The sequence below is a fragment of the Kitasatospora sp. NPDC059577 genome, assembly GCF_042735475.1.
Taxonomy (GTDB): domain Bacteria; phylum Actinomycetota; class Actinomycetes; order Streptomycetales; family Streptomycetaceae; genus Kitasatospora.
In genome coordinates this window covers 15,072-72,742 of the sequence record NZ_JBHWBZ010000046.1, presented here as the reverse complement: position 1 = coordinate 72,742, position 57,671 = coordinate 15,072, and the positions used below count along the sequence as shown (strand labels likewise).

At 69.4% G+C, this 57,671-nt stretch carries 47 protein-coding genes, 1 tRNA gene and 5 pseudogenes (1 of these 53 only partly in view); 23 read left to right on the top strand and 30 right to left on the bottom strand.

Annotation, left to right across the window (positions count from 1 at the left end; genetic code table 11):
- Positions 1–548, top strand: partial view of a Clp protease N-terminal domain-containing protein gene (locus ACFV0O_RS28955; protein WP_380346610.1) — the 3' portion only. The gene continues 526 nt to the left of window position 1, outside the view; only the last 548 of its 1,074 coding nucleotides appear in the window; its start codon lies off the left edge, out of view; the stop codon is at positions 546–548.
- Here the strand turns inward: ACFV0O_RS28955 and ACFV0O_RS28950 are convergent.
- Positions 533–802 (bottom strand): hypothetical protein, encoded by a 270-nt coding sequence (locus tag ACFV0O_RS28950; protein WP_380346609.1) that lies wholly within the window; start codon positions 800–802, stop codon positions 533–535. The two genes, ACFV0O_RS28955 and ACFV0O_RS28950, sit on opposite strands and share 16 nt — an antisense overlap.
- A gap of 56 nt (positions 803–858) precedes the next feature.
- The gene (locus ACFV0O_RS28945; RefSeq protein WP_380346608.1) at positions 859–1,275 is read right to left on the bottom strand and encodes a DUF3592 domain-containing protein; all 417 of its coding nucleotides are present in this window, start codon (positions 1,273–1,275) and stop codon (positions 859–861) included.
- 198 nt (positions 1,276–1,473) lie between these two features.
- On the opposite strand from ACFV0O_RS28945, the gene ACFV0O_RS28940 reads away from it, so the two are divergent.
- Complete coding sequence (locus tag ACFV0O_RS28940) at positions 1,474–2,478, top strand: right-handed parallel beta-helix repeat-containing protein (protein ID WP_380346612.1); 1,005 nt, start codon at positions 1,474–1,476, stop codon at positions 2,476–2,478.
- A gap of 428 nt (positions 2,479–2,906) precedes the next feature.
- Here the strand turns inward: ACFV0O_RS28940 and uppS are convergent, their stop codons facing one another.
- The 3 genes from uppS to ACFV0O_RS28925 form a co-directional block, all read right to left on the bottom strand.
- Positions 2,907–3,677: a polyprenyl diphosphate synthase gene (gene uppS, locus ACFV0O_RS28935; protein ID WP_380346607.1), complete on the bottom strand. Its 771-nt coding sequence runs from the start codon at positions 3,675–3,677 to the stop codon at positions 2,907–2,909.
- 163 nt (positions 3,678–3,840) lie between these two features.
- Positions 3,841–4,626 carry a hypothetical protein gene (locus tag ACFV0O_RS28930; RefSeq protein ID WP_380346606.1) on the bottom strand — a complete coding sequence of 262 codons (786 nt, stop codon included), beginning with the start codon at positions 4,624–4,626 and terminating at the stop codon, positions 3,841–3,843.
- Entirely contained in the window at positions 4,623–4,922 is a 300-nt protein-coding gene (locus tag ACFV0O_RS28925; protein ID WP_380346605.1) for a PadR family transcriptional regulator, read from the bottom strand. The genes ACFV0O_RS28930 and ACFV0O_RS28925 overlap by 4 nt, the downstream gene beginning before the upstream one ends.
- Before the next feature lie 83 nt (positions 4,923–5,005).
- Between ACFV0O_RS28925 and ACFV0O_RS28920 the strand changes: the two genes are divergently transcribed.
- The 5 genes from ACFV0O_RS28920 to ACFV0O_RS28900 all read left to right on the top strand — a co-directional run bounded on the left by ACFV0O_RS28920 (position 5,006) and on the right by ACFV0O_RS28900 (position 9,868).
- Entirely contained in the window at positions 5,006–6,052 is a 1,047-nt protein-coding gene (locus tag ACFV0O_RS28920) for a hypothetical protein (protein ID WP_380346604.1), read from the top strand.
- On the top strand, positions 6,049–6,828 hold the full coding sequence (locus tag ACFV0O_RS28915) for a polyprenol monophosphomannose synthase (protein ID WP_380346603.1): 780 nt from the start codon (positions 6,049–6,051) through the stop codon (positions 6,826–6,828). Before ACFV0O_RS28920 ends, ACFV0O_RS28915 begins: the two co-directional genes overlap by 4 nt.
- 1,190 nt (positions 6,829–8,018) lie before the next feature.
- Positions 8,019–9,392, top strand: coding sequence for a hypothetical protein (locus tag ACFV0O_RS28910; protein ID WP_380346602.1), 1,374 nt, complete (start codon positions 8,019–8,021; stop codon positions 9,390–9,392).
- 88 nt (positions 9,393–9,480) lie between these two features.
- A tRNA-Gln gene (locus ACFV0O_RS28905) sits at positions 9,481–9,553 on the top strand.
- 69 nt (positions 9,554–9,622) lie between these two features.
- Positions 9,623–9,868, top strand: a complete 246-nt coding sequence (locus tag ACFV0O_RS28900; protein ID WP_380346601.1) for a hypothetical protein — start codon at positions 9,623–9,625, stop codon at positions 9,866–9,868.
- 701 nt (positions 9,869–10,569) lie between these two features.
- Here the strand turns inward: ACFV0O_RS28900 and ACFV0O_RS28895 are convergent.
- From ACFV0O_RS28895 to ACFV0O_RS28885, 3 genes and pseudogenes are all read right to left on the bottom strand, one after another.
- Entirely contained in the window at positions 10,570–11,343 is a 774-nt protein-coding gene (locus ACFV0O_RS28895) for a DUF2182 domain-containing protein (RefSeq protein ID WP_380346600.1), read from the bottom strand.
- Positions 11,344–11,949, bottom strand: a complete 606-nt coding sequence (locus tag ACFV0O_RS28890; protein WP_380346599.1) for a DUF1326 domain-containing protein — start codon at positions 11,947–11,949, stop codon at positions 11,344–11,346. It abuts the gene before it with no gap.
- Positions 11,950–11,990: 41 nt separating this feature from the next.
- Positions 11,991–12,630 (bottom strand): annotated as a pseudogene (locus ACFV0O_RS28885) (MFS transporter); the annotation flags it as partial.
- 196 nt (positions 12,631–12,826) lie between these two features.
- Between ACFV0O_RS28885 and ACFV0O_RS28880 the strand changes: the two are divergent.
- On the top strand, positions 12,827–13,264 hold the full coding sequence (locus ACFV0O_RS28880; protein ID WP_380346598.1) for a hypothetical protein: 438 nt from the start codon (positions 12,827–12,829) through the stop codon (positions 13,262–13,264).
- A 97-nt stretch (positions 13,265–13,361) separates the two neighbouring features.
- On the opposite strand, the gene ACFV0O_RS28875 is transcribed toward ACFV0O_RS28880, so the two are convergent.
- The 5 genes from ACFV0O_RS28875 to ACFV0O_RS28855 all read right to left on the bottom strand — a co-directional run bounded on the left by ACFV0O_RS28875 (position 13,362) and on the right by ACFV0O_RS28855 (position 17,205).
- A complete protein-coding gene (locus tag ACFV0O_RS28875; RefSeq protein ID WP_380346597.1) occupies positions 13,362–13,871 on the bottom strand; it encodes a helix-turn-helix domain-containing protein in 510 nt (169 codons plus the stop codon).
- A 294-nt stretch (positions 13,872–14,165) separates the two neighbouring features.
- On the bottom strand, positions 14,166–14,888 hold the full coding sequence (locus tag ACFV0O_RS28870; RefSeq protein ID WP_380346596.1) for an anti-sigma factor family protein: 723 nt from the start codon (positions 14,886–14,888) through the stop codon (positions 14,166–14,168).
- Positions 14,885–15,445: a sigma-70 family RNA polymerase sigma factor gene (locus tag ACFV0O_RS28865; protein WP_380346595.1), complete on the bottom strand. Its 561-nt coding sequence runs from the start codon at positions 15,443–15,445 to the stop codon at positions 14,885–14,887. The genes ACFV0O_RS28870 and ACFV0O_RS28865 overlap by 4 nt, the downstream gene beginning before the upstream one ends.
- Before the next feature lie 58 nt (positions 15,446–15,503).
- On the bottom strand, positions 15,504–16,490 hold the full coding sequence (locus ACFV0O_RS28860; RefSeq protein WP_380346594.1) for a DUF1996 domain-containing protein: 987 nt from the start codon (positions 16,488–16,490) through the stop codon (positions 15,504–15,506).
- Between the two features lie 94 nt (positions 16,491–16,584).
- The gene (locus tag ACFV0O_RS28855) at positions 16,585–17,205 is read right to left on the bottom strand and encodes a hypothetical protein (protein WP_380346593.1); all 621 of its coding nucleotides are present in this window, start codon (positions 17,203–17,205) and stop codon (positions 16,585–16,587) included.
- A 204-nt stretch (positions 17,206–17,409) separates the two neighbouring features.
- Between ACFV0O_RS28855 and ACFV0O_RS28850 the strand changes: the two are divergent.
- Together ACFV0O_RS28850 and ACFV0O_RS28845 are read left to right on the top strand one after the other, a co-directional pair.
- Positions 17,410–18,397 (top strand): annotated as a pseudogene (locus ACFV0O_RS28850) (transposase); the annotation flags it as partial.
- 87 nt (positions 18,398–18,484) lie between these two features.
- Positions 18,485–19,318 (top strand): TIGR02391 family protein, encoded by an 834-nt coding sequence (locus tag ACFV0O_RS28845; RefSeq protein ID WP_380346592.1) that lies wholly within the window; start codon positions 18,485–18,487, stop codon positions 19,316–19,318.
- 101 nt (positions 19,319–19,419) lie between these two features.
- On the opposite strand, the gene ACFV0O_RS28840 is transcribed toward ACFV0O_RS28845, so the two are convergent.
- The 7 genes and pseudogenes from ACFV0O_RS28840 to ACFV0O_RS28810 all read right to left on the bottom strand — a co-directional run bounded on the left by ACFV0O_RS28840 (position 19,420) and on the right by ACFV0O_RS28810 (position 27,180).
- Positions 19,420–19,557 (bottom strand): hypothetical protein, encoded by a 138-nt coding sequence (locus tag ACFV0O_RS28840; protein WP_380346591.1) that lies wholly within the window; start codon positions 19,555–19,557, stop codon positions 19,420–19,422.
- A gap of 168 nt (positions 19,558–19,725) precedes the next feature.
- A pseudogene (locus ACFV0O_RS28835) lies at positions 19,726–19,992 on the bottom strand (oxidoreductase C-terminal domain-containing protein); the annotation flags it as partial.
- A 271-nt stretch (positions 19,993–20,263) separates the two neighbouring features.
- Positions 20,264–21,526 (bottom strand): trypsin-like serine protease, encoded by a 1,263-nt coding sequence (locus tag ACFV0O_RS28830; protein ID WP_380346590.1) that lies wholly within the window; start codon positions 21,524–21,526, stop codon positions 20,264–20,266.
- A 685-nt stretch (positions 21,527–22,211) separates the two neighbouring features.
- On the bottom strand, positions 22,212–22,907 hold the full coding sequence (locus ACFV0O_RS28825; protein WP_380346589.1) for a site-specific integrase: 696 nt from the start codon (positions 22,905–22,907) through the stop codon (positions 22,212–22,214).
- 53 nt (positions 22,908–22,960) lie between these two features.
- Entirely contained in the window at positions 22,961–23,323 is a 363-nt protein-coding gene (locus ACFV0O_RS28820) for a hypothetical protein (RefSeq protein ID WP_380346588.1), read from the bottom strand.
- Positions 23,324–23,693: 370 nt separating this feature from the next.
- Positions 23,694–26,153 carry a putative dsRNA-binding protein gene (locus tag ACFV0O_RS28815; protein ID WP_380346587.1) on the bottom strand — a complete coding sequence of 820 codons (2,460 nt, stop codon included), beginning with the start codon at positions 26,151–26,153 and terminating at the stop codon, positions 23,694–23,696.
- A gap of 610 nt (positions 26,154–26,763) precedes the next feature.
- A complete protein-coding gene (locus ACFV0O_RS28810; protein WP_380346586.1) occupies positions 26,764–27,180 on the bottom strand; it encodes a hypothetical protein in 417 nt (138 codons plus the stop codon).
- A gap of 111 nt (positions 27,181–27,291) precedes the next feature.
- On the opposite strand from ACFV0O_RS28810, the gene ACFV0O_RS28805 reads away from it, so the two are divergent.
- The 7 genes from ACFV0O_RS28805 to ACFV0O_RS28775 all read left to right on the top strand — a co-directional run bounded on the left by ACFV0O_RS28805 (position 27,292) and on the right by ACFV0O_RS28775 (position 39,052).
- Positions 27,292–28,689, top strand: a complete 1,398-nt coding sequence (locus tag ACFV0O_RS28805; protein ID WP_380346585.1) for a hypothetical protein — start codon at positions 27,292–27,294, stop codon at positions 28,687–28,689.
- Positions 28,690–29,261: 572 nt separating this feature from the next.
- Positions 29,262–30,929: a hypothetical protein gene (locus tag ACFV0O_RS28800; protein ID WP_380346584.1), complete on the top strand. Its 1,668-nt coding sequence runs from the start codon at positions 29,262–29,264 to the stop codon at positions 30,927–30,929.
- 163 nt (positions 30,930–31,092) lie between these two features.
- The gene (locus ACFV0O_RS28795) at positions 31,093–31,821 is read left to right on the top strand and encodes a hypothetical protein (RefSeq protein WP_380346583.1); all 729 of its coding nucleotides are present in this window, start codon (positions 31,093–31,095) and stop codon (positions 31,819–31,821) included.
- A 915-nt stretch (positions 31,822–32,736) separates the two neighbouring features.
- The gene (locus ACFV0O_RS28790) at positions 32,737–33,636 is read left to right on the top strand and encodes a radical SAM protein (RefSeq protein WP_380346582.1); all 900 of its coding nucleotides are present in this window, start codon (positions 32,737–32,739) and stop codon (positions 33,634–33,636) included.
- Positions 33,633–34,067: a DUF6375 family protein gene (locus tag ACFV0O_RS28785; RefSeq protein ID WP_380346581.1), complete on the top strand. Its 435-nt coding sequence runs from the start codon at positions 33,633–33,635 to the stop codon at positions 34,065–34,067. Before ACFV0O_RS28790 ends, ACFV0O_RS28785 begins: the two co-directional genes overlap by 4 nt.
- Positions 34,054–38,058 (top strand): NACHT domain-containing protein, encoded by a 4,005-nt coding sequence (locus tag ACFV0O_RS28780; RefSeq protein ID WP_380346580.1) that lies wholly within the window; start codon positions 34,054–34,056, stop codon positions 38,056–38,058. Before ACFV0O_RS28785 ends, ACFV0O_RS28780 begins: the two co-directional genes overlap by 14 nt.
- Positions 38,059–38,866: 808 nt before the next feature.
- On the top strand, positions 38,867–39,052 hold the full coding sequence (locus tag ACFV0O_RS28775) for a hypothetical protein (protein WP_380346579.1): 186 nt from the start codon (positions 38,867–38,869) through the stop codon (positions 39,050–39,052).
- A gap of 271 nt (positions 39,053–39,323) precedes the next feature.
- Here ACFV0O_RS28775 and ACFV0O_RS28770 read toward each other — a convergent pair.
- The 6 genes and pseudogenes from ACFV0O_RS28770 to ACFV0O_RS28745 form a co-directional block, all read right to left on the bottom strand.
- Positions 39,324–39,560, bottom strand: a pseudogene (locus ACFV0O_RS28770) (oxidoreductase C-terminal domain-containing protein); the annotation flags it as partial.
- A gap of 400 nt (positions 39,561–39,960) precedes the next feature.
- Entirely contained in the window at positions 39,961–41,841 is a 1,881-nt protein-coding gene (locus ACFV0O_RS28765; RefSeq protein WP_380346578.1) for a UvrD-helicase domain-containing protein, read from the bottom strand.
- The gene (locus ACFV0O_RS28760) at positions 41,838–43,739 is read right to left on the bottom strand and encodes an ATP-dependent endonuclease (RefSeq protein WP_380346577.1); all 1,902 of its coding nucleotides are present in this window, start codon (positions 43,737–43,739) and stop codon (positions 41,838–41,840) included. The genes ACFV0O_RS28765 and ACFV0O_RS28760 overlap by 4 nt, the downstream gene beginning before the upstream one ends.
- 270 nt (positions 43,740–44,009) lie before the next feature.
- Entirely contained in the window at positions 44,010–44,825 is an 816-nt protein-coding gene (locus ACFV0O_RS28755) for a hypothetical protein (protein WP_380346576.1), read from the bottom strand.
- Between the two features lie 89 nt (positions 44,826–44,914).
- Positions 44,915–45,601: a DUF488 family protein gene (locus ACFV0O_RS28750; protein ID WP_380346575.1), complete on the bottom strand. Its 687-nt coding sequence runs from the start codon at positions 45,599–45,601 to the stop codon at positions 44,915–44,917.
- 21 nt (positions 45,602–45,622) lie between these two features.
- On the bottom strand, positions 45,623–46,207 hold the full coding sequence (locus ACFV0O_RS28745; protein ID WP_380346574.1) for a hypothetical protein: 585 nt from the start codon (positions 46,205–46,207) through the stop codon (positions 45,623–45,625).
- Between the two features lie 514 nt (positions 46,208–46,721).
- Here ACFV0O_RS28745 and ACFV0O_RS28740 point away from each other — a divergent pair.
- From ACFV0O_RS28740 to ACFV0O_RS28730, 3 genes are all read left to right on the top strand, one after another.
- Positions 46,722–48,965 carry a hypothetical protein gene (locus ACFV0O_RS28740; RefSeq protein ID WP_380346573.1) on the top strand — a complete coding sequence of 748 codons (2,244 nt, stop codon included), beginning with the start codon at positions 46,722–46,724 and terminating at the stop codon, positions 48,963–48,965.
- Positions 48,966–49,011: 46 nt separating this feature from the next.
- Entirely contained in the window at positions 49,012–50,304 is a 1,293-nt protein-coding gene (locus ACFV0O_RS28735; RefSeq protein ID WP_380346572.1) for a hypothetical protein, read from the top strand.
- 116 nt (positions 50,305–50,420) lie between these two features.
- On the top strand, positions 50,421–50,693 hold the full coding sequence (locus tag ACFV0O_RS28730; protein WP_380346571.1) for a transposase: 273 nt from the start codon (positions 50,421–50,423) through the stop codon (positions 50,691–50,693).
- 28 nt (positions 50,694–50,721) lie between these two features.
- Here ACFV0O_RS28730 and ACFV0O_RS28725 read toward each other — a convergent pair.
- A pseudogene (locus tag ACFV0O_RS28725) lies at positions 50,722–50,958 on the bottom strand (oxidoreductase C-terminal domain-containing protein); the annotation flags it as partial.
- A 240-nt stretch (positions 50,959–51,198) separates the two neighbouring features.
- On the opposite strand from ACFV0O_RS28725, the gene ACFV0O_RS28720 reads away from it, so the two are divergent.
- Entirely contained in the window at positions 51,199–51,393 is a 195-nt protein-coding gene (locus ACFV0O_RS28720) for a hypothetical protein (RefSeq protein WP_380346570.1), read from the top strand.
- A 98-nt stretch (positions 51,394–51,491) separates the two neighbouring features.
- Here the strand turns inward: ACFV0O_RS28720 and ACFV0O_RS28715 are convergent, their stop codons facing one another.
- Complete coding sequence (locus ACFV0O_RS28715) at positions 51,492–51,680, bottom strand: hypothetical protein (protein ID WP_380346569.1); 189 nt, start codon at positions 51,678–51,680, stop codon at positions 51,492–51,494.
- A gap of 271 nt (positions 51,681–51,951) precedes the next feature.
- The gene (locus ACFV0O_RS28710) at positions 51,952–52,164 is read right to left on the bottom strand and encodes a hypothetical protein (protein WP_380346568.1); all 213 of its coding nucleotides are present in this window, start codon (positions 52,162–52,164) and stop codon (positions 51,952–51,954) included.
- A 145-nt stretch (positions 52,165–52,309) separates the two neighbouring features.
- On the opposite strand from ACFV0O_RS28710, the gene ACFV0O_RS28705 reads away from it, so the two are divergent.
- Together ACFV0O_RS28705 and ACFV0O_RS28700 are read left to right on the top strand one after the other, a co-directional pair.
- A complete protein-coding gene (locus ACFV0O_RS28705; RefSeq protein ID WP_380346567.1) occupies positions 52,310–53,395 on the top strand; it encodes a hypothetical protein in 1,086 nt (361 codons plus the stop codon).
- Positions 53,392–57,168, top strand: coding sequence for a hypothetical protein (locus tag ACFV0O_RS28700; RefSeq protein ID WP_380346566.1), 3,777 nt, complete (start codon positions 53,392–53,394; stop codon positions 57,166–57,168). The genes ACFV0O_RS28705 and ACFV0O_RS28700 overlap by 4 nt, the downstream gene beginning before the upstream one ends.
- A 119-nt stretch (positions 57,169–57,287) precedes the next feature.
- On the opposite strand, the gene ACFV0O_RS28695 is transcribed toward ACFV0O_RS28700, so the two are convergent.
- A partial coding sequence (locus ACFV0O_RS28695) for a transposase (protein ID WP_380346565.1) occupies positions 57,288–57,671 on the bottom strand: 384 nt, incomplete at its 5' end.

The window sequence follows — 57,671 nt, the reverse complement described above, 5'->3', positions numbered from 1 at the left end:
CGCGCTGGCGGCGGATGGTGCGGTCCGGCGCGGCCGGACCGGCGGCGTCCTCCGCGGACTGGATCCGGCGGGAGACGGACGACCAGGCCCGGCGCCTCGGCCGCCGCACGCCCGGTACGGAACACGTCCTGCTCGCCGTCCTGGCCGTCCACGAGGTCCTGGGGCACGAGCCGCAGCCGGACGTGGACGACACCGGGGGAGAGCTGCTGGCCTGGCTCGGTTTCGACTACGCCCGGGTCCGGGCGGCCGTCACCGCGGGGACGGTCGCGCTCCCGGCCGACCCGCGTTCCGTCGAGACCTACCTGGCCGGCGCGGCCCCCGGCCCGCTGGTGCGGGTGCTCCTCGACGAGGACACCCGGGCCCGGCGGCTGGCCGAGGCGCTGCGCGCAGGCGGCGTCGGGGCGGACGTGGTGGGGGCGGCTGTGGCGGGGGCCGACGGCCGGACCGCGGGCGGCCGGACCGGGGGCGGAGTGACCCGCCCCGCCGGGTGGCAGGACGGGTGGCAGGACGGACCCGGGCGGTGGCCGGAGGGTCAGCGCGTGGTGTAGCCGCCGTCGGCGAAGCGGGTCCGGCCGGTGATCCACCCGCCGTCGGTGGCCGGGAAGGTGACGATCGGCGCGATGTCCTCGGGCCGGTCCCCGCACCAGTAGCCGGTCCGGCTGCGCCTCGAACGCGCCGGCCGCGCCCTGCTCACCGCCCTGCTCACCGCCCTGCTCGCCACCGGCACCCCGATCGCGGTGATCGCCCGGCTGTGCGGCTCCGCCGGCCAGGGCAACCTCGCCCGGACCGTGCGCCTGCACACCGGCCTCACCCCGGCGGGGCTCCGCGCGGGCCGGGAGCGCCGAGGCGCCGAGCGGGTCAGAGCAGCGTCACCGCCAGGCCGACCGCGCCCAGCACCGCCAGCACGCCGAGCGCGAGGAACCCGTACTCCAAGCCCGCCCGCTCCCGCCCGTCCACCAGCACCTGCCGGGGATCGGCGGGGTCGTAGCGGACCGGTACGTAGCGGCCGTCCGGCAGTGGGTGGCGGGCGGTGGACGGGACGGGCGAGAAGACCTCGACCACCCGGCCGTCCGCGGTCTCGAACTGCAGCAGCGGACGCGGCGGCGGGGCGTGGTCCTCGGGCCGCCGGGCGCGGGCCCGCACCAGCGCCGACGCGGGGACGCCGACCCGGCGCAGGCGGCGCAGTTCGCGCAGCCCGACCACCCCGGCGAGATAGGCGACCACGCCGCCCAGCGCGCCGAACACCACCACGGCGAACCCGGCCGTGCCGCCCACCGCGCCTCCCTGACCGAAGGGTTCCCCCTGCCGCCCAGTATCGCCCACCGCAGGCGCTCTTGACGCTCCGGAATGGTCCAGTCCACTGTGATCGACGGCATGTTCCTGCCACTCTCGACCGCGTAGGGAGCACCGTCCGTGAACCCGCAGTCCGTGAACCCGCAGTCCGTGAAGCCGCAGTCCGTGAACCCGCAGCCCATGAATCCGCAGTCCGCCGGCCCGAAGCCCCGCCTCCTCCCGGGCGCCGCCCTCGCCGCCCTCACCGCGCTCGTCCTCGGCGGCGTCCCCGTCGCGACGGCCGCCCCCGCCGCCCCGGCCGGGACCGTCGTCAAGGTCGCCACCGCCAAGCAGCTCCAGGCGGCGCTCGCCGCCGCCGTACCCGGCCGGACCATCCAGCTCGCCGACGGCACCTACTCCGGTACCTTCAGGGCCACCGTGCCCGGCACCGCCGCCGCCCGGATCACCCTCACCGGATCGGCCAGGGCCGTGCTCACCACCCCGACCGGCGGCGGCTACGGCCTCCACCTCGACGGCGCGAGCTACTGGACCGTCCACGGCCTGACCGTCACCGGCGCCCAGAAGGGCATCATGGCGGACGCCGCGAACTACGTGGTGATCGACGACGTGACGGTCCACCACACCACCATGGAGGGCGTGCACTTCCGCAACTCCAGCGCCCACGGCACGTTGCGCGGCTCGCGCATCCACGACACCGGACTGGCCCGGGACGGCCTGGGCGAGGGCGTCTACGTCGGCACCGCCAACACGCTCGCCGACCGCAGCGACCACGTGCAGATCGTCGGCAACACCTTCGGCCCGAACATCGGCGCGGAGAACGTCGACCTCAAGGAGGGCACCACCGGCGGCCTGGTCTCCGGCAACTCCTTCGACGGCGACGGCCTCACCGGCCGCAACCACGACGACTCCTGGGTCGACGTGAAGGGCAACGACTACGTCATCGAGGACAACACCGGCCGGCGCACCACCGACGACGGCTACCAGACCCACAGCGTCCGGCCGGGCTGGGGCTGCGGCACGGTGTTCCGGGGCAACCGCTCCGACCTCACCGGCGCCACCGGGCCGGACCGCTACGCGATCGACGTGACGAACCACGACGCGGCGACGTGCCCGGTGACGATCGGCGCGGGAAACACCGTCACCGGGGGCCGGGGCCTGGTGAACCCCGGCATCCCCGTCGGCTGACCGCTGCGACTCGCCGCTCCGGTTCGCCGTTACAGGTCGCCGAGCGGCACGTTCGGATCGGCCAGCGCCTTGGCGTCCACCACCCGGCTTTCCCGCCCGAATGTCCGATCTATCGATCACTGCATGGGTTCAATGGTTGCTCGGCGTGATCGCGGATTCTGGCTGGTGGGTTCGCATTTGACGCTTCTGCCGTTGGTCAAGTGCGCGCCGAAAGGTCCAGCGGCTGCCCAAGAGCCGGATGAGCCGGGCGATGATGAGCCAACATCGCAGCCGGCTGTGGGTCGCGGCACGCGCTGCGGGTCTGCCGGTAGCGGATTCGGATCCGGTCGTACAGCGCAGGGGGTGGCGCCGTTGGAAATGGGGCAAGGCGGCCGTGGATCTTCCGGCCTGGGGTCTGACGAGTGGTCGGTAGGTGCTGGTGCCCTGTCTCAGTGGCCGTAGCGCCGCTCCCTGGTGGCGAAGCTGCGAATGGCGCGCAGGAAGTCGATTTCGCGGAATGCGGGCCAGTGGGCCTCGCAGAAGTACAGCTCCGAGTAGGCGCTTTGCCAGAGGAGGAAGTTCGACAGGCGTTGTTCGCCGCTGGTGCGGATGACCAGGTCGGGGTCGGGCTGGCCGGCGGTATACAGGTAGGGGGCGACGTCGTCGACGCTCAGGGTGTCGGCGAGTTCGGTCAGCGACTCGCCGGACCCGGCCCGTGCGTACATCAGCTCGCGGAGCGCCTCGATGACCTCCTGCCGGCCGCCGTAGCCGACGGCCAGGGTGACGTGGGCTCCGGTGGTGCAGGTGCGGGTGGCCTCGACCGCTTCCTTGAGGGCGTGGGTGGTGCTGTCGGGGAGGGTGTCGATCAGGCCGGCGAGGTGGACCTGCCAGCCGGCGTCCGGCTTGGTGAGTCGGCCGGCCACCACCTGTTCGATCAGCTGCATCAGGAAGGCGACCTCGGTGTCGCCGCGGCGCTGGAGGTTCTCGGTCGAGCAGAGGAAGACGGTGACGTGCTTGATTCCCAGGGCTTCGCACCAGGACAGCACTTCCTCGACGTGTTCGGCGCCTGCTTTGTGGCCGAGGCTGAGGTTGGCCATGCCCATCTGCCGGGCCCAGCGGCGGTTGCCGTCCACGATCAGGCCGACGTGCCTGGGCAGTGGTCCTGCCATGACGTGGCGGCGCAGGCGGTGGGTGTAGAAAGAGCGGAGTGGGTCGGGCATGGGAGCCGTCCAAAGGGTTTGGAACGCCCGGCAGTTCGGGCAGGGGCGGGTTTGCCGAATCACCAGAGGCTGTTGGGAGGGCATTCGCGGGATGGGGCAAGGACGGACAGGCCGAGGCGGCGGCCGGCCGCCCGACCGCGGGAGTTCGCGCGGGTACTGCGAGTCAGCCGGTTGTCGGCAGCTCGCGCAGGTCGCGCAGGGTGCCCGTGCATGCCGCCGTCAGCAGCAGCAGGCCCGCGCCGACGGTGACGCCGAGCACATGGAAACCGCCGCCGGCCACGGAAACGCCGAGGATGGTCGCACCACCGGTCGCACTGGCGGCGGCCAGCGTCCAGACACCGAGGCGGAGCCGTCCGCCGTGCGGCGGTACGACCGCATCCGCGCCGACACCGGTGAAGATCCGGGGGATCTGGATCGCCCCCAGGCCCAGGGCGGTCCACCAGCCGGCGAGCACGGCGGTGCGCAGAGTGGGCGGTGAGGCCGCCGCGTCGATGCCGTGCACCAGGACCACCACGCTCGCGCCGAGCACCGTCGGCACGGCGAGGCGCCGAACTGCCCATCGCAGCAGCGTGGCCGTGGCGCCCAGGGTCGGCCGGGGCCTGGGCGCGACGAGCGCGATCCCGAGTAGCAGCAGGGTGGTGCAGCCGTGCATGATCCCGTTGCGGACGCCGTCGGCGGGCAGCGGGCCGCCCTGCTCGGCCACCAGATGGCTGAGGAACCAGGCGGCGAGCGCGACTGTGATGCCCATGGTCGCCACCCGCCGTTGCCGCTGGGCCGGGGAGTCGGCGGGCCAGAGCGCCGGGTGCAGCCACATGTCGGCGATGCCGGCGATCAGATTGGGCCACGACTTCCAGCCCACGCCCTGGGCTTCCTCCTCCACCATGGCGCCCCAGCGCTCGCGGAAGGCGTCCGGGTAGAGCCTGACCAGGTTCCGGGCGACGACGCTCACGCGGGGTTCACCCCCAGGCGCCGCAGCCCGGCGGTCGCCACTCGGGCCATGGTGCGCAGTTCGCGTTCCAGTACGTCCCGGCCCTGGGGTGTCAGCCGGACCGGGCGCTGGCGCCCCTGCCCGTCGAGCGGCTCGATCAGTTGCTTGGACTCCAGTCGGGTCAGCGCCCCGTACAGGCTGCCGGGGCCGAGGCGTTCCCCGGTCAGTTCCTCGATCGCCGCGTTGATGGCGTATCCGTGCAGCGGTCCGTCGGCCAGGGCGCAGAGCACCAGCGTCTGGGCATCGTTGGCTTGCATGCCGTCCCTTCGTTCTGACGCCGCACCATACTACGCGTCATGAAGTACGCGCCACGTAGTACGCGGCATGTACTATCGCCGCCATGCATGAGAACGTGACGCACCCTCATATCGCGGTCCCGGTCCTGTCGGTCGGGCACCGCGCTCGCCCGGTCACAGCCACAGCGCTGTGGACCTCCGTCGCAGGCGCCGGTGTCTTCACGGCGTTCGCCTACGTCACAACGCAGGTGCGCGTCGTGCGGGCGGGAAGTCCCTGGCAGGGCGATCCGTACGACGTGGTTGTGACCTTCACGATCTTCTTCGTCCCGATGCTCGGCGCTCTCGGCCCGGTGCGGGCGCTGTTGTGCCGCCGCGACGAACCGGTGCCGCTGTACAGGGTCGAGCAGATCCTGCGGGCCGCACTGGTCTGCACACTGCTCGTCGCGGCAACGGTCGCCACCGACTGGGTGGCCGTGGCCGCCCGCGCGGACGGCGAACTCTGGAACGGTGGTACGCCTTGGCTGATCGGCTCGCTGGTGCCGCTCACGGGAGTCGTGGTCGCGGGCCTTCTGCTGCATCGGCGTGCGGTCCGACTGCTGCCGAGGACGTCAGGCGGGAGCCGGCGCCGGGTGGGCGGGGACTGGCTCGGAGATGTCGTGCCCCTGGTGAACGCACTCGCGCGCCACTCGAGCGCGGCGCGCGGACTCGCCGCCCGACGGGGCCTCGGCGACGCGGTCGACTTCATCCGCCACCACTTCACCGTGTTCGCTGCGGCGGCCGCCCTCGGTGCGGGCCTGCTGGTCGCCACGGGGCTTGCGGTGGGCGAGGGTTGGCAAGGGTCACTGCTCTTCGCCGTCGAGACCACCGTGTTCGCGGGCGGCACCTTCGCCTTCCTGGAGGTCTGCAACAGCGTCCTTCGACTCACTGCACCGCGCACCGTGTCGGGAGCGCGACGAGCTGCCCGGATCGGTGCCACCGCGGGGGCAGCAGTCCTGCCGCTCTCACTGGCGCTGCGGGATGCGGTGTGGCGCGCCCTGGGGCTCGGCGGCCAGGTCGACTCCATTGGACGGTGGGCGGTCGTCACACTCGCCGGCGCGCTGCTGACGGGCGCGATCGCCTTCGGTGTGGCGATGATCGGAACCACGCAGTGACGACGGAACGCAGTTTCCCGAAGGTCACGGTCGTTGTCCCCACCTACAACGAGCGGGACAACCTGCCCCGGCTCGTCGGCAGGCTCACGGCCCTGCGACTGCCGGACCTGCATGTCCTCGTGGTCGACGACAACTCCCCGGACGGCACCGGTGACGTCGCCGACAAGCTGGCACTCGAATCACCGGAGGCCGTCGCGGTACTGCACCGCACCGATAAGGACGGGCTGGGTCGCGCCTACATCGCCGGCATAACCCGTGCGCTCGACGAGGGTGCCGACATCGTGATCCAGATGGACGCCGACCTCTCCCACCCGGCGGAGGCCGTTCCCGCGATGGTGGACGCGCTGTCCAGCACGGACGCAGCAGCGGTGATCGGGTCCCGTTACGTGCCGGGCGGCTCGGTCGCCACAGAATGGCCTTGGCGCCGCAGGGCGTTGTCCGCGTGGGCGAACCTCTACGTCAACGCCATCCTGCGGCTGAAGGTGAAGGACGCGACGGCCGGCTTCAAAGCGTGGCGAGCGGAGACCCTTCGGAAGATCGACGTCCATTCGATACGGAGCAACGGCTACTCGTTCCAGGTCGAGATGAATCACCGGACGGTCAGTCAGGGCATGCGGATCGCCGAAATACCGATCCGATTCGAGGAGCGGAGCGCCGGCATTTCGAAGATCGGCCTTGCGGTGCAGATCGAATCCGCTCTCATGCCATGGAAGCTGTTGTTTGACAGGCGTGCTGACGGCACTGGCCGCCGGTGGTGGCCGGCCACCTGGAGATGATCCTGATCCGAGACAGCGGATACCTCCCTCGTGCGTCAACGGTGCACCATGGTCGGAAGGGAGTTGGCGCTCACTCCGTGTCGGGGAGGTGAGTGGTAGGAGGCGCTCTGAGGGAGTCGAACAGGGCTACAGGCGGGGCATGACGCAAGTCACTGTCGAACTCTCCCCTCGGTCGATGCCTCTCACATGTCTCTCACGGATTGGACGTCATGAGGCGGCATCAAGCGTCATGCGGCTTGGACGAGATGGGCCCTGACCTGCGTGCTTCGGACTGGTAAACATCAGTCGGACTCCCTTTCGGCCGCTGGGGGTCAAGGGGTCGCAGGTTCAAATCCTGTCGTCCCGACAGGGGTTCATCCCATTGTCGCAGGTCAGAGGCCGTTTTCTCGTTCGCGAGGAAGCGGCCTTCGGCGTGGTCCGAGACCTGCCTCTCACATTCGTCTCACGGTTTTCACGGCTCGACGGCAGGGCTGGGGACTGCTCGGCAGGGCTGGGGACTGCTCGGCGCCCGCGCCGTGACTGAATACCCTATTTATCGTTTGTGTCTGATTTGTCGATCACTGCAATGGGTTGGACGATTGCTCCCCGCGATCGGCGATCCTGGCCGGCGGGTTCGCACTTGACGCATCTGCCATCGATCAAGTGCATGTCGGCAGGTCCAGCAGGTGCCCAATCGCCGGGCGGTTTGGGCGGCGATGAAGACTGCCGCAGCTGTCTTCATCGAAGGGGCGGCGCTCCTGGCGCGGCGTCAGATGCCGGTCACGCAAAACGCGTAGTCCTCGGCGTGTGACGGGTGCCCTGGCCGGGGCGTGTCGGTGACTGACCGTCAGTCGAGTACGGAAAGGCCTCCAGGCCGCTTTTGCCCGTCAGCGAGAGAGCGTTTCCGGCCTGCGGGGGCGGCCCTGGCGGTAGGAACAGGTGGACTCATGGGCTTTGGGCATGGCGGGGGAGCTTAGCGGTCATCAGTACGCACCTCTGACAACGCCTTCTGGCCCCTGAAGCCGCGTACGTCCGGCCCGGCGGAACGTTCAGGGTGCCGAGGGTTCAGGGCGCTGCCACCAGCGGCGCTTGGGAGCGGACATTGCTCACCGGCCCGTGCCCTGCGGCACCGTGGGCAGCGGTCCTCCGTCTCAGGCCTCGGACCGGATAATGGGTGGAGGTTCGATGTCGGTGATGACAGGGTGAGGCGCATGCCGTCGCCTGCCGTTGAACAGCTGCTCAGTGAGCTGCACGCCTCTCTGAAACTGCGCAAGCGTCCGGAGGACGTGGCCCAGCTCATCCAGGACCTGTACGCGGCGCAGGGAACTCACCTCGACCCGGCCACCGAGGCAGCTCTCACCAAAGCCACCGAGCACTCACTGCGCAAGCTGTGGCACGGCTACACGTCCATGCTGGAGGGCTTCGCCCGGCCTGTCGGCGCACAGCGGCAGCTCACCCGCGCGGCAAGCCTGTTCACGAACGTGCCGGACCTCCAGGACGGCGCCGGGGATGATCCCGAGCAGATCGAGGCGGTGATCCGCCGCGCGGGGGAGGAGATCCGCCGCGCCTATGGGCACAACGACTTCGGCAGGGACCGGCTCGACCGGGCTGAGCGCGCCGAGGCCGGACTGGGCGAGCTGTCCAAGCGCCAGTACAACAAGCGCTTCCGGCTGTTGTGCCGGATGGAGGCCAAGCTGGCGCGGTTCATCCACGAGCAGCGCCGTCGCGAGGTCACCATCACCGGGAAGGGCGCATTCGCCCACAAACTGCCGTACGAGCTGTTCGCCGTGGACCCGGACACCGCAGCCTTCGTCGCGTACGTCACCGCACGGAGCCATATGCGGAGCATCTTCACCAACGGGAAGCAGAGGCAGGTGTACGACGAAGTCGCTGACGCCCTGTACAAGCGACTGCTGGCACAGCCGGATCAGACCCGTTGGTACGCGGTCGCGCATGTGCATCCGACGGCCGAAGTACTCGAGAGATTGTCCGACGAGGACCTCACTGAGCTGCTGGCACAGTGGACCCGTTTTCTACGGGAGGTGGCCGAGTTGCTGGAGGATGCCTGGGAGCGCTGCCCTCTGGAGCGCGACACCATGATCGTGCGCCGGGGCAACGACTCGTCGACCTGGAACCAGGCCGCGCAGGCGTGGAACACAGCGCGGGCGCACTGGTTGGCGCTGCTGACCGAGCTTGGTCGGGTGGAGGTCCTGGACCGGATCTGCCCCGGCAAGGTGCCCCGCCTGATGGCGGCCGATGTGGCGTACTGGCACCGCATGAGCGGTGGCGGGCTGCATCCGGACACCTGTGTCTGGGCGGAGCTGCCGCTGCCCTGGGAAGTGCTGCGGGGTGAGAAGGAGTGCCCGCGTTCGCTGGTCGAGGCAGCCTGCGCCCGACATGGCGTGGACCCGGTGGCCGGCGCCTGGACCGCCCCCAGGCCGGCAGCCAAGGCCATCGCCTTCCGTCGGACGCCCGAGCTTGTGCATGGGGTTGCCGTCACCGATCCCCTTATGGCGAGCGCCCTCCGGTCGGCTGGGATCTTCTCGGGCAAAGGAAAGCGCGCCGCCGCTCAGGAGTGGCTGTAGTGCCGGTACGGCCGCCCGCGCCCACTGTTTTGCGTTGCGCGACAAACCAGTTGACCCGCGCGTTGGCGCCCGCAATGATCAACTCGGCGGCGAGGAAGCTCTGCGGAGGAGCGCCCGGCTCTGATCCCGGGTGGACGCAGGTTCGAATCCTGCCCTCGTCGCCGTCTTGATCCTCGCCGGAGCCGCTACGAATGTGGCGAGCTGATCGAGCACAAGGAACTGTCGGCCTGATGAACACTCCCGATCCGCTGACCGACGAATACCTCGCCGATATCGAGGATCGCGCTGACGCCGCGACCCCAGGTCCCCCCGGCACCTTCACCTGCGAGATCCCAGCCGGCCCCGCGACCACCTCCGGCTCGTCGCTCGCCTCGTCAGCCGGAGCGGTCGTCGCCGACGAGGCACCGGAGGCGGAGAAGCTCGGAACGGTCTCGACCAACTGCAGTGTCAGCAGGTCCGGCCCGAAGACGCGGTAGCGCACCAGGTCCACGCGGTGATCCCGCTGGTAGAGGGAAGCGGCAACACGGTCATGGCGAGAGAACTCGCCGGCGACGCAGATCACCCGGGGCCGCCTCCAGTCAACGGCCTCCGCAACGTCGGCGCCCAGTCGTCTGCGCACCAGAGCCTCGAACTCGTGCCGGTGCGCCAGCAACCAGACCAGGTAGGACCCCGCCTGGGCGATCACCCCGGCATCACGCCCGCGCTCGATGACCACCGGCACGCCGTCCTCGTCCAGGCCCAGCGTGTCGATCCGTCCCTGATGCCACGGCCCCGTCGAGTACTCCGACGCCAGGAACCGCACCCCCAGCATCGGCTCCGGGGCCCCCTCGACCCGCCGGTGCAGCTCCCGCTCCCGCGCCACCGTCGAACCCCGCAGCTCGACATCCCGGCCATCAGCACCCCGCTGGAACACCTTCAGATCGGCCACCCACGCCCCCTTCGCACGACCGTACCCAGAGGCCGATCGAGAAGGGGATCACAGTATTCCTCTCTGGCCCCGACTTCTTGGGTGGATATTCGAAGCTCGGCACTGGTGCCCTGAGAACCGGTCAGGGTCTGCTTCGCGGACTCCGTGCGCAGGCTGTTCAGCAGTTCAGAAGGGGGCCGCGCCAATCGTCAGCGGGCTGCGCGAGAAGAGCACGCCGGATGATGGTTCTTTCTTCCGCCGGAGCTCTGCTCACATGGGCATCGTCGGCGGCACGTGCAATCCCGGGACCAGGCTCGGGTGCCAGGGCACGAAGCAGGCATAGCCGATCAAGGCGGCGCCCAGGACGAGGCTGAACGCCCTGCCGTGGCGCCAGGTCTTCTCCAGAAACACGGCCACGGCCAGACCGGCCATCCAGGCGAGGTTCATGACGCCGACCAGGATCAGGACGACCATCAGGCCCCAACAGCAGCCGACGCAATAACCGCCGTGATAGAGGCCGACACGCAGGTCACGCAGTCGCCCGGAGTAGCCGCCGAAGTGCATGAGGAATCCGATGGGGGATCGACAGTGGCTCAGGCAGCGGTCCTTGAGCGGGGTGACCTGGTACAGGCCGGCCCCCACCAGCAGCAGGGCGCCGACCCAGGGCGCGAGGCTCGGCGCCCGGGCGGCGAGTTCGCCGCCCGCCCACGCCACGCCGAACGCGGCCAGCCCGAAGACCTCCCACGCGCACAGGTAGCCGACGACCAGACCGGTGCTGCGGCCCGCGCGCGTCCAACCCGTCGCGTGGGCGCGCAGAGTCCGTAGATAGAGCGAGACGACGGGGGTGACGGCGGGGAGCATCATCGCGGCCATCATCAGCCCCCACAGGGCCAGGAATCCCCACAGGCCGCGCCCCATCGTGCCCGGCCCGGGCGTCATGCCCGCCGAGCTGCGGGCAGTCAGGACCCAGGCCAGTGCCGCCGCAGCCAGCAGCGCCGCCCAGCTCGCCGGGACGACGGCCCGCCGAGCAAACGGTGGAGGCATTCAGGCCGCCCAGGAGAACGGTGCCGAGAAGGCGTTCTTCCCTTCGTTTCCGAACTCAAGGCCGAAGGCGCTCACCCGCGACCTCGTCGCGACTCCGGCCGCGAGGGTGTCTGCGGGGAATCCCACCCCGCTGACCCTTACGCCCTTGCCGGTCGCGTCGAGAGGGGAGACGAAGTCTTCGACCTCGATGTCGATCGCGTCGCCGATCCTCACGCGGTGGCTCCGGCCGTCTTCGACGTAGTCGATCCGGGCGACCTCCAGCCCGAGCATCTCGCCGACCAGTGGTCCGAGAGCCTCCATCGGGCCGCCGCGCTGACCGGAGAAGACCGCCCCGAGCGCTTCGGCCTGTTCCGGCGAGGCGGCCTTGTCCATGATCACGCCCATCCGCCAGTTGCCCTCGCTCATGAGCGGCGGGGTATCGGCCACCACGGCGACCGTCAGGCCGCTGACGTCGACCTCGTCGACCTCGCCGGAGCCGACGTGGAAGGCCAGGAAGACCCGACAACGGTCGTAGTCCGCCGGAGCCGTGAGGCCGGAGGTGGAGCAGGGACAGACCATGTTGCAGTTGCAGTTCTCGAAATAGGTTCCCTCGATACGCCATGCCATCGGAAGCTCCCTTCCTGGGGCTGCGGCACACGTCCGGTGTTCTATTCTCCGCCCCCGAGGATCACCGGGCAACGCCCGGACGGTTGGGTTGACGGCGGGCGGTGGCAAGCAGTATCGCAACTGTGACTTAATGTGACGGCGTCCCAGTCCGCGTGGAGAAGTCCAGGAACAGTAGGTCGAAGCTGGCGTGTGCGCCAGGTCGCCCGCGGCCTCGGTCGAGCCGTCGACGCGACGGCGGCCGCGACCACGGCGATGACGGCCAAGGTGGCGAAGAGTGCTGGGTATCCGCCGAGGAACGGGACGAGTGCGGACGTGCCCCCAGGGGGCCAGGGCGCCGGCGATGGTGGCTGGGGCGGCGAGTAGCGCGCTGAGGCGGCCGTACGAGGCTGTGCCCCAGCGGTCGGTGACGGCGGTGGCCTGAAGCAGGGTGAGGTTGCCGCGGATGGTGCCTGCCAGGATCGCGAGGGCCATGAGGAGCGCGGTCGGGCCGGGGATGACTGCGAGGAGCGCGGTCGTGGCTCCGCCGGCGCTGATGAGGGCGACCGTTCGGGTGGTGACGCTGGTGTGGCGGGCGAGTTCGGCGTAGAGGGTTCGTCCGAGGGTCTGGCCGAGGCCGCCGAGCCCGAGTGCCCAGGCGGCGGTGGTAGAACTGACGCCGCGCTCCAGGAGGAGCGGGATCAGGTCTGGACCTCGCCGTAGCGGTCGGAGTTCGCGGAGCTCATCCACTCCTCGCGGGCTCGGGTAATGTCGTCGTGGAACCGCCCGATGAAGTTCCACCACATACCACGTGATTTGCGTTTCTTCCCAGGTCAGAGGTGTGGCGGACCATCTGCGCTCAGCAGAACGTCAGCATCGGACGGGATGGAGACCGCAGACGATGGCCCTCAGGACCCTGGCCCGCGGCATGGGCACCTTCTTCAAGACCTGTGAGCACCCGCAGTCGCGGTGGTCGAAGTGTCCGCACACTTACGTGATCCGGTTCCGCAACGCCTCCGGGCGGCAGACCGAGGAGTCCGGCTTCGCCACCCAGGACAAGGCGATCGACCGACTCACCGAGATCTACCGGGCCAAGCGCGAGAAACCCTGGGGCCAGAGCAAGGCCGAGCGCAACCGCAAGTACGGCGCGATGGACTTCGGCGCCTACGCCGAAGAGTGGAAGGCCGGCCAGCGCTCGCTCGCCCCGGCTTCGCTGCGGCACCTCGAATCCCTGCTGGAGCACCACCTCTACCCCGCCTTCCACAGCCGCCGGATGGCCACCTTCGACCACAAGGTCGTCGACACCTCGTGCCCGTCCGCGATCCGCAGTCCGCCGTAGACCCAGATCTTCTCCGGTCCGCGGGAGTAGTCCAGTTCCGCCTTGATGCGGTGTCCGTCCGGCGACCAGCCCGGTGCCGGCGGGAAGGTGCGCGGGATCACCGGCCCGAGCTCGTCGGCGCATACGGCCGTCGCGCCGTCGGGCGGGCTGGTGTACAGGCCGATGATCCGCGTCCTTTTCCCTCGAAGTCCACATCCTTCGAACGCGTCCAGGAGCGGGTGCGGCGCCGGCGCACCCCCTCGGAGAGCAGGATCCGCCGCACCTGGGAGCGCCCGACCGCGATCCCGAGCCGCGCGGCCTCGCCCGCCAGCGCGTCCAGCGTCCACTCGGGCGGGCCCGTCTCGTCGGCAGGGGCGAGTTCCCCGTCCTCCTGTCGGACCGGCCGGCCTGGCGGCGCCTGCTTGACCAGCGCGGTGATCCGCGACCGCTCGAACTCGATGAGACGGCGCGGCCGACCGGTGATCGGCCGGTCCTCCAACCCCTCCGGGCCGAGCTCGTTGAAGCGGTGCAGCCACCGCCGCACCGTCTTCGCATGGCAACCCAGATCCGCCGCGATCCCCGCGACCCGCAGACCGGCCCGGCTCAGTGCGACGATCCGCGCCCGCATCACCAGATCCGCCGCGATCCCCGCGACCCGGCGAGCCTGGCGATCACCCTCTCCTCGTCCGCCCCCATAGCGGCACGGGCCCGCAACAGCCCCGGCGCCCCCCACCCCCTACCGCACCATATTCACCCCAACATGGGCTCTATACCCGAAACTTGGGGAATTCAGCACTAGACAATCCCGGCCGGGTGGCGGTGGCCACCTGACGGGCCATCGCCTCGGAACTCCGCCGGATTCCGAGGCGATACGGCTCGCAGCAGGGTCCCCCGGCAGCAGCCCGGATCACCTCACGACCTGCTACACCGGGACCGTCACGAAGGTCTTCCCGGCCTCGTTCACCACCGATACCGAGGTGACATCACCCGGATCGACCAGGGCGGAGCCGTCCAGGGTGGTGCCCCCCCTGGCGCCGGCCGGCGAGACCAGCCAGCTGCCCGCGTCCGCCTTCGCGCCGCTGCGGCCGTTGACCACCAGGTGGCAGCGCTCGCCCGCCGGTATGCCGGTCAACGCGGCGTTCACCCGGACCCAGCCCATCGCCGGGGTGAGTGTCAGGGTCATCCGGGCGCCGGTGGACGGGTCGGTCAGCGAGGCCGTTCTGGTCCCGGCCGGCGGCGGGGACACACTGGTGGCCGTCGGCGCAGGACCGGCCGCGACCGGTGGCGCGGGCGCCGTGCTCCGGCCGAGCGACAGCCCGACCGCCAGCACCGCCGCGGCCGCGGCCACCGCGCCGACCCCGAGCCACGCCCGGCGCCGCACCTGCTCCGAGCCACGCTCGCGGCGGGCCTGCCGCAGCGTGCGTTGCAGCAGCAGATCGCCGCCCTCCGGCGGCCCGTCGACCAGGAGCTCCGGCGGAACCTCGCCCAACGCGACCTCCAGATCGCGCAATTCGGCCACCTCCAGCCGGCAGGACGGGCAGCCGGACAGGTGCCGCTCGACCTCCGCCACCTCCGCAGGCTCCAGCACGCCCAGGACATAGGCGCCGACCAGCCCCGCGCTCGGATCGTGCTGCTCCGTGCTCATACCGCCACCTCCTTCAGGCCACCCGTTCCGCCGGAATACGACTTCTTCAGCGCCCGCAGCGCGTAGTGCACCCGGGACTTGACCGTGCCCGCCGGTATGCCCAGCTGGTCGGCGGCCTCGGCGACCGAAAGCCGCTGGAAGTAGATCGAGCGCAGCACCTCGCGGTGCTCCGGCGAGAGCTGCTCCAGTGCCTGTGTCATCACCAGCGTCTCCACCACGCCGTCCGCGTGGTCGCGCTCCACCGGCACGGTGGCGATCTCCTCCGACACCTCGGCCACCTCGGCCGGCCGGGCCGCCCTGGCCCGGATACGGTCGGTGATGAGGTTGCGCTCCACCGTCAGCAGCCAGCCGCGCACCGAGCCCCTGGCCTCGGTCAGCGCCTCGGGGTTGCGCCAGGCGCGGATCAGGGTCTCCTGCACTACGTCCTCGGCGGCCAACCGGTCGCCGGTGAGTCGGATGGCGTACGCGAGCAGCGCTCCGCCGTGTTGCTCGTAGAGCGTCCGGATCAGCGCCTCGTCGGCCGCGTCTCGCCGAGCACCGGCTCGTGTCCTCGCCATCCGCCCATTCCTCCGTCGTCGGGTACCGGAAGCAGCACGTATGACGCGGCTGTCCGGTTCAACCGTTCTCGCGGCAGTTTCGGGCGCCGTTGAGACAGTCCGCCACGGCGGCCGCCCGGTCCTCCGTCATCAGGTCGATGAACACCCCGTGGTCGGTGCGCGGGCTGTGGTGCTGCTCGGGGAAGGTGTCCAAGGCGAACGCCCCGGACGGCGGGGGCCGGTAACCGACGGTCACCCGCAGGTGCGGGACCGGGAAGGTGCCGTGCGGGCAGACGCCCGAGGCGGCGGGGTGGAGCACGTGCGAGCGGTGGTCGCGGCTGTCGGTGGATCGCCCGTCCCAGCAGCTGGGGAAGTCCAGGGTGCGGGTGAGCAGGCTTCCGGCCGGGCAGAGCGGGTAGCGGTCGGTGGTCCGGCCCGGGAAGCCGGTGCAGCCCCAGCGGGCGCGGGCGTCCGCGCCGCCGTCGGTGGCCGCGGTCGGGTCGCCCTCCAGCAGCCGCAGGAAGCGCGGCATCGGCACCACCTTGCTCCACGGGTTGCCGAGGTACTCGACGGTGACGCGCTCGGGCGTCAGGATCTCGCCGAGCGGGCCGTGTTCCTCGTCGTGCCCGGCGTCGCCGCCGGAGCGGTCGGTGCGGCGCAGCACCGGCCAGTAGTAGCTGGAGAGGTCGCCGCCTGCGCAGCTGGTCCCCGCGACGGCGAGGCTCTGGTCGGTGGAGAGCGCGTCGGTGGAGAGGTTGCCGACGTAGTCGTGGACGTGGTGGGCGCCGCCGACGTTGCCCGGCGAGATCACCACGTTGTCGGCGTTGCGGTGCCCCTGCTCGTTGTGACCGCAGTCCTCGGTGTACGTGCCGGTGGACGCGTCCGGGCCGATGGCCCGGGAGGCGCCGTCGACGGGCACGTCGCCGATGGCGACGAAGTCGGACGGGGCGGCGCGGGTCGGCCACAGGCGTACCGCGAGCAACGACAGGCCGAGCACGAGGCAGAGCAGGACGCCGATCGCCGGTCCCGCGCCTCGCGGAGGACGGTGGAGGTGATCCTGGTGCACCGCGCCAGTCTGGCCGGTCGGCCACCGGCCGGGCAAGGCGGTACAGGTCGGCCCTGTCCCGACGGCCGGTCAGGACCGCGCCGCGCGCCGGCGGTCAGTATCCGTACGAGGTGCTGCCGGTCGACTGGCTCTGGGCTGGGGCGGACTGCGCCGGGGCGGCCTGCGCCTTCTTGCCCGCGGGCGTGCTGGCGAACCAGGTCCCGCCGACGCCCTGGCCGTTGGTCTGGCCGGGCGCGCTGTCGCCCGCGAAACGGTACAGCGGCCAGCCGCCCAGGGTCAGCTGCTTGGTCCCGTCGGGCCGGGTGACGGCGCCGACCAGCTCCGAGTCCACCCCCGTGACGGCCACCTTGTCCTGGGTCAGGACCGGCGGCCACTTCGCCGCGCAGGCGTCGGTGCACGTGCTGGCCGAGGGCTTGGCGGTGTCCTTGTCGAAGCGGTACAGGGTGCGGCCGGCGGCGTCCGTCACGATCGGGCCGAGGCCCGCGGAGGTGGCCGCGACCAGCTTGGCACCCTCTGCGGCGCCGGGGGCGCCGGGGGCGCCGGCGGAGGACGCGGGGGACGCGGAGGACGCGGAGGACGCGGGGGTGGCCGCGGCCGGGGCGGCGGCGGGCGCCCCGTAGCCGGACCCGCCACTGCTGCAGGCGGTCGCGGTGAGCAGCAGGGCAGCGAGGCCGGCGACGGCGAGCAGGCGGTGGTTGCGAACGGTCTTGGACATGGCGAACTCCCCTTGGTGGCAGGTGTGTTGGTCTCGGAAGCTTCGTGCTGACGCGTGCCCCCCCAACACGGACGCCGGCCCGGAACGGTTCAAGGTCGGCGAAGAAATTTCTGCCACTGGGTTCCGAGACTGCCTAGAAGACGATGAAGGTGCTGGGTTCTGGCCCCACCACGTGAGTGATGGGGTCAGACTCGTTTCGTAGCGATGGGGGAATGGGCCGGGGAGACGGTCGGGCCGTGCGTCTGGGAGACCTGCTGGGATCTGATCCCGGCAGGGAGCGTGTTCGCATTCCTGGCCGAGCACCGGGGGCGGCTGTTCCCGGCGGGGATGTTCGCGGACATGTGTCCGTCGGCGAACGGCCGGCCGAGCATGCCGCCGCGGGTCCTTGCCGCGGCGATCATTCTGTAGCCCTGCACGGTCTGTCCGACTTCGAGACGGTCCAGGAACTGCGCTGCGACCTGCGCTGGAAGGCCGTCTGCGGGCTGGGCTGCACGACACCGTGTTCGATTCGTCGCTGCTGGCCTACTTCCGCCGCCGTCTTGCCCGCCCCGGCTCGCCGAACCGGGTGATCGAGGCCGTGCGTGAGGTCGTGAAGGCGACCGGCATGCTGAAAGGACGTCAGAAGCGGGCGCTGGAATCCACGGTGCTGGACGACGCGGTCGCCACCCAGGACACCGTCACCCAGCTCATCGCCGCCGTCAGGGCCGTGATTCACGAGGTCCCCGGCGCCGACCGGGTCGCGGCCGCGCAGTGCACCACCCACGACTGCACCGACCCGGGCAAGCCCCGCATCGCCTGGAACGACGAGCAGGCCCGCGCCGACCTCGTCGACGCACTGGTCGGCGACGCGCTCAGGCTGCTGGGCCACCTGCCCGACCAGCAGCTCGGCGAGAAGGCCGCGAACGCGGTCGGCCTGCCGGCCCTGGTCGCCGGGCAGGACGTCGAGCCCGCCGACGAATCCGACGGCCGTGACGGACGCTGGCGCATCACCCAGGGAACCGTCTCGGACCGGGTCGTCTCCATGGTCGACCCCGATACCCGGCACGTCCACAAGACCCGCAGCCACTACCAGGACGGCTACAAGGCCCACCTGGCCGTCGAACCCGAAACCGGCCTGTTCACCGCCGTCGAGCTCACGCCCGGCAGCGGCAGCGACCATCATGAGGCGAGTGTCGCGCTCCACTCCGTCGCCGCCTGGGCACCCCCCGCCGGCACCGCCGAGCGATGCACCCGCATCCCACTCCGGCTGACGGCCGAGCCGGCCGGGGAACGGTGAACCGTGAGCCCTTCCGACGACTCGAAGATCCGCGCCCTGTGGCAGGCGATGGAACGCGCATGGACGGCCGGGGACGGGAACGCCTTCGCCGCCGTCTTCGCGGAGGAGTGCGACTTCACGACGGTCCGCGGCGACAGCACGCCGGGCCGGACGGGAATCGCCAGAGGTCATGAGCGCCTCTTCCGATCGGCCTACCGGTCCAGCCGGCTCACCACGGCGGTCCGCGGCATCCGCTACCTGCGCCCGGACCTCGCCACCGTGACCGCCGAGTCCCGGATCGTCGCGTTGGACGGCGCGGCACTCGCCGACACCCACGCCCTGGCCGTCGTGGAACGCGCGACCGCCTCGGGCGAACGGATCTGGCAGATCGTCACCTTTCACACCATGGTTCCGCTCGGGAACGCGCAACTGGCTCTGACCTGCGCTCTGCATCCGCTGGTCAACGAAGCCGCTGCCGACCGGTTCGCAAAGGGCCTGCACCTTGACGCAGTCCTTCACGCCTTCAAGGCGGTCGAGTACCGGGTGCAAACCCTCTCGGGCTCGACCAAGATCGGCGAGGACCTGATGGGCTTCGTTCTCGGCAGCACAACGCCCAGGCTCACAGTCACCCGCTCGACCGGAGGGTCGCTTCCGAGCGAACAGGCTGGAATGAGGGACCTGTTCAAGGGGGCGATGACAGCCTTGCGTAACCCACGCGCTCACGGACCCCACTATGCAGACGACCCGGATGAGGCTCAGGAGATGCTGATTCTCGCGAGCTTCCTCATGCGTCGCCTGGATCTCGCGGAGGTGGTTTTGAGTGCTCCCGGGACTGCTAGCAGTGTCGCGGCGCCATAGCGCCGGTGCATGAGGCAATCCGTTGGGGCGGCTCCCGCCCGGCCCGTCGGTGGACATGGCCAGCAGGTGCTGTCCGGCGAGCACCTCCAGCCCGGCCATCGTTAGGGGTCGGGGAGGTGGCCGCCGAGCCGGCCCCGGGCGGCCTCCGTGACGGTCAGGTAGAGCCGGTTCAAGGCCGCCGCCCCGTCAGCCGGGGGCAGGTTGGCCCGGATCTCCCGCAACTGGTCGACTGCGTCCACCGACTGTCAACCACGTCGCTCCGGGCAATGGATAGCCGTCCCTCTCTGCGGCGGGGCCGGACGGATGCAGCAGAGCCCCCGGAGACGCTTGGTGGTGTCATTCCGGGGGCCTCTGCTGCCATCGGTGTGTGATCTCAGGTCGCGCGGACGGTGGGTATTCGGCCTCGCTCAGACTTTCCCGAGAGGAATTCCCGGGTCGGCCAGGCGGTCGGCGTCCACCACACGCTTGGAGACGATCAGTTCGCGGATCGGGTCGGTGACGTCCCAGACGTTGACGTTCATCCCGGCGAGCACCCGGCCGCCGGACAGCCAGAACGCGATGAACTCGCGGCCGGCCCGGTCGCCGCGGAAGACCACCTGGTCGTAGCCTCCGGGCTCGACGTAGCCGACGTACTCCATGCCGAGGTCGTACTGGTCAGTCCAGGACTCGGGAACACCCTCGCGAGGGGAAGACGGACTAGTCGCTGGTCAGTGTCGACTTCACGACCGTGCGCGGCCACCACGACGGCGCCGGGATGCGCGTAGCAAGGACGACATGACGGCCTCTTGGAGGAGGCCGCGCGAGCAGGAGACGGCCCGGCAAAGGGGGCCAGCCGTAGGAGCAGAACTGACAGGACGAGCACGGAAGCATCTGACGGTTGCGTAGGATCCGCCTGAAAGAGCCCCGTTCGGCCGGTTGATCGGTTTGCGGACTCGGCTCCGGGCATCACCCGGTGACCAGGTCCGCCAGCCATGACCGAAGGATGTCGCCGGTCTGTACCCATCGGACGCATCGCCACCCACTTGCGCCGGTGGACGGGTCTATTCCTGCTGTCGCGTAGTCGCCGGCACTGATCATTCCCATGCTGGTGACCATACGGTTCGCCCGCCAGATGAACACCGGTCCTCCGCTGTCCCCAGGGGCCACGGCGAGGGCGCTGGTGCGGGTGCAGCCGATGATGCCGGAGACCGTGGTGTTCGGTGCGTCGGGGAGGACCCACTCCGCGTTGTCGACCACGTAGATGCCGCAGCGGTAGTTCAGGGTCCGCCCCGACCTGCACACCTCCCAGCCGGCGAGCGCCCAGTCGTAGCCCGCGTAGGTCGAGTAGTTGTACTCGTCCGTGTAGACCTTGGCCTCGGCTCCTCCCGTCGGCTTGATGACGGCCGCATCGCGGTCCGGTGCGACGTTGTGCACGACCCCGTAGTCGTACGGGCCGCTGGACCACCTGCTGCCGATCCCACCGCAGTGGGCGGCGGTGATCACGTACCGGCCGTCGCGGGGCGTATCCAGTGCGAAGGCACTGGTGCACGACGCGGGGCCGTCGATCCATGCTCCGGCCCAGTGAACAGCGGAGTCCCTCGAAGCGCTCGCCGGTATGGCGCCACCCGTTTCGAAGTGAACGTCCGCCGGGTCGATCCCCAGGCCTACGGCACCCTCGGCCGATTGGCCATCGACTCCGGGGGTGCCGGTCAGCGTCGCGGCGCTCTGTGGGTCGTCCACCAGGACGCGCAGGCTCTTGCCTTCGTGGTCATAGACGATGCCCGTGAGTTTCGCCCCGGACTTCCCCCAAGCGGGCGCCTGTGCCTTGATCCGGTCTGCGGCCCGGTGCAATTGGGCCTTCGAGTATTTGGCAGCTCGGACATCGACGACGACCCCGTCTCGGTCCGTGGCCGCCATCTCACGGCGCGCACGCTCGGCAAGCGTGCGACCGCGGGCCGGATCCGTGGCGAAGACGGTGACGCGAGACGCCTCGGCGTCCACGTAGACGCCGGCGTAGACGTCCTTGTAGTCCTGTTCCTGCGAGGTCTTTTCGATCGCGCTGGACAGGGCAGTCGCGGCGGACTCTGTCGGGTGCGCTACGGGCGCTTGGGCCTGTTCACCGCGTCCAGCCGCGCCGGATGGAGCAGCAGTTCCGGCACACAGAACCGCCGCAAGTGCGGCGGCCAGAAGAGTCGTTCGAAAGTTCCGAGGTTCCAGAATCCTGATCACCAGTTGCCCTTTCACATGGCGTCACGGGTCAGCCAGTCGATGAGCGGGTGGAGCCGAACGGAGCCTACGGAACGGGTCGCGCACTGGACAGCGTGTCAAAGTACGCCGAACTGCATCTTCTTGGGGTGCGCCTGACAAACTTCCAGCCACTCGGCATCACGGACCGCGCGGCGTTCAAGTGCCACCTCCAGGTGGCCTTGAGCACGTTCACCCGTACGTGGCTGAGCACTTTCACCTGTACGCCGACACCGGGGCGGCCGAGGATAGCAACGCGATGCCGCGCTGTCCGCGCACCCAGCGCCGGAGGGTGGTGGCGGTTGCCCTCTTGGGCAGCCAGGATCGCAGTTCCGGTGCGGTGCCGAACTGGAGCCTGAGACGAGAGTGGCGATCACTCCCTGGAGTAGCCGAGACCGAGTCGGGGGGACTCGTTGGGGGCCACGCGTCGTTCACCACCGTCTCTGAGGTGCATTTCGGTGAACGAACAGCGCGGGCTGTCTACCGTCTGACGTGCAGCTATGGCTATGGCCGGGCGACTGGGGGTCAAGGGGTTGCAGGTTCAAATCCTGTCGTCCCGACGTATGTGACCAGCGGGTCTGTCAGAAATGACAGGCCCGCTGTTCTCGTTCGGGTGAACGGTGATGGCGACGTGATGGCAGGACACATAGGCCTGGTGACGTTCTGCCAGCTACGCGGCCTCCGGAAGGCCTGACGCTTCGCCGCAGGGGGCGGCGGAAGGCGGCGAGGCGTCGTCGAGCGCCTGGCACAGGGCGGTTACAGCATCGCGCGCGGCGTGCGGGAGCAGATGGCCGTAGATGTTGACCGTGGTCGACAGCGTCGAGTGCCGCAGCGTCTTCGACACCACGGCCAGCGGAACCTCAGAGCTGATCATGATGCTGGCGGCATGCCGTAGGTCGTGAACCCCGATCCGCGGGAGACCGATCTCCGCCGACCTGCGGCGCAGCGTGACCAGGAGCTGTTGCGGGCATAGCGGCGCGCCGTCCGGCTGGCAGAACACGAGTCCTTCGAGCGGGGCGTCCTCCGGCTGGAGCGCCCGCGCGGCCGCGGCGCGTCGCTCCAGCGCGGCGACGACCCGAGCAGACAGGCTGACCCAGTTGCGGCTCGCCTTGGTCTTCGGGTGGCCCAGGCGGAGATCGTTGTTGTCGACGGCCGTGAGGTTCCACCGCACCAGCAGTATCCGCTCGGCCAGGTGCACCTCGGGCCAGTGCAGACCCAGAAGTTCGCCGCGGCGCATCCCGGTACCCAGCAGCACCTCGAAGGCGTCCGCCAGCTGGTCGCCGTAGGTGTCGTGGTTGTGCCGCAGGAACGCCGCAGCCTGCGATGGGGTCCAGCAGATCCGCTCGGGAGCGGCGGGGCGGGGCATAACGGCGTAGCGCGCCGGGTTGTCGGCCAGCCGTCGGGTGCGGACCGCGGTGTTCAGGGCGCTGGAGAGGTGGCGCCGGCGTGGTAGACGCTGGTGCGTCCCCGTCCGCGGGCCAGCTCGGCGTCGTTCCAGGCGGTGATGTGCCGTTCGCGCAGATCGGACAGCTTGAGCCGGCCGAAGGCCGGTATGAGGTCGTTGTGTACGTGGTCGCGGTATCGGGCGAAGGTAGTGGGCTTGAGCACGTCCTCCTTGGTGCGCGGCCAGCCGGCCAGATAGCCGGCCACCGTCAGGTCGTCGTCGCGGTCCAGGCCGGTGCGCTCGCACTCAAGAGCATGCTCCAGCGCCGCGCGGGCGGCCTTGCGGGTGGGGAAGCCGCTGCGGCACCGCTGCCGGTGGCGTCCGTCGGTCGAGGGCACGCCGAAGGCGTAGGCCCAGGAGCCGAGGCGTTGCGCGGTTGAGGCTGGGGCACCGCGCGCCGAACTGATTTCCGTTGGCGTCGCGGCAGCCGCATCGCCGGTAGATCCGTCCACGGTCAGGATGAGCAGCCATGCGTTCCTCCAGAAGAAGAGCCTGCCCCCACGATGGCTGTCAGCGCTTGGGGAAGGCAGCTGGCGGAGCATGGCGTTTGAGTTGCCATCACTCTGCCAACACCCGCCACCTGTTCGTCGTCGTGGACAGGGCTTACCCCTTGGCGATGGGCTTGATGAGAGAGCCCTCCCAGCCCAGTCTCGGTGGTCACCGCCGACCTGTCTGCCTGCGCCCGGAAAGCTGGAGGAGGCAGCCAGGTCAGGGTCCGGGCAGCACAGCGTCCTGAGCACGGCCCGGCAGGATGTCCCGCGGGTAGTCGCTATCTGCGGCGAAATCCCTTTGCGGGTCCTCATCGGCGCGCTGTTCAGAGATGGCGGCTGTATCTACACCGGCCTGCCGAGGCCGTGGGGCGCTGCTCGTGTATGCGTCCAGGCCGACCCGTGCAAGAGCCGGCAGCGACGCCAGCTCGAGGGGCTGAGTGAGCTCTAGCAGGACCCGGTCCTCGTCCGGAGTGCAGGAGAAGAAGGGAACGGTGCTGTTGAGCAGGCTGGTGAGCGCGTTGCATGTTGCTGGGACATCGACGCCCGGAAGCTCGATCAGCACATGAGCGTTCTCGTCGGGCGCGGCTAGCTCGATGTTCACGGCTCTACCAGCCGCCGCCGCAGCCTGCGCACACCACTCCAGCACCGCGGTCAACGCGCCGGTCTGCTGAGGTAGCAGTTGCCTGTCGCGCGTTACCCACTCGTCCGATATTCGCAGAGCGACCTTGGCGGTTGAGCTGCGCCACCAGTCGACGACCGCGCCTCGGAGATCGGCGGCCAGCGGGTGATCCAGAGCCCGCGAGGTTGCTTGCGCGGCGAGACCGCGCGCGACGGCCTCGGAGCCTTCGCCCAGTGCCCTGTGTGCTCGTGCCAACGGAGAGGTATGGCCGATCCGTTGGTAGCGGACTGCTGCCCGGTACAAGGACGATATGGCGTCGGCCAGCATTTCGGGGATCCTGCCGACAAGCCCGGAGGCTGCCTCGGCCCAGACCGCGAACGCCCTAGTGTCCCCGGTGACGAGCGCTGCCATACCGAGGTCTCCCCGAGCAACGGCACGCTCCATCGCTCGCTGACTGAGGGTCGCTGCACCCTCTATCTGGGAGAGCAGCATGCCGCAGGCCAGCGCGCGTTCTTGGGCGTTCCATGCAGGATTCTCGCTGACGAGGTCAGCCGTGATGATGTCAAGCACCTCGCGCGACGCCTGGATCTTGGCAGCACTATGCCCTCGGCCTCCGTCCTTGGCCTGCCAGGTGAGGGTGCGGCGATGGCTCGTCATGGTCAGCCGGCAGTAATAGACGCTTTGGTGGTCAGGCCCAGTCACCTCGAATTCGTGGTCGAGGCCAATCCCGTAGGCGCTGCAGATCTGCTGCAGTTGGGTGAAGGAATCCAGTTCGTGGCCGAGTCCTTCCAGCCAGCGGTCCAGAGCATCGGGACGTCGCTGCAGTAGCCGGATTCTGTGGGCACGCCAGGCGACGGCCAGCACGCCTTGTGCGGCTCCGTCGAGCAGCCGGGATCTCTCTCGACCGGTTTCACCCCGTCCGAGGAGAAGGCCTGCGTCAAGGTTCAGCGCCTGGCCGAGCTGGTGGGTCCACTCGTTGTTGATGCCAGTGATTCGGGCCTGGTCCTCGTCTGGATCCAAAGTCGTCGAGAAGGTGTTGCGGCACCGCGTGAGGGCGGCCAGGAACGCTGACACGAGGGAGCCGTGGTGCGCGAGGAAGGTATTGTCGCGCTGGCGCGCCGAGGCCAGCTCCTGCTTGTTCTCGTACGCCCAAGAGGTGTGAGTCAGCGCCTGCGTGAGCCAGGGCTCCTCCCGCTGGTCGAGCTCGAACATGGCCCGCAGATCGGCGACCGTTTCGCGGTGAGCCTTCCCCGGAGCTGAATAGCACAGAGGCGGTACGGTCCTCGCGGACACTGCCTCGGCCTCCGCGCGCTGGCGGCGGGCAAAGCGGCCCAAGAACGCCTGGGCGGCGGCGCTGCGCGCGGCCTTCTTCGACGGACCCTTTCCCTCGGCCTGGCGGCCGTCTTCACTGTCGACCACGGCTGTGAAGACACGCGCGTGGTCAGGACCGTTCTCCCGGTAGGTCCACGTCAAGCGAGTCCTCGAAAACTCGCGTTCCAACTCGCTTACGGGTGATTCGCCTCGTGTGACGACAACGGATGTCAGGGATGGGCACACCGTCTCCAGCAGAGTAGCTGCGACAGAGAAGCAGCCATGGAGGGCAAGAGCGCCCAGAACCTGATAGGAGACCTGCTCGTAGACGGAGGCGGCACCGCCGTTCGCGGCCTCGCCCTTCCCTAGCTGAGCCGCACCGAGGGACCGCAGCCACTGGCCCAGCTCCTGCCGGACCGTGGTGGCCATCCGGACGACATCGCTGCTCTGCGCCCCAGCCGTGGCCGGAGCAGCGACCTTCACGTAGGTGTCGGCGCATACGAGGTCAGCGTAGGACCGGCCAAGCCGCTGCAGCATGGTCAGGCTCTTCGCGCCGACTTCTTCAAGATCGTGCAAGTTCTCGTAGAGGTGGCTGGTGTGGAAGCTCGCCAGTGCCAACCAGCGTCTCAGGTCTTCGGTGGCTCCGCCGTTGAGCCCGCATGCGTTCAGGGTTGACTGCAGCTGAGAGTGTGGGGACTCGACCCCTTCCGGGATACCGAGAAGCCGGGCCGGTTCCACGTCGATCACGCGATACGCCCGGTTTGCCAGTTGGCTGTCGTCAGATCGCTGACTTGTTGCAGGCCGCGGCGATGGTGCCGTGGTTGCGATTTGAGTCCGATGCGCGTGTTGACTTGAGGAATGGCGGGCGTTCCGTGACCGGTTGGGTCGTCGAGAGGGTCGGTCTAGTTCTGCGCGTAGATCCGCGAGTAGCCACCATGGGAGGACGCTGGGCGGTACCGCGCCGTCATAGAACAGACTGGCTGCGTCCGTGCACATCTGGGACCGGCCCCAGTCGCCGAGGAGTCCATATCGGCGGCCGATCTGACGGATCGCCGAGCGCACGCGTTCGTAGGGGATCGTCCTGCCGTCCATGGTGTACGAGCGCCGAAGCGCGGCGGCTTGGATTGCCTGCGCGATCCGGTGCACGGGGGTAGGGACCGGATGGTCGCGCAGAGAAACGATACCGACCCAGTGATTCACGATGCTCTCCCCTTCCGTGCTCTCCCGTACGGGTAGGCCTGCCCCCGGCATGCACGTGATGTGCACGAGGCAGGCGCGAGCGCCCGGCAGTAGCGATCACAGGCTGCTCGGCGGACGTCCAAGCAGGTCTTGCTGAGCCGGCGCCACCCAGCGGTGGTCAGTTTGCCGCAAAGCGGCGCGATCCTGAGGGCACTTGGGCAGGTACGAGCGAAGGCCTTCTGGAATGGGTCACTTCTGAGTATGCGCTGCAACCAGGCCAACACCGGCAGGTCCGCTGGACGAACTCCGGGTTCTCGTCGAGCTGCCCGAAGCCCTTCATCCCGGCAAGGTTGGCGTCGCCGGCGGTGGCGGAGACCAGGCGGGCGAGCAGCGGCAGCGTCCGGAACATGGCGACGGTACCGGTGCGGGCGGCTTCCAGAGCCTGCTCGTCGGTCGCCCGCACCGCGGCAGTGAGGGCGGGCAGGGAGACCAGGAGGCCGGCGTCGAACAGCACTGCCGCCGGACCGGTCAGCCACGGGCTCGCCGCGCCGACACGCTCCCGGCGCCCCAGAGCGAGGCCGAGCGCCTTCTCCACGGTCTGGGCCTTCGCCGTTTCGCACCACCGCCACGGCTGTGCTCCCAGGGCTCGCGTGTACAAATCGGCCTGGAAGTCCCCCAAGGCTCCGTCCGGCCCCACAATGCCGGTGTGAACATTCGACTCCAGTTGATCGACAGGTACCGGGAGCTGCGGAATGCCCCGAACACCCAGGTGGCCAAGGCGAAGCGCGGCCGGGAATTCAACCAGTACCTCGCCGACGTGCTGACCGCTGGCGGTACCGAGGCACGGGCGGACAACCGGGGCCAAGACGGCCGTGACGAGATCGACGTGGTCTTCGCGGTCGACGGCGTCAGCTACATCGCCGAGGCGAAGTGGCTGGCCGAGGCCGTGGACGACGACCAGATCGGAAAGATCGAACGGCGCCTGAAGACGCGCCTGTCAGGCATCCGCCCGGGGTTCTTCTCCATCTCCGGCTACATCTCCGCAGTCTTGGAGAACTCCAAGAAGGACCCGGCCGTGGTGCTGCTCGACCGGGCGCACATCGAGGCACTGGTGTCGGAACTGCTCACGCCCCACCAGCTGTTCTCCCGCCTGCACACCATCGCCGCCCGCCGCGGCGGCTCCTACGTGAGCCTCACGGATCTGCTCACCCCGGACCGGCCGGCCCCCGTACCCCGCTGGTCCGCCGCCGCCACCGACACCGTCCTTCCCAGCGCCGAGTACGCCCCCGGGGTGACGGTCCGGCCGCTGTGGGCAGCCACCTCGTTCGAGGAACCGACCGGCCTCACCCGCGCGAACGGGCAGGAGGTGCTGGTGACGACCCGCGGCGGCGTGCACCGTCTCGACACCGCCACCGGCAGCACGGTCCCCAAGGGGGACCTGGTGCTTTACGGGCACGTTCACGAGAGCAGCGCGCAGCTCCGCGGCGACGGCGAGCTCCTGGTGCTGAGCGGAGACGTCGTGGTCTCCCGCAAGGACGGCGAGCTGGAGGCGGTCGCGGGCGCGATCGCTGGCGCCGGCCGCCTGCTCGCCCATCCCGACGGCAGCGTGTGGGCGTTCTCCAGCACCGGCCCCACCGGCCCGGTCTATCAGGGCTCCCACACCCTGGTCAGCGTCGGCGACCGGCTCGGCGACGAGCAGCGGTACAGCATCGAGTTCGACGGGCAGGTTGACGACGTCGTCTTCACCGAGGACGGCCGACTCTACCTGGCCGGCGGCAGCAAGAGCGGCCGCCTGGACGTCGGACCGGACATGGTCCTGGACCAGGAGAACTGGCGCGACGGCCCGCCCATGAGCTGCACCGCGCTGCTCGCCCTGGACGCGAACACCGTGCTCAGCGTCGGCCCGGACCCGAGCGGGGCCGCCGTCGTCCTCTACCGGACCGACCTGACCACCAACCAGCACTCGCTGGTGTGCCGCCTGCCCGGCCTCAACCGGGCTGTGGCGCTCGCCCTCGCCGGTGACGGGCGGGTCCTGCTGCTGGCAGATAACCGCGGCAACGAGGTGGGACCGCATCCGGTTCTCCTGGAGGTGGAACTGGCATAACCCGCACCGGGGCCGCTCCGCCGGGGTTGGACTACGTGCCGGCCGCCGTTCGGGCCTGGGGGTGGCCGAGTACGGACAGGACCCGGGCTGGTCCCGGCCCGAGTGCGCGGCGCCTGGCGGCCTGGCCGGTAGTGCGGGTGCTGCTCGGTCGGGCCCTGAGTCGGGGCGCGTTGGGGCGGCGGTCGGCGCACTTCCGGCTCACCGCGCGGTGAACCCAGGAGATGCGGGTCCGCCCCGCGGCGCATGCTGACGGGGCATCATGCTGGTACGGGCGACCTCACTCCTTCGCCGGGGCACACCGCCTACCTCGATCAGCTCGGAGCCAGGGCACGCGATCTGAGCGGCGAGGACCGTAGCCGGATCGAGGAGGCCGCGGTACAGGTGTGGGAGAACCCGACGCCCGGGGCCATCGGTGCGCTGCTTACCGTGCTGCAGGAAGCGGGAATCGAGTAAGGACTGGTGGCGCTCCCGAGGCCCGCGGAACTGGAGTCGCCGGGTTGCCAAGGCCCACGAAAATCGGTGCGCGCCGACCACGACTGCTCCGATACTGCTGGTGACGAAAGCGAGGCCCCGTGCCGCAGATCGAGCCGAGCGTGCTCACCGCACTCATGAAGGCGGCGAAGGACGCCCCGTTCCACACATCCACCGCGTTCGCCCTCCGGGCCGCGGACGTCGGTTCGCGCGCTGCCGCCGAACAGCGGGATGCACTGGTTGCAGCCCTGCGCCTCCGGCCGTCCGAGGGGACAAAGTCTCGCAAGGAGGCGCAGGCGGGGCTGCCGAGTCAGCCCGCACCAGCCCAGTTGGAGATCTGGAACCTGTACGCGGACGGCGTGAGTGATCCCCTCCTTCGCGGCCACCTCCATCATCTGCTCCTCGACGCCGGCCACGGCCGTACGTACGACCACATCTGCGGCGCAGCGACCGGGTACCTCGACGCGGCGCAGCTGCTGCTGGCCACTCCCCGGGAGGGCCACGGGCTGTCGCGGGCCGCCAGATGCCTGACGAGGGCCAGGGAGTTGGCCCGCAGGTTCAACCAGCCTCTTCTTCGTGACCGCGCGACCACGGACGCCCTTGCCCTGGCCGAGCGCATCCTGGACGGAGACGAGGACGAGGGGCGAGCCCTGCTGGGTCTCCTGGAGGAGCTGAGGGGTCCGCGAGGCGACGCCGCGGTCCTCGCGGACCTCGCCGAGCGGGCGGCTGAGCGCTTCGCCCATGACGTGGACGACCGGCTCGGCTTCCTTGAGCTGTTGCGGGAGAGCGCGCCCCCGAGCCGCCGTACGGAGATCGACACTGCGGTGGTTCACACCCTCCTCGATGCCGCTGATGTTGCCGATGCCGGGCACCGCCGCCTGTACTACCTGACGGAGGCAGCGACCGAGGCGCAGAAGCGGGGCTTGTCCGAGTTGCGGGTACGTGCCGTGATGGCGCTGCAGCAGACCACGCTGGAGTGGACTGTGATCCGCAGTGAGGGCACCCTCCCGCGTGCGTTGGTTGCCGGGCAGCGGGCGCTGGTCGATGCCGCCCCAGATCTGCAGACCGCACTGTGGCGCACCGTGGAGGACATCCATCCGGCGATGCGCACGCAGGCCCAGGCCGAGGCCGACGGCGCGCTTGAGGGCCTTCTGCGACTCCCGCGCTCGCGCATCAACCCGGCCGGACCGGTCTTCGTCCGCCCGCCCGTCGACGCCGACGACGACCACGCCGTGCAGATGCAGGTCGACGGCCTGGGCGTGTTCGGGAGGCTGACCGCGGTCCAGCTCGACCGCATCCACGAGCGCTTCCGGCCCGACGAGTTCGAGATGATCGGCGCTCTGGCACACGAGACGGTGCTGCCCGAACCCCGCGCGCGGATCCTCGCCCGGGCCTTCCTCTACTACTGGCTGGGGGAGTTCGAGGCCGCGGCGTGCGTCGCGCTGCCCCAGGTCGAGCAGATCCTCCGGGAGCTCCTGCGTACCCGGGTCTCCATCGTTTCCGTGGCCAAGGGGCAGACCCCCGGTGGAGTCGCCATGCTGGGCGGGCTGCTGCAGAGCATGCCGGAGGCCGGGTACCCGGCGGACTGGAGCCGAGCGCTGGAACTCCTCCTGGTTGATTCCGACCGCGGGATGAACCTGCGCAACGACATCCTCCACGGCCTGACTGGCACTCCGCCCAGGCACCACGTCGCGCTCATCCTCCAAGCGGCGCTGTACCTGCTCAGCCACGCGCACGGTCAACGCGCAGCACCCAGAACGACAGCCTGATCCGCTCGGGCAGGAGCCGGCCGCGCCCGGTCCGTTCTGCGGGGGAGCGCGCCGCCTGCCGCCCCGACCCGCGGCAGCCCGCTCGCGCGAAAACGGGCTGCCCCCGTCGGCCGACTCGGCAACAATGCAGGCTGAAGGACCGCACGGAGCAGGAGGAACGTCGATGGGTCACGAACGCGAGGTCGCCCCGCCCGGGCTGCGCAAAGTCCTCCAAGACCTCGTGCATGCCCTGGAGGACGAGGCGGTCCCGACCCTCGCCGACTGGCTCGACATCCCGGTGCCCGCCGGCCTGTGGGGCGCGGACAAGTACGACTGGGTCAACGAGCGGCTGCAGCGACTCCCGGACCCCAAGGTGTTCGACCTGCTGGAGCAGGCCCTGAACTCCACCGGGATGGGGTGGTCGTCCTATGACGAGCGGGTCAACAAGGTCCTCAAGGAGGCCGGGATCGGGCTCGTCATGATCGACGGCAACTTCGTTGAGGACGATGAGGGGGCCGAGGAACTGGACGTCCAGGACGCCACCGTCCGCCCGCTGACCCTGCTCACCGGGAAGTACGCCTCCGCCCGCGCGAACTGGTTCAAGACCCTGGCCGCGCAGAAGGCCGGCGACGACCGCCAGGCCGTCGCCCTGGCCGTCAACACCCTGGAAGGCGTCGTCAGGATCGCCTCCGGAGAGAAGAGCATCAACGCCGGGTTGGTCAAGCTGTTCCCGGAAGGCGAGCGCTCCCCGCTGCGCAGCGCGATCAACCAGCTCCACAACTACGGCTCCTCCATGCCGTGGGTGCGCCACGGCGGCGGCGCGAAGGACTTGGAGATGAAGCGGATCGAGGCCCTCGGCGTGGTGAGGGCCGCCGCCGTGTGGATCGTCATGCTGATCAACCTGGACACGTAGGACCGCGTCCACTTTGGCGTGCCCGGTCGATCCGAAGACTCCCCCGACACGGCGAAGGCGGTGAGCGCCGCGTTGCCCATCGCGGTTACCGCCGCGGTCTCGCTGGGCGTGAACCAGGCCGGCCCCGTCCCGGTGTAGGTCACCGCGCCGAAGACGGTGGTGACGAGGGACACGGCCTGTCCATCGGGCAGGGTCTCGGTGAAGGTGACGGTGTCCACGGGCACTCCCGAGCTGCTGAGAGGTGAGAGCGTCAACAGGCGGGCCTTCGTGGAGGGCCTGCCGGGCCTGCGATTCTCACCCCGGCAGCCGTGCTGGGCACCAGGCCCACCGTGGCCGCGGGCGTGCTGGTCCCGCGGGTCGGGCGGGACCGCGGCGCGCTGGTCGCCACAGAGGGGACCATACTCGCCTTCCAGACCCAGCGGCGGGCCAAGAGAGGTGGCTCGGGACCTCGTGCCGGGCCACCTCTGCGATTCGACCGCTACGAGCGCCGGTTGCCCGGGCCGCGTCGGTTACTCCGGCGTCGGCCTCGGGCCGGAGCCCCGGCGCCGTGTTGCGGGGCTGCTGCTCCGGCACGGCCGGCGGAGCGATGCGGTTCATCGCCTGTCGGCGGTTGCGGTCGGCAGTGCGGTGCAGCCGCGCGATCCGGTTGGGTGCAGCCGGTCACCGCGGCGGCGGCGCCGGAATGCCAGCCGGTGCGCGCCCGCTGTCGGGTGCCCCTCCACTTGGTTAGGGCTCGGGCCACACTGGAGGAAAAGCCCTTCGGCCCGACGTGGAGACCGCGGACGGCCGGCGCGCCACATCGTGAGTTGCTCGACCTGTCACGGGGGCCGGTCGGTCGCACCGAGGGTGAAATGCCCAGTAAGGATTGCCCCCTCTTGTCCCGCCGTAACGGGCCCTGGTGGCATGATGCTGCCGATGACGTTCAAGACCCGCCTGTCCGCTTGTGGCGCTCACCTGTTCGACCGTGCTTCCGGGATGAATGTTCTGCTTGACGAGGTGCGGGTCGCCGCTGAGCAGTTCTCTCCCGCTCCCCGGTACCTGTCCGTCGCTTTGACGAATGCGTGCGAGCTCCACTGCGCGTACTGCTACGCGTCCAAGCATGCCGCGGCCCTCAACCCGGAGAACGTGCTGGCCTGGGCGGTCGAACTGGATGCGGCCGGGTGCCTGGGCGTCGGCTTCGGAGGCGGGGAGCCGACCGCGTACCGGCGATTTCCCCAACTCTGCGCGGACATCTCCCAGTCCACGTCGATGGCAGTGACGTTCACTACGCACGGGCACCGGCTTACACCCGGCTTCGTCGAGTCCCTGCGCGGCGCCGTGCACTTCGTCCGCCTGTCGGTCGACGGAATCGGACCCACCTACGAGCGACTTCGCGGCAAGCCGTTCACCTCCGTCGTCCGCGCGGCCTCTCTGCTCGCCTCCCTCGTCCCGTTCGGCATCAATACGGTGGTCAACGCCGACACCATCGGTGAACTGGACGCCGTCGCCAAGTTCGCGGTCGATGTCGGAGCCGCCGAGCTGCTGCTCCTGCCGGAGCAGCCGACCGCGGCTACCCCAGGGATCGGCGAGGCCGACGCGCAGCGCCTTGTCGCGTGGATCTCGGCTGCCAAAGCTGGGGTCCGCCTCGCGATCTCCCGCACCGGTCTCGAAGCAGCGCTGCCCGTCGCGGAGGCCTTGCCGGGCGAGCACCCCCTGGACGCTCACATGCACGTCGACGCCGAGGGGATCCTGCGCCCCCACGCCTACGCTTCCACAGGCACACCGGTCGGCGCCTCCATCATGGACGCCATCCAGGCGCTGAGAGGACCACGATGAGGATCTGGAACGGATACGGCTCGGAGCACTCGATGAACCTCGTCATGATCGGCCGCTTCCAGGAAGTCGCCGGCGCGAAGGCAGCCGAGGAATGTATGAAGGCACTGCAGGAACTCGCCGAAAGCGTGTGGTCCGACGACGACTGGCGCACCCACGATGAGCGCATGCCCCGCGAAATCAGCGACGCACTGTCCGGGATGAAGCTGTACGACATGGGCCGCTCCGACGTCGACAACTATGCGTTCGACCACAGCGTCACCCGTCACGCCGAGACCGTCAGGCTCTGGACCGATGAGTCCGATGTGCAGGGGTTCTTGAAAGTGTTCCTCCACTACGGCGCGAAGGTCGAGGTGTTCTCCCAGCACGAATGGAACGAGGACGCGACACCGCGGGCGGACGTGAGCGAGCGGAGTGACAGTGGATCTGACTGATCTGGAGCGACTGCCCGGTGCCGCCGACCAGAACTTCGAGGCCCTGACGCGGGCCGTCGTTTCCCGGCGCTACGGCGCATTGGGAAGGATGCGAGAGCGGCGCAACCAGCCCGGCGTCGAGTTCTACCTGTGCGTCGACCACCCCGGCGCACTGGGCGACCCCGGCAGGGTCTGGGGATGGTCATGCAAATGGTTCGCCCTCAACAGTAAGAACGAGCTCACCAGCGGTCAGCGCAAACTGATCAAGGAGTCCCTCGAGCTGGCGGTCAAGCACGTCAAGGGGCTGACCGACTTCGTTCTCTGCCTGCCGCAGCGGCCAGCGAAGAACGACGAGGAGTGGATCGACGGCCTCCGCCAGGGGGCCGTCAAGGTCAAGCTGTGGTGCGCCGAGAATTTCGACGCCGAACTGGCCGGGCATGACGAGCTGCGTGCCACCTTCTTCGGCGAGCTCACCCTCGACCCAAAGGTGTTGGAACAAGCCCATGAGCGATCCGTTGCGCCGGTCCGGCTCCGGTGGATGCCCCGCCTGCACACTTCAACCCGAGCGGAGCACCACATCGACCGGGCGTTGTTGCGCCCGGCGGCGTTCGACTGGCTGCAGCAGCGTGCCGACGACGTTGCGACCCGGGCTGAAGCGCTTCGCAGCGCCCTCAGTGGCCTGGGGCCGGACTCCCGTGTCGACGCTTCAGCGGTCGCTGACGACCTGGACCAGTTCGTCGCGGATCTGAGAGAGATCATCGATGCCGGCAGGGGTCTTCGGCTTGGGGAGGTCCGTGAGCGGCTTGCCGACCACGAGCCACCGGCGACCTCTCCCCGCACGCTGAGACGCCTGGTGGCCAACCTGAGGCGATATCGGCGACCCGAAGCGCTGCTGGTGGCCAGTCTAGGGGCGGAAATCCGCGACATCGTCCAGTGGATCAGCATCGCGCGAGCAGATGCCGAAGCGCCGCTGCTCGCCATCACCGCCGCCGCAGGGCAGGGCAAGACACACCTCTCCGCGCAGATGACCGCACCGACCGACCGTCCGACAGCAGGGGTGTTCATCCAAGGCGGCAGCCTGCGCGCCGGCGGAACTCTCCACGACCTCGCGCGCAAGATCCCCGGGATGAAGGCAGACCGCTTCGAGGAGCTCCTCGAGGCGCTCAACTCCTCTGGTATGCGCACAGGTTGCCGAATCCCGCTGATCATTGACGGGCTGAACGAGGCCGAGCGACCACTTGAATGGCGCAGGCTGATCGCCGAGCTGATGCCGGCGTTGGGCGACTACCCCTACGTGATGGTCATCGTCACTCTTCGTGAAGCACACGCGGACCAGGTCCTCCCCGAGGGCGCCACGCGGCTGGACCTGGAGTGGCAGCGTGCGGAAGTCGCCGAGATCGTCAAGGTCTACTTCCGCGAGTACAAGATCAACCCGTCCGATGCGTGGCTTCCGACGGATGCTTTCGGCAGTCCGCTGTTCGTGCGCATGTACTGCGAGGCCGCGAACCCCGGACGCCAGACACCGGTGGGTGCGGAAGCACTGCCCCAGTCTCTGGTGGGTGTCTTCGAGTTGTACCGCGATGGTGTGGCCAACCGCCTGGCCATGGATCCGGCGCGCATCCACGTGCCCGCCGACCAGATCAAGCGCCGCCTCGCGGACCTCGCAAGGCACATGTGGGCACATCAGCTCCGCCGGCTCCCGTCCGACACGGCCAGGGAAATCCTCGACGCGAGCCGGCAGAACTGGGACGAGAGCCTCTTCCGGCGCCTTGTGGAGGAAGGAGTCCTCATCCGCCAGGAGACGGAGGGATTCGACGACGCCGAGTGCGCCTTCGCGTTCGACCGCCTCGCCGGATACCTCATCGCCGACTCGCTCCTGGGACGCATGACCTACGCCGGTGTCCACGATCAGCTCGCGGAGCCGGACCTGTGGCATCGCCTCCTCGGCGAGCAGGCCCACTCCCTTGGCGAGGATGTCACCATCGGCCTGATCGGCCTGCTCCCACGCCGCTTCACCAGGCGTCACCTGTGGCGCGCCGCCCCGGCCGAGCACCGCGATTTCGCGCTCATCTGCGAGCTCGCCACCGAGTCCGGTTTCTTGGACGACGAGACCGTCAACGCGCTCGAGGACCTCATCGGCACACGCTGGCTAAGCGACCGAGGCCGCCGTCATGTGTTCGACCGCCTATGGGAGGTGCGCAGGTCCGCCCCGCACCGCCTAAACGCCGCATTCCTTGACAGGGTCATGAGGCGGCTTCCCCTTGCGCAACGCGACCTGTACTGGACCGAGTGGGTCCGCGGCCGGGCCTCAGGAGTGCTCACTACGGCTCTGGAGCGGGCGGTCAGCCGATGGGAGGCCCAGGCAGGCCGTACCGAAAGCGACGACCTGGACGCGTTGGCCATCTCCTGGCTGCTGACCTCGACGGACACGGCCTTGCGTGACCTCGCCACGAAGGCACTCCAGCGGTACGGTCGGCCGGAACCCAAGCGGCTGTTCGACCTCGCGGCCAGGATGCTCGACGTTGACGACCCCTACGTCGTCGAGCGCCTCGTCGGCGCCGCATTCGGCGCCGCCAGCAGCCATCAGATGCCCGACCCCGCAGGGCCGTTCGAGCAGGCACTGCGAGACTGGCTTGCGCAACTGCACGACAGCTTCCTCGAGGGTGGGGCCACTCCCACCTCCCACGAGCAACTGCGCGGTTACGTACGGGCGACCTTCGAGTTCGCCGACGCTCTCCACCCCACCGCCGTTCCGGACGGTGTCGACGCCCATAACCTGAGGTTCACTGCCACAGAACCAGCCGAGGTGATGGCCGACGACGATCCCCATGCTGCAGAGTGCGACCGGACCATGCACATGGACTTCGAGAACTACGTCATCGGAGCGGCCATCAACGGCCGCGACAACTACGACTACACCCACCCCGACTTCCGCCAGGCTCGTACCGAGGTCAGAGCCCGTGTCTGGGAACTCGGATGGCGCAGCCAAGAGTTCGGCAGCCTCGACCGTGACATCGCCATGAGTGCCGAGCGCCGGCATAGCTCTTCCAGGAAGGTGGAGCGTTACGGCAAGAAGTACAGCTGGATCGCCTATCACGAAATGGTCGGCCGTCTCGTGGATGCCGGACAGGCACCGGCCCCCTTCGGGGATCCGGAACGTTTGATGCCCGACATCGACCCGGGCTTCCCCGACATGCCTCCGGCCGCGCCCGTGCCCCTGCCGTCCTGGGCATCCACGGAGTCCAAGGACCACCGGACCTGGGTCACGTCCGGCCCTGTGGAAGTCCCTGACCAGCTCTGGTCTCCGGCGGAGATCCATGATGTGGACGGCGGCTGGCTTCTGGTCGAGGGCTACCTGGCCCACGAGCATGACGGCCGGACGGTGTTCGGGTTCTTCCGGACCCTTCTGCTGGCCCCCGAAGATGCCCAGCGCGCCCGGCAGTACGCCACAGATCAGGCCTATCCGGGGAACGACTTCTTTCCCTCACTGCCGACGGCCCGCGGCGTACTGGCCACAGAAATGCCCTGGAGCCCCAGGTTCGACCCAGCTTCCGCCCCCACATCGGCCACTTACCCACAGCCGGAAATTCTGCGGCACTGGCAGGACACCGAAGGCATCGGCCTCGACCAAGTCGCTGTTGAATTCTCCTCCGACAGCCAATCGGAGAGCGCTCTGGGTGGGTCCTACGATGTGCCCTCCTTCGAGTTCGCCGCCCGGTTCGGCCTGCGTCAGCTGCCCGGCACCCTGGACCTCGTGGGCTTGGACGGCCGACGCGCCTCCGCGGTCTTCAGCGTGGACAAGCCCTGGCGCGGGCACCTGCTGTTCCTGCGCCGTGATCTCGTCGAGAGCTTCGCCACCGGCCGCCGGATCATGCAGGTGGCGTGGGGCGAGCGCGAGGTGGCCGTCGACTGGCACACGCCCCCTTCTTGGGCACGGGAGGCCCAGCGCACCTACACGAACGTGTGGCGCCATGTTCGGCTGCTCGAGCCGGCTGGCCCGCCATCGTCCTGACCGCCTACCACGGTGACTTGGAGTGGCTCGTGGGGAAGGAGGAACCCGAAGTTGCCAGAAGCGACAGCCAGGCCCGTGAGTAGATTCCGAAGCTCGCTGGGCTCGTGATCCACGTCAGCCTCCGTAGCTGCCCCGCTTAACGGCATGGATCGACGCCGTCTGATCTGTTGTGACAGGTGGCTCACTCTACCGTCACCGTTGGCGTCCGTGGATCGCGCCTCTTCGGGTAGGTGGGGCACGGAGGGGAGCCAGGTCAGACCGGCCCGGCTCCTCTCGTCATTGGGTGCGGCGGCGTGCCGCACGGTGGTCGTTGGCGGGCGCAGGTGTAGGCGGTAGAGCCGGCGCGCAGTTGGGCCAGCCTCGATCCCGCCGAACCAGCGGGCCGCCGAGGAGGTGGTGATCTGTGCCGGCACACCTCCGGAGCTCAGGTCTCGGCGTCGATGTCGTTGGCGCGTACGGTGGGGATCTTGCCGAGACGGGCGTCGGTGCCGCAGGCGAAGCGGACGATGTCGCACCAGCCTTGTACTGGTTGAAGGGGTCATCGACCGCGGCCTCGGATACCCACCCCGGAGGGACGCCACAGGGACCACACGTGATGGACTGAGATGCGAGCATGCATGCCCTTCTTCACGAACAACGCGTTCCGTTCAGTGCACGGCACGCTGACACGCACATCGCCGGGCGACTGGGGGTCAAGTGGGTTCGGGTCTCTGGGTGTCGCACCCCCGAGTGGTGTCGGGCCTCCTCTGGTGTTTCGGGCGCCTCGCCGGTAGCACGAGTTCTCCTCATGTGTGCATCAGAGGCTGCCATGTCGGATCGTCTCAACCTGGCGCCCCGCATCCGCCGGGGCGCCGCTACCGCCGCCCACCAGACCGAGCGGGCGGTGGACGAGGACGGCCGCTGGCCGCACGTGAGGGACGGACTCGTCCCGGTGCTGGCTGGGCCTCACCCCCCGCCGCTACTCCTGGAGTCCGTCGAGGTCTCCGCCGACTGACGGGAGAGGGCTCGGGATGGGCCTGGCCGTTCTGGAGACGCTCGCTGTCGGCTACCCGGCCCCGATCCACGATCGCTAGCCGGGTGAGCCGTGCGGCTTCGACTCGGAGGGCCCCGAAGCCCGGCGGCCGGACGAGGAGGCGAAGACGTCCCTCGTGGCCGAGGGTGTGTACGCCCGCCGGATGGAGCCCTGGCCGCCGAACCCGGTCCGGTTCGTGCGGCGCGCAGCGTTGATCGGTCGGCTGCTCGTCGGCCAGGGCTCCGGTCGGGTCTCAGACCTCGCCGAGGGGGACGTTCGGGTCCGCCAGGCGGTCAGGGTCCACCACGCGCTTGGAGATGATCAGGTCGCGGATCGGGTCGGTGACGTCCCAGACGTTCATGTTCATACCGGCGAGGACCCGGCCGTCCTTGAGCCAGAACGCGATGAATTCGTTGGCTTTCACGTCGCCTCGGAACACGACTCGGTCGTAGCCGTCGGGCTCGACGTAGCCGAGGTACTCCATGCTCAGCTTGTCCCGCGAGGCCACCGGCTCGTTAGGATGCCGGGGTGTCCACTCGGCATCGGGCCAGGACCCGGGAACGCCCTCGCGAGGGACTTAGGGGCCTGTCGCTGGTCAGAGTCAACTCCACGACCATGCCCGCCCACCACGACGCTGCTGGGATGCTCGCAGGCGAGGACGTCATGACGGCCCGCGGTCTCCTGCTCGCGCGGCCTCCTCCAGGTCTTGCACGTCCACCTCGCGCGCGCATGGGGAATCGGTCTGCGGGCATGGTGCTTTCGGTGGAGGCAGCCGCAATCGCCATTAACCCGGAAGGGGACAACAGCTTTGACCTGGCTGCCCATCAGGCGCGGCGATGTCCGGCCCTGCTGTTGTCTTTGAAAGGTCTCACACCGAACCGCACGCCCATTCAGAGGCTGACTACGGACCAGCCGTCGCGCGTTAGGGCTTCGAGGTAGGGGTTCGCGCGGTCCTCGTGGACGGCGAGCGCGAGCAGGTGCTTGGCGCGCGTGGCTGCGACGAAGGTGGTCATCGCGGCGTGCCGGCCGGTGGTATTGAGTTTGCCGGCGGGAGTCTCCCCGGTGATCACGGGGAGGAGGCTGCCGAGGTCGTGGCTCCTCCCGTGCTTGGTGACGCATTCCAGGACGAGGGTCGCGCAGTGTGTCTCGCCCTTCGCGCTCGCGACGGTAGCTGTGAGCACCGGGGACAGGGATGTTTCCGAGGACGGCGGCAGCGGCGTGTGGGACAGCCAGAGAGCATAGGTGGTTCTGTCCACCGGGACGGGTGCGCCGACGGCCTCCTCCACCAGCCTCCCGAGGCGGCTCACGAAGTCTTCCCAGGCTGCGGGAGTGTCGCAGTCGTCGTGCAATGCCCTGACCAGGAGTACTCGGAGGTGGTGGCCCGGTGTGCCGGGTCTGCGGTCGAGCTGGAGGAACGGCGGCAGGCTCTCTGGCAGAGTCAGGGGCGTGGTCGGTGGCTGGAGCTCCCAGAGGAGAGCGCGGACGGCTCCCCATATAACGGTGACTGCTGGACCGACCTGGCCCGTGTGCAGCAGGACCGCCCTGGCATGCCGGTAGGCCTGAAGCAGCCGACTTACCTCCACCGCCGTCCCGGTGGCCGGATGGGGCAGGTAGCAGCCGACCGCGCGGGGGAAGAGCCGTGAGGTGCCTGGGCTCTCGCGAGCGCCGAGGACCTTCGGCGGGTGCGCGGCGACGGCTTCGGCCGGCACTGTTCGCCGGACAAGGTCGTCGAAAGCGGGTAGGACCCGGACGATGCTGTCCTCGGTAAAGGTGATGATGGCGAGAGCGCTCTCGGGTCCGTGGCCTCGGATTTCCTGCGGGCGGTGAACCGCGAGCCTGCTTGCCACTCTCGCGGGCCCCGCGCCGAAGCGCAGGCTCACCGGGAGTTCCATCGCCTTCTCGTTAAGGAAGCTCCCTGCCGTAGGTTCGACACCATCTGCACTGAGGATGCGCTGGTTGACGTCTCCTACACACTGGACGACGGCATCGTCCTTGAACACCGCTTCCAACAGGCGGCGCTGTTCCTCACCGGTGTCCTGCATCTCGTCGATCAGGACGAACGGGAACCGGGAACGCAGGCCGAAGGCCAGGCGGGGGTGCTGGTGCAGGTGCCGGCTGGCGATTGCATACATGTCGGCGTAGCGGAAGACGCCGCGCAGGCAGAGGTGCTCCTTGAGTTTCATCAACTGCCTGTAGCTGGCGGTGCCGCGATTGAGGCCGTCGACCCGGATCTGTAGTTCCGGCTCGGCGGGGTCGAAGACGTACGTGGCTTCGGTGACCATCTTCAGCCCATCACTCCGCCGCTTCAGGTAGGCCCTCAGCGTCGTGAATTGGCCCAGGTCCAGAAGCCTGCGGGCCTGGGCGGCGAAGGCCTGGTCGTCGACGGCTCGGGTGGCGACCTTCAGCGAACGCAGAGCCGGTAGAGCGAGGAAGGTGTGCACGAAGCTCTGGAACGTCCCGACGAAGTGCGGGTAGTGCTCCAACCGCCGTGCCCGTCCAGTCAGTCGGCTCGCGATCTCCTGGGTGGCGGTATTGGTGTGAGAGAGGACGCAGATGCCGTGGCGGTCGGACGACCAGCCGTCCGCCAACAATGCGAGTTTCAGGGCAACGAGGGTGGTCTTGCCCGAGCCCGGGGCTGCCTGCAGGTGCAGCGGGCCGCGGGCCTCCAAGAACGCGAACTGCTCGGGAGACGTCAGAGCGAGGCCCATGCTCCGCGCCTTGGCTTCGATGATTTCACGGTCCAGGGCGGTGGGGGACAGAGGCAGGGTCACGACCGGGCACTCCCGCGCAGGTAGTCGAGCGTCTCCACCAGGTAGCTCGGCAGGTCCCTGGGCGCGATACCGGATCTCTCCAGCAGACGGGCAGCGTGCTGGGCCGCGATCGACTTACTGGTGCCACCCACGCGCAGCGGACGGTAGATCCTCAGCGCGCACTCCTCAAGCGAGAGACTGTCGTCCTCCCGCCACTTCTTCACCTCCATGGCCGCAGTCTCCTCGATTCCCACGAGGTCCTCCGATGTCGGCCATTTGTTGCTCTTGGCCGCGCTGATCGCTTGGTGCATCAGCGTTGCCATCGGCCATGAGGCGCGGGCCAAGTCGTACTCGAGGGTCCACCAGTTCGACACGAAGGTCCGGACGGCCCCGCCGTCGCGCTTCTGCTTCTTTATGACGCGCGCGCTCCGCTCCGCCGCGGTCAGGCTGCTCCACCGCGTGAGTTCCTTGGCCATTTCCTTGTCGGCCCCGTCGGGAGCCAGATCCATGTCCGTGATGCAGGCCACGTGCACCGGCGGCATGGCGGAGTCTGTCCGCTGGAAGATTCGGGAGTAGCGGAACAGGCCGGTGCTGCCGACATTCACGATGCTGACGCCGTTCTCGGCGAACGAGTGGCCGGCGACACGGGCGAGTGCGGGCAGGAGCAGGACCTCCGCATCTCCCTCGACCATGGCGATCGCCCGGGCGAAGAAGAGGTTCGCCTTGGTGGCATCCAGGAAGCGGCTGAGGAACGCGTAGTCCGAGCGATCGAGTTGGGTGCATTCCGGCCGGAGAGGGAACGTCCGGCCCCGCGCCACGAGGGTCAGGTGCTCCACCGACACGCTGGAGGCGATATGCGGGCTGTGCGTGGTGGCGATGATCTGGACCGGAGACTCGCCGCGGCTGCGGTCCTGGAGTAGGTCGACGACTCGGGTTTGCAGCTGTGGGTGCATGTGGGCCTCGGGCTCCTCGATGAGGAGGATGGGGGAGGTGCTTTCCCGGCCCAGTAGTAGGAGTTCGGCGGCCATGAACAGGGCGTTGTTATAGCCGAGGCCGTGACGAGTCGACTCAGTGAGGCCGGGGTCGGGCGCGAAGGCAAGCTCCAGGCGCTCCAGGACGCTCTGGAGCGATGCGGTTGCGGCGATGCTGATCATGCCGGCAAGGATGTCCTGGCCGATGGCGAATCTGTTCAGGTATCCGCTGTTGAGCTCGTCCCGGGCTTTTTGCACCAGAGCGTTGGCGTTGATGTGGTGGTCGGCGCGCTGCAGGATGCCCACCAAGGTGCCGGCGCTGTCCTCGGTGGCCTTGAAGTCGTCCTCCCGCTGGTCCTGCATGCCGGGGTACTGGGTGAGGATCTGCGACAGTCGTGAGTTGCGGCCGGCCCGCATCTCTCCTTCGGCGTCGCGCAGCGGCCGCAGGTATGTCGCGCGAAGCCGCTCGCGGGCTTCGCCGTCGATCACGGTCTCGCCCGCACGTACCCTGACGGACATGCGGTGGGGCACATCCGGGTCGAACGGTTCTGCCCGCAGGATCACGGTCAGCCGGGGCGCCTCGCCCGGAAGCGAGGTCAGGAACTCGCTGAAAGAGCCGAGTTCTTGGTCGTCGAGGCCTTCGAACGTACAGCTGATCTGAAGGTAGTCGGCCCTGCCACCGGCACCGTAATGGAGGTCGTCCGCTGTGATGCGGCTGAAGTCGGCGCTCGATGTCAGGCACAGGCGGATCGCGTCGACCACGGCGCTCTTGCCGCTGTCGTTCTCTCCGACCAGAACGGTGAGGCCAGGTTGAAGAGCGAGGTCCAGGGCCGCCCCGGGATCCGAGTCGGTGGCAGGACCGCCGAAGATTCGGAAGTTCTCGGCCTGCACGCGTGCCAGATACATGAACCCCTCAAGTGCCTTCTTGCTGCCGCAGGCAGCTGCCATTCCCCGAACCGGCACGCTAGGGCGGCCGCACTCGGCGACGCAGCGAAGTAACCATGTTGAAACGTGAGCGACCAGCCGCTGGTCGGCGTGGTGAGCACGTGCCCGTCGCCAGCGGCCGGGCCCTGGCGGTGCTGGATTCCAGCAGGCGTTGCGCCGGTCCGAGTGAGCAGGACTCCACCGCCAACCGTCGGGCTTCGCGGTGGTGGGGCTGCTCCCATGAGGGCCTCACACGCTTGCGGTCTGATACCGGTAAAGACTCCGAGTGCGCGCTCAGAAGAGCGAGTCCTGGCGCGGGGCGGTGAGAGCGGCGATCGTGGGGTTGAACACGCCAAGGAGCATGAACGTCCTCGGGCGGGCGGCGATGTTACCGACGAAGAAGTGCGTGGCCCGATCGGGCGTGACCATCCTGGTCCACCACCGCTCGCGCAGGACGTCGGTGAGCCGGTGGGCGGGGTAGGTGCGGCGGAACTTGCGCCACGACTGACCGGCTTCCCAGTCGTGCAAGCCCATGTCGTGGCCCCGGCAGGTGTCGTCGTCGCAGTGGAAGCGGTAGCGGAACTCGTAGGGAACCCATTCGAGGGGTCGGTGGTCGGGATGCAGCACGTCGGTCTGGTTGACGATGCCGTGCTGCTCCGCGGTCCACGGGTTGGCGTCGGCGAGTCGGAAGGAGTCGATGCGGGCGGGGCGGAAGAGTCCGAGGGAGGTTCCGTCGGCGGCCTGGAGGCGTTTGATCGCGCACAGGGACGGTCGGATCAGCGGTCTGGCGATGTCGAGGCGCTCGGCCCAGCCGTTCCGGCTGCTGACCGTGTCGACGACCCGGAGGGTGTCCAGGTTGGGTCGCAGGCTCTCGGGTCTCCGGTCGCCGTGGTGGCGTCGGACGTCGACCTCGACGACGGAGTACTTCCCGAACTGCTTCTCCTCGTCGAGCAACCGGTGCGGGACTGGGAAGAGCCGCACATGCCCCACCGGGTCGCTGTCCAGGCGGATGCCGGCGACGCAGCATGTTTCCAGGTACTTGTGCGAAACGTCGGGATACGTCTTGACCGTGATCAGGATGCGCGCTCGTTCCCAGCCCGATGCCACCATTCCAGCCCCCTGGTCCGACTCCTGTCACCATTGGGCGGGCACGGTGCCGAATGCGCAAGGGTGCGTGCGCGGCGTGGAGTTGCAGCGGATCAGGCCAGGTCGGCGACGGGCAGCGCGGTTCGCTGGTGCAGTTCAGCCAGGACGGCCTGGCGGTGGCAGCGGCGCTCGTCCTGCTCGAAGCACAGCACTGCCACCGAACGCTCGACGGCCAACCCGGCCAGTTCCTCCAGCTCCCGGCGGGCCGGTTCCGTCGCCAGGATGTCGGCGAACGCTGCCAGGCCTTCGCCGACCCGGCCGTCCCAGAACGGCGCCCGATTGTCCTTCGGGTTGCCCAGGTAGCGCAGGTGCAGATAGGAAATATCTGCCTCGGCCAGGGCCGCACTCAGCCGAGACTTGCTGAACCCGGGCTTGCGGCTGATCGGAGTCAGCCGGACATCCGCCACCGCGTCCACGCCGGCATCGACCAGCGCCGCCACGAACGAGTCGATCGTGCGGCCCTCGTAACCCGTGGACCACAGGCCCGGCACCGGACCCGCAGCCGCCACCAGGTCGTCTACCGTCACCTCCAGGGCTCGCGCCAACGCCGCGACGGTGAACAGTCCGGGCTGCGCGACGCACTCGGTCTCTAAACGGGTCAGTGTGCGCAGGGGTACGCCGGCTGCGGAGGCCAACTCGGTTCGGGTCAAGCCGTGATCCTCTCGCAGTGCTCGCAGCTGGCGACCCAGGCGGTGGGCGCGAGCACGCTCGGAGCTATCGGCGGAGGAGCGACCAGACATGCCAGAGATCCTAACGACAAGTCAGCTCAGGACCGTCGCCGCATCCCCAAACGGATGAAGTCCTCCAGTGACGTTGGGGGCGGCGAAGTCACGGTGTACGTAGATGGTGCTGCGACCGCGCTGTCGAGCGATCACAGTGCTGTCGCCGAGCCACTCCTCGAGCCACCGGCTGCTTCCGCGCCACGCGCTCTTGTCCGCCTCCCCGATCAGTGGAAGAAGTTTGGTCTTGAGCATGCCGGCCTCTCCCATCTCGCGCAGCACGCCCAGCAGTTGCGCCTGTGCGCGCGCCTTGTAGAGTTCGGTGGCATTCGGTGACTCCCGAACGCGCACCGACGTCTCATCCAGATCCATCTCGCGCTCTGCGGCCCAGCTCAAGACGTAGTTGTCGACCGAGGCGTCGTCAGCGACGCCCAGAAGGTGGCCCAGGCACCGCAGGATCGCATCCTCGCGCATCGCGCTGAGCGTGTGCTCCATGTCCTGGAAGTTGACTCCACCGCCAAACTGGCTTGCATCATGAGCCTTCCGGTGCGCTTCTTCCCGGATCTGCAGGACGTCCCTGATGATGGCCTCAGCGGCATCGGCGGGTGAGGCGAAGGTCTGTGTCATGAGGCTGACCGTATCGGAGACGATGCCGGCCAGCTGGGGCCTACCGGACCGGCGGACCTGACATCAGCCCAGCCGCGCAGACGAATGCCAGCCGAGGCGACTCCCACGCGGAACCGCGATCCCACCAGCGCCCAATAGCGGCGGTAGCCTTGGCCGCACCGGGCCGGACACAAGCGCCGCGGCCGATGGTGACCGGCTGACCATCGCGGCGTCCTCGCCCAAGACGACGCCTTGCCGGTAGCTCCTCCGCCACCCTGTGCCACGCCACCGCAAATTCCCCGCTTCTCCGGTCTACTTACCGAGGCTGCGCCACTGGCCGGAGCCCCCGGAGCCGGACCAGACCCTGCGCCAGCACAACCACGGCCGACGGCACCCGGATCGCCGTCGCCGAAAGCCCGCTGCCAGGCCTGAGCACCGTGCAACCGTCAACCGCCGCGCCCCACCGCGACGGTTTCCGGGTCGGCTGTCAGTACCCCCGGCTAGGCTCCCAAGCCGAGACCGATAGGGGAGTCACGTGCTCGACAGCCCGCTCACCGCCGACATTCCGCTCGGCCCCTTCCAGGACGCACCCATCACCGTCCACGCGGCTAGAAGCAAGAACGCCAAGTTCCACATCAGCGCGACCTGCACCCAGTTGCGCACCCGAGACATCACAACGACCCAGCTGCCGCTGAACGCCGAGACGATCGGCCGGCTGTGCGCGCGCTGCGCGGGGTCCGGACAGTGGGCATCGCCGACCAGCGGCCTCGGCATCTTCCTGCGGGCGCTGGGCGGCCTGGGGCTGCTGTACCAGTTGCAGCAGTACGCGGCACCGGACCCCGATGACTGCTGGGAGCAGGACGTGATCCAGTCCGCCGCCGCCCTGCTGCGCACGGAGCCTGTAGAGCCGGCCGCCGCTGTCCCTGAGGACGACGAGGAGCCGGATGAGGAGGACTGGGAAGCGCGCGACGAGGCGAAGCGTCTACTGGAGAGCGTGCTGTCCACCTGGCGCGGCGCGGCCACGAGTCTCCACCTGGCCCGGGCCGGCGTCGCCCTGTTCCCCTGGCTGGCGCAGTGGGCGGAGCCGAAGCTCGCCGCGAAGCAGCAGTACCTGGAGGTCCTGCGGGCTCAGGCTGTGCTGTTCGTCGACTCCGAAGGGCTCGTGGCCGCCGCTGCCGCGGCGGCCATGGAAGAGCCCGAACTCCCCAGCGAAGATGTGGCGTTCAGCGCCATCGGGACTGGCGAGGAAGTCGGTGTGCGACTGAAGGCGCTCTGGCGTGAGTGGCAGGGCGAGGCCGGGCGCGGCTGGGAGGGGCCAAGCGCGCGCACCTACCTTGCCTACGGCTCCACTCATGGCATCCGCCCCAATCGGAAGGGGTACGCCGAAACCCGTGACGCAGTCGACGAGCTTGTCGCGACCTGGGAGAACCAGGCCCGGGAAGCGGCCACGTCCTCGGCGCACGGCGGCCTGCAGTGGGTGTCCGTACGCCTGCCCGAGGTCAAGGAAGACCCGACACCGCCCTGGCGTGAGCACGGCTTCCTCCGGGACTTGGACGACTGGACGAACGGCGTGCTGATTACCCATCTTGCCGACGCCGACTGGGCGGGCCGCATTTTCACCCTGCGCGTGCCCAAGCTCATCGTCGACCGGCTCCTCTCCCGCTCCCACCACCTCCACTGCGAAGCCCACCAGGACAGGCCCGCCCCCACCGTGCCTGTACCCTCGGCCGGCCCGCTCCGGCCCGGGATCTTCGACGACACCCCGGTCCACGAACGCCAGCCGCTCACCGCGCAGCATCTGCGCCTGCTGCGTTCGATGTGGCCCGCAGCCGCGGACGAGCTGTACACCGTCTTCTCGACGGACGGCGGAGCCGAGGTCCTGCCACTGCCAGTGATCGAGAAGCGCCTGGACCGCGGATGGCAGTACTTCCTTCTCGCCGGCACAGCGGACCTCCCCGCAGACGTGATCGAACCATGGATCCGCAAGGTCGGCCCCAGGCCCGAAGGCCAGGAGAGCCTCTGGCCGCAGTACCCGCGCAGTGCGCACGACCCTCTCCACGGTGACGACCTCGGCCTGGCGCAGGGCGCCACACGGGCGGCCTGGCTCGGGTACGAGCACGAGGACGCGGAACGCAACCTGCGTCTGCTCGCCATGGCCCGCGGCGTGCGGGACCTGCGGACACTGGACGGCGGGTACGACGACCACGGCCGCTCCCGCAGCCTTCCTCGCCCGGTGTGGCTGGGGCTGCTGGCCCATGCCGAGGACCTCGACCTCGAGCCGTTCGAGGCCCCGGACGCCGACCGATGGCGCAGCGGCGGCAGCGGCATCCCGCTCGGCGTCCTCGCCGACGTACAGGTCTACACAACCAACGCCAACCCCCGGATCCAGGGCAAGGGCCACTCGCTGTTCTGCCCGCACTCCAGGGAACACGGCGTCGTCGCCGCCGACGACCTGCTGACCGTCGCCGACCTGCTCGACGACGACAGCTACGACTGGTGCAGCAAGTGCCAGGGCTACGCCATCCGCCGTCTCACAGACACCCAGCTGTCCTACTACCGCGCCGCCCACCGCCTCCACGACATCGCGCAGGAACTCGACCCCGGGCGAGGCGGCCACGACCGCCTCGACACGGAAACGATCATCCGACAGCTCCGCGAACTCGCCGACTGGCGACCGATCGGCGAAGACCACTGGTACACGAGCGGAGCGCGGCGCTGGCGGCGCATCGTCCACGAGTTGCAGGCGAAGGCCGAAGCAGCCGGACGCGACACCCCGTGACAGCCACCACGCAAGCGCCCGCACGCGACCGTACTGAAGGCCACCCATGAACAGCGCACCGCCCGACCCCCTGTCACCGCACGCCACCGGCCCCCGGCTTCTCGCCCGACTCACCGCACCGCTCCGCCACGCCGGCTGGACCGAGAATGAACCCTGGGACGAGAGCGACGAGGACGATGAGCCCGGCACCGGTCCGCTGTACCGGGAGTACTCACGCTCGAACTTCCACCTCAGCGTCAGCTGGGACCCCACCGCCGCCCAGCTCACCGTCGACGACCTGACCGAGCACTGGGACTGGGACGACAGCCTGCCCCCGCTGTGCCCACTCGACCAACCCCTCACCGTCGACCTGAGCACACACCCCACCCAAGCCGCCAAGACCGAGGCCACGCGCCGAGCCTTCGCCGAAGCCGGACTCCTCGACGCCACCCGCATCCACGTCCCCGAACAAGCGCGACCGCTGCGCCACGACCTGGTCCTGCTGTTGTGGGCGGACACCATCCATGACGCGATCGCTCGGCACCGGCGCGACGGTGACGGGCGTGAGGCCATCGCCGCGTTGGGCGAGGAGTTCTCCTGGCGGATGGGCGCCGGGCTGCGCACCCACCCGCTGATCGTCCCGGACCCGGTTCCGTCGTCGGCGGCCCGCGGCATCGCCGAATGGTGCTGGCGTCGCGAGAGCGATGTCGAGGAGTGGCACTTCAAGATCGGCGACATCACCATGGCCCGCGCCAACATCGCCGCGACCCGCGCCGTCATGCCGCACGTTCACACCGAAGGCGTCGACTGGCCGGCCGTACGACTCGCCCTCACCGCACCCGCCCGCCGACTCGCCGACGGCCAGGCCCTCGCCGACATCTTCGAAGAGGGCTGGACGCCTATCCTCGCCTCCATCCACCGCCAGATCGACCTCTGGCAGCGAGCCGACGAGACGCTTGGCCCCGAAGCCCTCCTGCGCATGCTCACCCTGCACGGCTCCCGCACCGAATCCGTCGGCGAATGGTGGGGATCTGGCTGGTACGAGACCGCCACCCGCCGCGCGATCGCCCGCGCGGCGAGCAACGGCACCCTTCCCGCCGCGGTGACCGCCGCCTTCCCCGACACCGAGTACCTGGCCGACACGGCGGCCGGCCACCCCGACCTCCTCGACGACGACACCTTCGCCTGGATCACCGAAGCCGTCTTCAAGGAGGGATCCCTCCGGCGCCAAGCCGGACTCCGGGTCCCACCGGCCACAACCCTCCCGGACTGGGCAGCTCACGACCTCCTCGACAACCTCCGCGCGGACCTTGATCACAACGAGCCCCCTGCTGACAACGCGAGGCTCGGGCATCTCTGACCGGCGTTCCGGGCCTGCTGCTCTTGGCGCTGGTCACCGCCGCGAGTGTTCAGGACAACGCCGCAGACGGGTAGTTGCTGACCCAGGTCGCCAGCATTCGCAAGGCCTGGGCCGACATGAGCTACAAGACCGCCGGCGTCGAACACGGCGTCACCGTCGGCATCGACGTCGAGATCGTCCGCCGCGCCCCTATGACCAGGAGATTCGTCGACCAGCCCCGACGCTGGGTAGTCGAGCGCAACTTCGGCTGGCTCGTGAACCACCGACGCCTGGCCCGCGACTACGAAGCCCTGCTGGCTCGCTCCGAAGCCGTGTTCGCCGCCGCGATGATCGGCCTCATGACCCGCCGACTCACCGGCGAGACCACCCAGACCTGGCGCGGAACCTGATCTCAGAGGTCAGGGACGAAACGCCCAGTCAGGCCTCGCCGAGGGGGACGTTCGGGTTGGCCAGGCGGTCAGGGTCCACCATGCGCTTGGAGACGATCAGTTCGCGGATCGGGTCGGTGACGTCCCAGATGTTCATGTTCATACCGGCGAGGACTCGGCCGTCCTTGAGCCAGAACGCGATGAACTCGTTGGCCTTTACGTCACCTCGGAACACCACCCGGTCGTAGCCGTCGGGCTCGACGTAGCAGAGGTATTCCATGCTCAGCTTGTCCCGCGAGGCCACCGGCTCGTTAGGATGCCGGGGTGTCCACTCGGCATCGGTCCAGGACTGCGGAAAGCAGGGCATCCGGTCGTCGGGGTCCGGCCCAGCTTGCCCCGTATAGAGACCAGCGCCGACTCCCGCGACTCACTTCGCGCAAGTAGACGTAGTTGTCACTCAGGGCGAGCTGCGGGAAGCCGAAGTACTGGTCGACCGTCCGTCCACCAGTCGTCGAGCACGGCTGGCGTGAGGGCGTACGTGAACCAGCTCGTCCTGCCTTCGCCGCCGGTCCGACGGGTGCTTCCTCGGACGGTGGCGATGGCCCATCCGCTGCCCGTCGAGGAGGACGAGCCGGAGCAGGAACGCGGCCACCACCTCCATCCGGAACCGTACGGCGCACCGGAGCAGCAGTCGCTCGCCTGGGTGCGCCATCCACGTTGAACTCCGGGCTGTCGGGCATCGGCGGAATCCTGCCGGTCCGTCAACCCGGCTGTAAATCGGTGGCCTTCCAGGGCCTGTAGCGCTCGATGGGTTACAGCTCAGTGCGGTTGCTCGCCGAGGTGGTCGAGGAGCCAGGTGGTGACGGCGCGGGCGGTGCCGGCTGCCAGGCCGCCAAGGACGCGGCCGGTGAGGGAACGGTCCTCCGGGTGGGCCGCGGTCGGGCGCTCGTCACGGTCCCGCTCGTCCGAGGAGGCCGTGGTCGGATGGGGCTTGGGGTTGCGGGACATGGAGTTCTCCAGAGTAGGTGATGGTGAGCCAGGACGGTTGGCCGGGCTGGGCACCAGCATTCCTGCCAGCCGGGCTGCGGTGGGGATCTGCGGACAGGTGCGGACAATCGCGGAATCGGACCTGTGGTCGCACGCCCAGGACTACGCTTGGTGCCCTGTCCGGGCGAACGATCGTGGACAGGCAGTGCTGTCGGGGTGGACGCAGAGCGAGGGTGCCGGTGCCGGTTCCCTGCAGGATCGGGTGGGACAGGGTGGGGTCGGCGCAGAACCCTCAAGCACAAAAAGCACTCGAGCGGTTCGCCGCGCGATTGAACGAGCTGAAGATCGACGCGGGCAACCCCACAGGGAAGAACCTGGTGCAGGCGATCGGAAAGGGGTTGAGCACGAGCGGAATCAGCACGTTACTCACCGGTGAGCCCGGCAGCGAAGGTGCGTCGCGGGTGTTCAGTCTCCCCAGTTGGGAGACGGTTTCCGCCTTCGTCACAGCCTGCAGGGTCCACTCCAGCAAAACCGGGGTTCGCCTGAGTCAGGCCAGGACGATTCTTGAGGAGTGGCGCACGGAGCACGCGGTCCTGGTCCGCGTCGTCCAGGGGTACGGCCAGATCAGCAGCACGGTCGGTACACCGGCGGTGCGTCAGTCCCGCGGCAGGCCAGGGCCGGAGGACTTCGCAACCCGCGAATTCTTCCGGGACCTGATCGACAACCACACCCGCCTCTTCGCCGGGCGGCAGGCCGAGAGCACCCGGATCACCGACTACATCCGCACCGAGGGCTCCGGCTACGTCTTCGTGGAGGCGGGCTCGGGATACGGGAAGACCTCGCTGCTCGCCGATCTGGTCAGCCGGCACCCGGACTTCCGCTACCACTTCATCAGTCAGGCCTACAGCGGCCGGGGTGAGGGCCTCTTCGATCCGGTCAAGCCGGTCCACGTCCTGGACTGCCTGTGCGAGCAGTTGGACCCCGCGCACGTGCGGGGGAGCGACGAGGAGACGGTGCAGCGGCGGTTCCGCGCCCTGCTCAGCCATGAGCCGAAGAAACCCACCGTCATCGTGCTGGATGCGATCGACGAGTTGAAGGAGCCGGAGCGGCTGTGCCACGTCTTCCCGCAGCAACTGCCACGGGACCTGGTGGTCCTGCTGTCCGGTCGTACCTATGGCGACCAGCGGTCCTGCCTGAACGCCATCGGCCTGTCCCCCAAGAACGCCGGTCTGCACCTGCAGCTGCAGGGGCTGGACGAAGCGGTGTTGGTCGAACTGCTGCAGCTGGCCGGTGGAGCGGCCACCGGACTGGCCGAGGACGCCGACTTCGTCGCCGGGGTCCATCAGGTCTCCGCAGGCGACCCGTTCTACCTGCGCTTCCTGGTGGAGGACGCGGCAGCCGGCGTCCTGACCCGGGAGATCATCCACCGTACCCCCAGCGGGCTGGAGGGCTACCTGGACGAGCAGTTCAACCAGCTCGCCCGCGCCCGCCGCACGGAGCAGCACGGTGAGATCCTGGCGCTCCTGCTCGAAGGGCCGCTGTCCGCGCGTGATCTGATGGAGCAAGTCCCGGGGCTGACCTGGGACTTCGATACGGTCATGCAGCAGATCCACCGCTTCCTGCTCTTCCGCCGCCGATCCGTGCCAGATGGCGCCCCTTCCAGGAGCGGCGAGATCTACAGCATCTGCCACGACCGGTTCCGGCAGTACTTCCTGAGCCGGATCGGCCTCGGATGACCCAGCTGACGGAGGGGGCCGAGGCGCTCTTCGCCTACATCCGGCAGAGGAAGCTCAGCGGCGGCATCGATCGCAGCCGCGCCCAGCTCGCGCGGCGCTGGCGGGAGTGCCCCACCGAGTACACCGTCAGCCACGCCATCGAACAGGCCGCGCTGGAGCAGTGCGGCGACGGCCTGCTCGCGGACATCCTGGACGGGGAGTTCCGGCGGCTGCGTAGGGAGTGGACGGGCGTCAACGGCCTGCGGGCGGACCTGTACGCGGCCCGTACCTACTTCCTGACGCAGGAACCGGACCTGATCCGCTATTTGCAGGTCCTCTTCCTGGAGCAGCGGCCGCCCGGATCGCCCGAGAGCCGTTCGGTTCAGGAGCAGCACTGCCGGGCATACGCCGACTTCCTGCAGCTCGACCGGCTCCCGCAGGAGCGCACGGGCGGACTGGACGGCGTGCTGCGGCGGTTCTTCCCCGACAAGGACCCGGACGAGGCCTCCGACGATGCCCACTCCGACCGGCTGAGGCTGCGTCTGGTCGGTTACGAGCTGGGGGAGTGGCAGTGCTCCTGCGGGCGGTTGACCGGATTCGCCCGCCGCTACGAGCACACCTGTCCGTGCGGCGCGACCACCGGCCAAAGCAGGATCGACGCGACCGCGTCCCCGTGCCCCGACTGCGGGGAGCCGGTGGCCTACTCCCACTGCCCGGACTGTCGGACCCGGGTGACGCTGGCCAACCTCTGGCGGGTCAAACGTGGCGGAACCCGTCCCACCGACTACCTGCTGCCGCTCACCGTGGACCTCGTCCTCGAAGGCCGGCACAGCACGATCAGCCGGACCCGCGACCGCCTGATGCTGCTGCCGCTACCCATCGGACTGTACGAACGCGACGGGGAACCCGGCTTCGGGCCGCCCGCGATCTTCTGGGAGAGCGGCGTGATGGCCGACGACCGCGACCGCCCCGAGGGGAACCGGTTCATCGCGTTGAAGGACGCACTCGACGGCGACGGTCGGACGACCTTCGCCTCCATCCTCGATAGCGCCCTGCGAGTCGGCGAAAGCCGTGCCGCCCTTGCCGAGGACCTGATCCGTGACCTGATCCAACCCTCCGGTGAGTCGGCCCGTCGCTTCATGTCGCACACTCGCGGCTTCTGGCGCGGACTCGGCAGAGCAGCCGTGCCCGGGCTCCGGGTAAGCGACCTGGTCGGTCTCGGCGCTGTGTCCTTCCAGTGCACTGTCACCTCGTCGGCAAGGCTGCACGGCAAGGCGGCGCTCCTCTCCACGGACCACGCCGACCCGCGCTCACTGACCGTGCCCCGGCTGCAACAGCTGCAGCTCTCGCTACCCACCGACGCTGAACTCTCCGCCAGCCCCACGGACATGAGCGCCGCCCGGACGGCGAGCCTTGAAGAGTGCGGCCTGGCTGCACCGGGCAGTCAGGTGAAACCGGGGCAGCTGCTCGTCGGAGCCGTCGCTCCCATGCGGAAGGGAACCCATCTCCGTCCCGAGGAACGCCTGCTGGAACAGGTCTTCGGCGAGGGTCGGGTGCTGCGGCCTCGGTGCCTGGTGATGCCTGGCGAACGGCCCGGCACGGTGCTGGACCAGCAGCTGACCGGGCCGCTGGCCACCGACGCCGTGCCCGCGGTACCGGGTCGGCACCTGGATCCGGGGCAGCTGCTCTCCGACACCCACGTCAGCGTGACGATCGCCGTCGACCAGGCCCTGCAGCACGGGGACACGCTGGACGACGAGGTCGGCGACTCTGTGATCGTGTGCGGATTCGGCGCGCGGCCGGCGCCTCCGCCGGGCGCAGCCGATCCCTGTGCTCCGCACCTGGTCGTTGCCCCCGACCACCCCTGGGCGCCGCCGCCGGGCCAATCGGCTCGCACCATCCGGGTCCACCTCACCACCAACCAATTGGCAAGCTCGGACACCGGAGCCTGGTCCGCCGGCGGCGTCACCATGATCTTGCGTCAGCCACCACGGGCCATTGACGGAGTAGGCGCCCAGGTCATCGAGCCCGCGGAGGTCCGCTGGCTGATCGACAACGGCGCCCGCCATCTGGCGATGGAGATCTACGGACCGCGCAGCGACTGCGCCGACTGGCATACGGAGCTGCGAGGCGCCCTGGAAACCACCGGGCACGGGCCTCTCGCCCCGCCCCGGGACCGGCCCGTCGCCTTCGAGTCTGCCGTCAGCCACGGGATCCGCCGGCTCGATCTCACCTTGCGTGCCGCCCGCCTGGTGCCGCGACTCGGCCCCGACGGCATCACCCTGGCACCGATGACCGACAGCGAGGTGGCCGCCGGATCCCACGGCGAGGTCCGCCAGGAATGGCCGTTCGAGGTGCGGACCGGTCGCCCGCGCACAGGCGGGTTGTTCTGCCAGGACATCTTTGGACAGGACCGGCACGACGAGTGCGTCTGCGGCAGGCACCACAACCCGAAGTGGGTCGGACGGTCCTGCGAGGACTGCGGGCGCACCCTGACCTCCCCACTGGAACGTAGCCACCGGTTCGGCCACCTCGAACTCCCCGCCACCGTGGTCCACAGCTGGTTCCTGCGCGGCCGGGCAGCTGAACGACTCGCCGAAGCGCTGAACGTGACGGTCGACCAGCTCTGCCGCGTCGCCGACTGCGAACTTCTGTTGGTCACCGACCCCGGCCGGACTGCCCTGCGGAGCGGACAACTGGTGACGGCCGACGAGTGGTTCGGCTCCCTCGACCGCTACGGAGCGTCGGCCGTGACCGGCGGATCCGCCGTCGAAGCCCTGCTGCGCCAAGCCGTTGAGCCCCCCGGGCCACCGGCCGACGCCATCGCCATCCGGCGCCTGCCGGTTCTTCCACCGGACCTGCGCCCGTTCGTCCTCGAAGAGTCCGGGCCGGTGTTCACCAGCGACCTCAACCCGCTGTACCGCGCCGTGATGCTGGCCGGCGAAGCCCTGGTGCGCCAGCAGAACTCCCCCTACGGGACGGAGCGGCGCGAGCTGGAGATCCGTCGTCGGCTGCAGCGCGCCGTCGACCGGCTGCTCGGACCGAGGACCGACGCGTCAGCACCCGACAGCCTCGCCGACTCGCTCACCGTCCACCACAACCCCGCCGGCCCCCTGCGTGACGACCTGCTCCGCCGCTCCGTGAACTACAGCGCCCGGGCCAGGATCGTAGCCGGCCGAGTCCCGGGCCCGGAGGAGGATGCTGCCGCCGAACTCGATACCGTAGTTCTCGGCCGCGAACTGGCCCTGCGGCTGCTCGAACCCGTGCTGGTACACGCCCTCACCGCGAGCGGAGCCGCCGAGGACCCCCGCCGGGCACGCGCCCTGATCGACAAGCGCGCGGACACCGCCCACCGTCTGCTCGACACCGTCTGCGAGCGCGCCCGCATCCTGGTGGCCTTCCCCCAGAGCCACTGGCCGCTGGTCACACTCCGCCTCCGAGCCGCCGAGGCATCCGCCCTGGAGGTCCACCCTGCACTGTTGGACCTGCTCGGCTGGCAGAACCTGGGCGAGTCAGCGCGGATCTTCGCCATCCTGAGCGACGAGGCCAACCGCGAGGCGGCCGACCACCTCACCATCACCGCGCTGCGCAGTGCGAGCGCCGGGACCACGCCCCGGCCTGCCGGGTCCGGATCTCTCTTCGACCTGCCCTGCGAGGGCCTGGCCGACCGCCTCGCCGACACTGCGATGACCGCGGCCTCACTCCCGCTCGCCCCGGACGACGGCCTGCTCCTCTGCGAGCTCGGCTGGCTCTCCGACGGCGGCCGGGACCCGGCCGCAGGCGTAGCTGGGTGACGGCGTCGACACGGTGGACAGACGGTTGTCGACGCGGTTGCGGGTCCAGTGACTCCAACAGCGCGGCGGTGGCGCCGCCGAGCCGGGGTGCTGGTGGCGACTAAGGCCTGTCTCTTTGGTCATCTGCGGAGCCAGATGAGGATGGCTGCGAGGTGGAGTGCGGCCTGGTAGGCGATGGCGAGTTTGTCGGTGCGCATGGCCAGACCGCGCCACTGCTTCAGGCGGCTGATGCACCTCTCGACCGTGTTGCGTTTCTTGTATGCCTCGGGGTCGAAGCCGGGAGGGCGTCCGCCGCGTGAGCCACGTCGCAGCCGGTTGCGGACCTGGTCCGACGGCTGTGGGATGACCGCGCGGATGTGGCGCTCGCGAGGGTGGGAGCGGATCGCGCGGGCGGAGTACGGGGGGGGGGGGGGGCCCCCGCCGCGCCCCGCGCCCCCGCCGGGGCGCGCGCGGCGGCGCTCAGAGGCTGGGAGGCACGCGCGCGCCCCCCCCCACCCCCCCCC

What these genes read in the sequence shown, in the direction of transcription:
- ACFV0O_RS28890 (WP_380346599.1), bottom strand. Translation starts at nt 11,949, where the DNA reads ATGGCATGGCGTATCGAGGGAACCTATTTCGAGAACTGCAACTGCAAC.
- uppS (WP_380346607.1), bottom strand. Translation starts at nt 3,677, where the DNA reads ATGCCCGACCCACTCCGCTCTTTCTACACCCACCGCCTGCGCCGCCAC.
- ACFV0O_RS28920 (WP_380346604.1), top strand. Translation starts at nt 5,006, where the DNA reads ATGCATGAGAACGTGACGCACCCTCATATCGCGGTCCCGGTCCTGTCG.
- ACFV0O_RS28785 (WP_380346581.1), top strand. Translation starts at nt 33,633, where the DNA reads ATGAGGATCTGGAACGGATACGGCTCGGAGCACTCGATGAACCTCGTC.
- ACFV0O_RS28875 (WP_380346597.1), bottom strand. Translation starts at nt 13,871, where the DNA reads ATGCGGGCGCGGATCGTCGCACTGAGCCGGGCCGGTCTGCGGGTCGCG.
- ACFV0O_RS28745 (WP_380346574.1), bottom strand. Translation starts at nt 46,207, where the DNA reads ATGACACAGACCTTCGCCTCACCCGCCGATGCCGCTGAGGCCATCATC.
- ACFV0O_RS28755 (WP_380346576.1), bottom strand. Translation starts at nt 44,825, where the DNA reads ATGGTGGCATCGGGCTGGGAACGAGCGCGCATCCTGATCACGGTCAAG.
- ACFV0O_RS28925 (WP_380346605.1), bottom strand. Translation starts at nt 4,922, where the DNA reads ATGCAAGCCAACGATGCCCAGACGCTGGTGCTCTGCGCCCTGGCCGAC.
- ACFV0O_RS28865 (WP_380346595.1), bottom strand. Translation starts at nt 15,445, where the DNA reads ATGGCGAGGACACGAGCCGGTGCTCGGCGAGACGCGGCCGACGAGGCG.
- ACFV0O_RS28715 (WP_380346569.1), bottom strand. Translation starts at nt 51,680, where the DNA reads ATGTCCCGCAACCCCAAGCCCCATCCGACCACGGCCTCCTCGGACGAG.
- ACFV0O_RS28750 (WP_380346575.1), bottom strand. Translation starts at nt 45,601, where the DNA reads ATGTCTGGTCGCTCCTCCGCCGATAGCTCCGAGCGTGCTCGCGCCCAC.
- ACFV0O_RS28735 (WP_380346572.1), top strand. Translation starts at nt 49,012, where the DNA reads ATGAACAGCGCACCGCCCGACCCCCTGTCACCGCACGCCACCGGCCCC.
- ACFV0O_RS28870 (WP_380346596.1), bottom strand. Translation starts at nt 14,888, where the DNA reads ATGAGCACGGAGCAGCACGATCCGAGCGCGGGGCTGGTCGGCGCCTAT.
- ACFV0O_RS28730 (WP_380346571.1), top strand. Translation starts at nt 50,421, where the DNA reads ATGAGCTACAAGACCGCCGGCGTCGAACACGGCGTCACCGTCGGCATC.
- ACFV0O_RS28900 (WP_380346601.1), top strand. Translation starts at nt 9,623, where the DNA reads ATGAACACTCCCGATCCGCTGACCGACGAATACCTCGCCGATATCGAG.
- ACFV0O_RS28895 (WP_380346600.1), bottom strand. Translation starts at nt 11,343, where the DNA reads ATGCCTCCACCGTTTGCTCGGCGGGCCGTCGTCCCGGCGAGCTGGGCG.
- ACFV0O_RS28855 (WP_380346593.1), bottom strand. Translation starts at nt 17,205, where the DNA reads ATGTCCAAGACCGTTCGCAACCACCGCCTGCTCGCCGTCGCCGGCCTC.
- ACFV0O_RS28775 (WP_380346579.1), top strand. Translation starts at nt 38,867, where the DNA reads ATGTCGGATCGTCTCAACCTGGCGCCCCGCATCCGCCGGGGCGCCGCT.
- ACFV0O_RS28700 (WP_380346566.1), top strand. Translation starts at nt 53,392, where the DNA reads ATGACCCAGCTGACGGAGGGGGCCGAGGCGCTCTTCGCCTACATCCGG.
- ACFV0O_RS28880 (WP_380346598.1), top strand. Translation starts at nt 12,827, where the DNA reads ATGGCCCTCAGGACCCTGGCCCGCGGCATGGGCACCTTCTTCAAGACC.
- ACFV0O_RS28825 (WP_380346589.1), bottom strand. Translation starts at nt 22,907, where the DNA reads ATGCCCCGCCCCGCCGCTCCCGAGCGGATCTGCTGGACCCCATCGCAG.
- ACFV0O_RS28760 (WP_380346577.1), bottom strand. Translation starts at nt 43,739, where the DNA reads ATGGCAGCTGCCTGCGGCAGCAAGAAGGCACTTGAGGGGTTCATGTAT.
- ACFV0O_RS28790 (WP_380346582.1), top strand. Translation starts at nt 32,737, where the DNA reads ATGACGTTCAAGACCCGCCTGTCCGCTTGTGGCGCTCACCTGTTCGAC.
- ACFV0O_RS28795 (WP_380346583.1), top strand. Translation starts at nt 31,093, where the DNA reads ATGGGTCACGAACGCGAGGTCGCCCCGCCCGGGCTGCGCAAAGTCCTC.
- ACFV0O_RS28910 (WP_380346602.1), top strand. Translation starts at nt 8,019, where the DNA reads ATGCCGTCGCCTGCCGTTGAACAGCTGCTCAGTGAGCTGCACGCCTCT.
- ACFV0O_RS28940 (WP_380346612.1), top strand. Translation starts at nt 1,474, where the DNA reads ATGAATCCGCAGTCCGCCGGCCCGAAGCCCCGCCTCCTCCCGGGCGCC.